The following is a 55449-nucleotide window of genomic DNA, read 5'->3' as shown; positions in this document are numbered from 1 at the left end:
TTCGGTACCGCGGTTACTGCCGATTTTGTCGGGCCTGACGGTGAGCATCTCGGTGGGTTCATTTGTCCAGGCATGCCTTTGATGCGAAACCAGCTTCGCACCCATACCCGTAAAATTCGTTATGGTGATGAGGCGGCAGAGCGCGCCCTTTCCAGTCATGTCCCGGGGCGTACCACCGTGGAAGCGGTGGAGCGGGGTTGTTCTTTGATGCTGAGGGGCTTTGTTCTCACTCAATTAGAGCTGGCTCGAGCGTACTGGGGAGAGCAATTCACCGTCTTTATTACGGGAGGGGATGCCGAGTTGGTTAAAGGCGTCGCGCCTGACGCCAGGGTTGTGCCCGACCTGGTTTTTGTCGGCTTGGCGATGGCGTGTCCCTTGTCCTGAGGTTTATATGCGTTGGTTGTTCCTGCTCCTAGTGGTTCTCAATGTTTTTTACTATGTCTGGCATCAGCAGGAAGCGCCCTTGCGAGCCAAAGATGTAACGCCCCTTAGTCTGTATCGCGGTGCGCAGCAGGATATCCGTCTACTGAGCGAAACTGCTGGTGAAAGCGGGAGAGGGCAGGTGGTGCCGCGTCAGCAGTGTCTTTTCCTTGGTGGATTTTCTGAAGAGGATTCAATTGCCAGGTTGCAACAGCGCCTGGTGGCGATGAAGGTCAATGCTCAATCCGTGCCGAAAGCTGCTGCAGGAAGCGGTTACTGGCTTGCAGTTGCGCCGGATGGCCAGCCGTTGTTGGGCGAACAGCAGTTGCAAAACCTTTCCAAGGAATTCAATGGGTTAAAACATAAAATAATGCTGTGCGAAGGGGTTGCACCTGCTCAATAGTTTGCATAGAATGGCGCCCGCTCCACAGCGAACACCTTAAACGGGATTCGAAGTGAAGCGTGTCAACGCAGCTAACCTCAGGTTTTTAAATGAGAAAATGCTTGACAGGGGTTTGGCATGATATAGAATGCCGGCCTGATTAGGAGGGGTTCCCGAGCGGCCAAAGGGATCAGACTGTAAATCTGACGTCTACGACTTCGAAGGTTCGAATCCTTCTCCCTCCACCAGATTTAAGCGTGAGCTGCAGGCTCCGCGGGTATAGTTTAGTGGTAGAACCTCAGCCTTCCAAGCTGATGATGCGGGTTCGATTCCCGCTACCCGCTCCAAGTTTGCAGGTTGTGCAAAAGGGTTTTGCTCTTGTAGCTCAGTTGGTAGAGCACACCCTTGGTAAGGGTGAGGTCAGCGGTTCAAATCCGCTCAAGAGCTCCATATAACAAGGCAGATATGAAAATATCTGCCTTTGTTTTAATGGTTGATATTGTTTGTCTAATTTCTTCTGTAGAGGGTGATATCGATGGCTAAGGAAAAATTTGATCGTTCCCTGCCCCACGTCAACGTTGGCACCATTGGTCACGTTGACCACGGTAAAACCACTCTGACTGCTGCTCTGACTCGCGTCTGCTCCGAAGTTTTCGGTTCGGCCGTCGTTGAATTCGACAAGATCGACAGCGCACCAGAAGAAAAAGCTCGCGGTATCACCATCAACACCGCGCACGTTGAGTACAACTCGAAGATCCGTCACTACGCTCACGTTGACTGCCCAGGTCACGCTGACTACGTGAAGAACATGATCACCGGTGCTGCCCAGATGGACGGCGCGATCCTGGTTTGCTCGGCCGCTGATGGTCCGATGCCACAAACCCGTGAGCACATCCTGCTGTCCCGTCAGGTAGGCGTTCCGTACATCGTGGTCTTCCTGAACAAGGCTGACCTGGTAGACGACGCTGAGCTGCTGGAACTGGTTGAGATGGAAGTTCGTGACCTGCTGTCGACCTACGACTTCCCAGGCGACGACACTCCGATCATCATCGGTTCGGCTCGTATGGCGCTGGAAGGCAAAGACGACAACGAAATGGGCACCACTGCCGTTCGTAAACTGGTTGAAACTCTGGATACCTACATCCCAGAACCAGTTCGTATGATCGACAAGCCATTCCTGATGCCAATCGAAGACGTGTTCTCGATCTCGGGTCGCGGTACTGTTGTGACTGGTCGTATCGAGCGCGGTATCGTTCGCGTTCAGGATGCTCTGGAAATCGTTGGTCTGCGTGACACCACCACCACCACCTGCACCGGTGTTGAGATGTTCCGCAAGCTGCTCGACGAAGGTCGTGCTGGCGAGAACTGCGGCGTTCTGCTGCGTGGTACCAAGCGTGACGACGTTGAGCGTGGCCAGGTTCTGGTCAAGCCAGGTTCGGTCAAGCCGCACACCAAGTTCACCGCAGAAGTTTACGTTCTGAGCAAGGAAGAAGGCGGTCGTCACACTCCGTTCTTCAAAGGCTACCGTCCACAGTTCTACTTCCGTACTACTGACGTGACTGGTAACTGCGAGCTGCCAGAAGGCGTTGAAATGGTAATGCCAGGTGACAACATTCAGATGACTGTTACCCTGATCAAAACCATCGCGATGGAAGACGGTCTGCGTTTCGCTATCCGTGAAGGCGGTCGTACCGTCGGCGCTGGCGTCGTAGCCAAAATCATCGAATAAGCGGTTGTAATGTATTTTTCGGGCCGGCATAATGGTCGGCCTGATTTTGTTTTAGGTCAGTAGCTCAATTGGCAGAGCGACGGTCTCCAAAACCGTAGGTTGGGGGTTCGATTCCCTCCTGACCTGCCAGATTCACTCGGTGTGTCTGGCTTTCTTTTCACAGGATCTTCATAGATGACTCCTAAAGCTGAAGCTCAAGGCTCTCGCTTCGATCTGCTCAAGTGGCTTGTAGTAGTCGCTTTGGTAGTTGTTGGCGTTGTTGGCAATCAGTATTACGCTGCGTCGCCGATCCTGTACCGTGTACTCGCTTTGCTTGCCATTGCTGCTGTAGCTGCCTTTGTAGGCCTGCAGACCGCGAAGGGCAAGTCTTTCTTTGTACTGGTTAAGGAAGCTCGCACCGAGATTCGTAAAGTCGTGTGGCCAACTCGCCAAGAAACCACGCAAACCACGCTGATTGTCGTGGCTGTTGTTCTGGTTATGGCGTTGCTGTTGTGGGGTCTTGATTCCCTGCTCGGCTGGCTTGTTTCCTTGATTGTCGGCTAAGGGTGTCCCGTGGCTAAGCGTTGGTATGTTGTGCATGCTTACTCGGGTTACGAGAAGCATGTGATGCGCTCGCTGATCGAGCGCGTAAAGCTGGCTGGCATGGAAGATGGCTTCGGCGAGATTCTGGTTCCCACTGAAGAAGTGGTAGAGATGCGTAACGGCCAGAAGCGCAAAAGCGAACGGAAGTTCTTCCCAGGCTATGTGCTGGTCCAGATGGATATGAACGAGGGTACTTGGCACTTGGTCAAGGATACTCCTCGGGTGATGGGGTTCATCGGCGGTACTGCCGACAAGCCTGCACCAATTACCGATAAAGAGGCAGAAGCGATTCTGCGTCGCGTTGCTGATGGTAGCGACAAGCCGAAGCCGAAGACGTTGTTCGAGCCAGGCGAGACGGTACGTGTCAATGACGGTCCATTCGCTGATTTCAATGGCGTTGTGGAAGAAGTTAACTACGAAAAGAGCCGGATCCAAGTGGCAGTGCTCATTTTCGGTCGCTCTACTCCGGTGGAGCTCGAGTTCAGTCAGGTCGAGAAGGTCTAACTGGACAAGCAATCCCAACCCCGCAGCCTTAGGCTGTGGGGTTTTGTCGTCACTGGGATAAACGCGCAAGTAACCGGGGAGCCTTTCGAGGCGTTCGAACCCGTAATTGGAGTGCCTCATGGCCAAGAAGATTACCGCTTACATCAAGCTGCAAGTGAAGGCCGCTCAGGCTAACCCAAGTCCACCGGTTGGTCCTGCTCTGGGTCAGCACGGCGTGAACATCATGGAATTCTGCAAGGCTTTCAACGCCCGTACTCAGGGTCTTGAGCCAGGTCTGCCGACTCCAGTGATCATCACTGTCTACAGCGACCGTAGCTTCACTTTCGAAACCAAATCCACCCCTGCTTCGGTTCTGTTGAAGAAGGCGGCCGGTCTGACCAGCGGTTCCGCTCGTCCGAACACCGTTAAGGTTGGCACTGTTACCCGTGCTCAGCTGGAAGAAATCGCGAAAACCAAAAACGCGGATCTGACTGCAGCTGATATGGATGCAGCCGTGCGTACTATCGCCGGTTCTGCTCGTAGCATGGGCCTTAACGTGGAGGGTGTGTAATGGCTAAGCTGACCAAGCGTCAAAAGGCTATCGCCGGCAAAATCGAAGCAGGCAAGGCCTACAACATTGTAGACGCCGCTGCTCTGCTGGCCGAGCTGTCGACTGTCAAGTTCAGCGAGTCGTTCGACGTTGCTGTAAACCTGGGTGTAGACCCGCGTAAATCTGACCAGGTTGTTCGTAGCGCTACTGTGCTGCCACACGGCACTGGCAAGACCGTTCGCGTTGCTGTGTTCACCCAGGGTCCAGCTGCTGAGGCCGCTCTGGCTGCCGGCGCTGACCGTGTAGGTATGGACGACCTGGCTGCCGAAATGAAAGGCGGCGACCTGAACTATGACGTAGTGATCGCATCCCCGGATGCCATGCGCGTTGTAGGTCAGTTGGGTCAGATCCTCGGTCCACGCGGCCTGATGCCTAACCCGAAAGTAGGCACCGTAACTCCAGACGTAGCCAACGCGGTCAAGAACGCCAAAGCTGGTCAGGTTCGTTATCGCACCGACAAAAACGGCATCATCCACACTTCCGTTGGCAAGATCGGCTTCGACGCCGTCAAGCTGAAGGAAAACGTTGAAGCCCTGATCGCTGATCTGAAGCGTATCAAGCCAGCTTCCTCGAAAGGCATTTACGTCAAGCGCGTTACCCTGAGCACCACTATGGGCCCAGGTCTGGTTATCGATCAGAGCTCGCTCGACGCGTAAGACAAAGGTTGGCGCGGATTGTCGCGCCAATTGAAAGATTGGGGTCCCTGCCTGGCGGGGGCTATCCAAGACCGTAGGCGGCGCAAGCCTTAAACCTCAAGCCTACGCAGATGGTGCTCCCGGTTCCTTACCGAATCAGACACCAAAACGACATTCGGTTCCGATCGAATGAAACGGTAACAAGCAGGAGTTAAACCCGTGGCAATTAATCTCGAAGACAAGAAGGCCATCGTCGCTGAAGTCAACGAGGCTGCCAAAGTCGCTCTGTCCGCTGTCGTGGTTGATGCACGTGGCGTAACAGTAGGCGCAATGACCGGACTCCGTAAAGAGGCTCGTGAAGCTGGCGTTTACGTACGTGTTGTACGTAACACCCTGCTCAAGCGCGCTGTTGCTGACACTCAATACAGTGTCCTCAACGACGTGTTCACCGGCCCGACCCTGATTGCATTCTCGAACGAACATCCGGGCGCTGCTGCCCGTATCTTCAAAGAGTTTGCCAAGGGTCAGGACAAGTTCGAGATCAAGGCAGCTGCGTTCGAGGGCAAGTTCCTCGCAGCTAATCAGATCGACGTACTGGCAACTCTGCCGACCCGTGACGAAGCAATTTCTCAGCTGATGAGCGTGATTCAAGGCGCAACCAGCAAATTGGCTCGTACTCTGGCGGCAATTCGCGACCAGAAAGAAGCTGCCGCAGCCTAAGGCTCGTCACTTCTCGCGTTTTTTGTTTATTTCGATGGTCGCGTAGGCCGTCCCCCAATTCAGGAATTGAGTCATGTCTCTGACTAACGAACAAATCATCGAAGCAATCGGCCAGAAATCCGTAGTGGAAATCGTTGAGCTGATCAAAGCGATGGAAGAAACCTTCGGTGTTACCGCTGCTGCCGCTTCGGCTGGCCCAGCTGTAGCTGCTGCAGCTGTTGAAGAGCAAACCGAGTTCAACGTTGTTCTGCTGGAAGCTGGCGAGAAGAAGGTTAACGTGATCAAGGCAGTTCGTGAACTGACCGGTCTGGGCCTGAAAGAAGCCAAAGAGAAAGTAGACGGCGCTCCTCAGGTTGTAGCTGAAGGCGTTTCGAAAGAAGCGGCTGAAGACGCCAAGAAGAAGCTGGAAGAAGCAGGTGCTAAAGTCGAGCTGAAGTAAGCATCGACTTTGCTCCTCCAGCCCGAGCGTCAAGCGACAGGCTGATGGCTGGTGGCTCTTGCCACCGGCCTTTTTCCGTTATTGGCAGCCGACTGGGTCGGTGCTGATAAAGGCGCTGTAACCACCCGATGCGGTGGCGCAAACCATGGGGTTTGCACGATTTTCTGGCTGCTCCCGTCGGGAGGGGCCAAACAAGCAGGTGACCAAGCTGGGGAACGCTGATGGCTTACTCATATACTGAGAAAAAACGTATCCGCAAGGACTTTAGCAAGTTGCCGGACGTCATGGATGTGCCTTACCTCCTGGCCATCCAGCTGGATTCGTATCGTGAATTCTTGCAAGCGGGAGCGACTAAAGATCAGTTCCGCGACGTGGGCCTGCATGCGGCCTTCAAATCCGTTTTCCCGATCATCAGCTACTCCGGCAATGCTGCGCTGGAGTACGTCGGTTATCGCCTGGGCGAACCGGCATTTGATGTCAAAGAATGCGTATTGCGCGGTGTAACTTTCGCCGTACCTTTGCGGGTAAAAGTGCGCCTGATCATTTTCGACAAAGAATCGTCGAACAAAGCGATCAAGGACATCAAAGAGCAAGAAGTCTACATGGGTGAAATCCCCCTGATGACTGAGAACGGTACCTTCGTAATCAACGGTACCGAGCGTGTTATCGTTTCCCAGCTGCACCGTTCCCCGGGCGTGTTCTTCGACCACGACCGCGGCAAGACGCACAGCTCCGGCAAACTGCTGTACTCGGCTCGCATCATTCCTTACCGCGGTTCGTGGCTGGACTTCGAATTCGACCCGAAAGACTGCGTCTTCGTGCGTATCGACCGTCGTCGCAAACTGCCGGCTTCGGTACTGCTGCGCGCACTCGGTTACACCACCGAAGAAGTGCTGGACGCGTTCTACACCACCAACGTATTCCACCTGAGCGGCGAAACCCTCAGCCTGGAACTGGTGCCGTCGCGCCTGCGTGGTGAAGTTGCGGTTCTGGACATCCAGGACGAGAAGGGCAAGGTCATCGTTGAGCAAGGCCGCCGTATTACCGCGCGCCACATCAACCAGATCGAAAAAGCCGGTATCAAGACGCTGGACGTGCCACTGGACTACGTCCTTGGTCGCACCACCGCCAAGGCTATCGTGCACCCGGCTACCGGCGAAATCCTGGCCGAATGCAACACCGAGCTGAACACTGAAGTCCTGGCTAAAATCGCCAAGGCTCAGGTCGTTCGCATCGAGACCCTGTACACCAACGACATCGACTGCGGTCCGTTCGTCTCCGACACGCTGAAGATCGACTCCACCAGCAACCAATTGGAAGCGCTGGTCGAGATCTATCGCATGATGCGTCCAGGCGAGCCGCCAACCAAAGACGCTGCCGAGACCCTGTTCAACAACCTGTTCTTCAGCCCTGAGCGCTATGACCTGTCTGCGGTCGGCCGGATGAAGTTCAACCGTCGTATCGGTCGTACCGAGATCGAAGGTTCGGGCGTGCTGTGCAAGGAAGATATCGTCGCGGTCCTGAAGACTCTGGTCGACATCCGCAACGGTAAAGGCATCGTCGATGACATCGACCACCTGGGTAACCGTCGTGTTCGCTGCGTAGGCGAAATGGCCGAGAACCAGTTCCGCGTTGGCCTGGTACGTGTTGAGCGTGCGGTCAAAGAGCGTCTGTCGATGGCTGAAAGCGAAGGCCTGATGCCGCAAGACCTGATCAACGCCAAGCCAGTGGCTGCGGCGGTGAAAGAGTTCTTCGGTTCCAGCCAGCTGTCGCAGTTCATGGACCAGAACAACCCGCTGTCCGAGATCACCCACAAGCGTCGTGTCTCTGCACTCGGCCCTGGTGGTCTGACTCGTGAGCGCGCGGGCTTCGAAGTCCGTGACGTACACCCGACTCACTACGGTCGTGTCTGCCCGATTGAAACGCCGGAAGGTCCGAACATCGGCCTGATCAACTCCCTGGCTGCGTACGCTCGCACCAACCAGTACGGCTTCCTGGAAAGCCCGTACCGCGTGGTGAAAGAGGGTGTGGTCACCGACGAGATCGTGTTCCTGTCCGCTATTGAAGAAGCCGATCACGTGATCGCGCAGGCTTCGGCGACCATGAATGAGCAGAAAGTCCTGATCGACGAACTGGTTGCCGTACGTCACCTGAACGAATTCACCGTCAAGGCGCCGGAAGACGTCACCCTGATGGACGTTTCGCCGAAGCAGGTTGTATCGGTTGCAGCATCGCTGATTCCGTTCCTCGAGCACGACGACGCCAACCGTGCGTTGATGGGTTCGAACATGCAGCGTCAGGCTGTACCGACTCTGCGCGCTGACAAGCCGCTGGTAGGTACCGGCATGGAGCGTAACGTAGCCCGTGACTCCGGCGTTTGCGTCGTGGCTCGTCGTGGTGGCGTGATCGACTCCGTAGACGCCAGCCGTATCGTGGTTCGTGTTGCCGATGACGAAGTTGAAACCGGTGAAGCCGGTGTCGACATCTACAACCTGACCAAATACACCCGCTCGAACCAGAACACCTGCATCAACCAGCGTCCGCTGGTGCGTAAAGGTGATCGCGTTCAGCGTAGCGACATCATGGCCGACGGCCCGTCCACCGACATGGGTGAACTGGCACTGGGTCAGAACATGCGCATCGCGTTCATGGCATGGAACGGCTTCAACTTCGAAGACTCCATCTGCCTGTCCGAGCGTGTGGTTCAGGAAGACCGTTTCACCACGATCCACATTCAGGAACTGACCTGTGTGGCCCGTGACACCAAGCTTGGCCCAGAGGAAATCACTGCGGACATCCCGAACGTGGGTGAAGCTGCACTGAACAAGCTGGACGAAGCCGGTATCGTTTACGTAGGTGCTGAAGTAGGCGCAGGCGACATCCTGGTTGGCAAGGTCACTCCGAAAGGCGAGACCCAACTGACTCCGGAAGAAAAACTGCTGCGTGCAATCTTCGGTGAAAAAGCGAGCGACGTTAAAGACACGTCCCTGCGCGTGCCAACCGGCACCAAAGGTACTGTCATCGACGTACAGGTCTTCACCCGTGACGGCGTTGAGCGTGATGCTCGTGCACTGTCGATCGAGAAGTCCCAGCTGGACGAGATCCGCAAGGATCTGAACGAAGAGTTCCGCATCGTTGAAGGCGCGACTTTCGAGCGTCTGCGTTCCGCACTGGTAGGCCACAAGGCTGAAGGCGGCGCCGGCCTGAAGAAAGGTCAGGACATCACCGACGAAGTACTCGACGGTCTTGAGCACGGCCAGTGGTTCAAACTGCGCATGGCTGAAGATGCTCTGAACGAGCAGCTCGAGAAGGCTCAGGCCTACATCGTTGATCGTCGCCGTCTGCTGGACGACAAGTTCGAAGACAAGAAGCGCAAACTGCAGCAGGGCGATGACCTGGCTCCAGGCGTGCTGAAAATCGTCAAGGTTTACCTGGCAATCCGTCGCCGCATCCAGCCGGGCGACAAGATGGCCGGTCGTCACGGTAACAAGGGTGTGGTCTCCGTGATCATGCCGGTTGAAGACATGCCGCACGATGCCAATGGCACCCCGGTCGACGTGGTCCTCAACCCGCTGGGCGTACCTTCGCGTATGAACGTTGGTCAGATCCTCGAAACCCACCTGGGCCTCGCGGCCAAGGGTCTGGGCGAGAAGATCAACCGGATGGTCGAAGAGCAGCGTAAAGTCGCTGAACTGCGCACCTTCCTGGACGAGATCTACAACCAGATCGGCGGTCGTAACGAAGATCTGGACAGCTTCTCCGATCAGGAAATCCTCGATCTGGCGAACAACCTGCGTGGCGGCGTTCCAATGGCCACTCCAGTGTTCGACGGCGCCAAGGAAAGCGAAATCAAGGCCATGCTGAAACTGGCAGACCTGCCGGAAAGCGGCCAGATGCAACTGACCGACGGCCGTACCGGCAACAAGTTCGAGCGTCCAGTTACCGTTGGCTACATGTACATGCTGAAGCTGAACCACTTGGTAGACGACAAGATGCACGCGCGTTCTACCGGTTCTTACAGCCTGGTTACCCAGCAGCCGCTGGGTGGTAAGGCGCAGTTCGGTGGTCAGCGTTTCGGGGAGATGGAGGTCTGGGCACTGGAAGCATACGGTGCTGCTTACACTCTGCAAGAAATGCTCACAGTGAAGTCGGACGATGTGAACGGCCGTACCAAGATGTACAAGAACATCGTGGATGGCGATCACCGTATGGAGCCGGGCATGCCCGAGTCCTTCAACGTGTTGATCAAGGAAATTCGTTCCCTCGGCATCGATATCGATCTGGAAACCGAATAACACGTGACGCGAATCGAGAGCGGGGCAGGAATGCCCGCTCTCTGCTCCGCCAGGAGGAAAGGCCTTGAAAGACCTACTGAATTTGCTGAAAAACCAGGGTCAAGTCGAAGAGTTCGACGCCATCCGCATCGGATTGGCCTCGCCGGAGATGATCCGTTCGTGGTCGTTCGGTGAAGTTAAAAAGCCGGAAACCATCAACTACCGTACGTTCAAACCCGAGCGTGACGGCCTGTTCTGCGCCAAGATCTTTGGTCCGGTAAAGGATTACGAGTGCCTGTGCGGTAAGTACAAGCGCTTGAAACACCGTGGTGTGATCTGCGAGAAGTGCGGCGTTGAAGTTGCACTGGCCAAGGTTCGTCGTGAGCGCATGGCGCACATTGAACTGGCTTCGCCGGTTGCCCACATCTGGTTCCTGAAATCGCTGCCGTCGCGTATCGGCCTGCTGATGGACATGACCCTGCGTGATATCGAACGCGTTCTCTACTTCGAGAGCTATGTCGTTATCGATCCAGGCATGACCACCCTTGAAAAAGGTCAGTTGCTGAACGACGAGCAGTATTTCGAAGCGCTGGAAGAGTTCGGTGACGATTTCGACGCCCGCATGGGTGCCGAAGCTGTCCGTGAACTGCTGCACGCTATCGACCTGGAGCACGAGATTGGCCGTCTGCGCGAAGAGATTCCGCAAACCAACTCGGAAACCAAGATCAAGAAGCTGTCCAAGCGTCTGAAGTTGATGGAAGCCTTCCAGGGTTCCGGCAACCTGCCAGAGTGGATGGTGCTGACCGTTTTGCCGGTTCTGCCGCCAGATCTGCGTCCACTGGTCCCGCTGGATGGCGGTCGTTTCGCGACCTCCGACCTCAACGATCTGTATCGTCGAGTGATCAACCGTAACAACCGTTTGAAGCGCCTGCTGGATCTGTCCGCGCCGGACATCATCGTGCGCAACGAAAAGCGTATGTTGCAGGAAGCGGTCGATGCACTGCTCGACAACGGTCGTCGTGGCCGCGCTATCACTGGTTCCAACAAGCGTCCTCTGAAATCCCTGGCTGACATGATCAAGGGTAAGCAAGGTCGTTTCCGTCAGAACTTGCTCGGTAAGCGTGTTGACTATTCCGGTCGTTCGGTAATTACCGTAGGCCCGACCCTGCGTCTGCACCAGTGCGGTCTGCCGAAGAAGATGGCTCTCGAGCTGTTCAAGCCGTTCATTTTCGGCAAGCTGGAAATGCGTGGTCTGGCGACCACCATCAAAGCGGCCAAGAAAATGGTCGAGCGCGAGTTGCCAGAGGTTTGGGACGTTCTCGCTGAAGTGATTCGCGAACACCCGGTTCTGCTCAACCGTGCACCGACCCTTCACCGTCTGGGTATCCAGGCGTTTGAACCGGTACTGATCGAAGGTAAGGCTATCCAGCTGCACCCTCTGGTCTGCGCCGCGTACAACGCCGACTTCGACGGCGACCAAATGGCCGTGCACGTACCGCTGACGCTGGAAGCCCAGCTCGAAGCGCGTGCGTTGATGATGTCGACCAACAACATTCTGTCGCCAGCCAACGGTGAGCCAATCATCGTTCCGTCGCAGGACGTTGTATTGGGTCTGTACTACATGACTCGTGAAGCGATCAACGCCAAGGGCGAAGGTCGTGTGTTCGCGGATCTGCAGGAAGTCGACCGTGTGTTCCGTGCCGGCGAAGCCGCACTGCACGCCAAGGTCAAGGTTCGTATCAACGAAACCGTCAACGACCGTGACGGCAACAGCGTGAGCGGTACCCGTATCGTCGACACCACTGTCGGCCGTGCGCTGCTGTTCCAGGTTGTGCCAAAAGGTCTGTCGTTCGACGTCGTCAACCTGCCGATGAAGAAAAAGGCGATCTCCAAGCTGATCAACCAGTGCTACCGCGTGGTTGGTCTGAAAGAGACCGTGATCTTCGCTGACCAGTTGATGTACACCGGTTTCGCGTACTCGACCATCTCCGGCGTTTCCATCGGTGTTAACGACTTCGTTATCCCGGATGAAAAAGCCCGCATCATCGGTGCAGCCACCGACGAAGTGAAAGAGATCGAGAGCCAGTACGCCTCCGGCCTGGTAACCCAGGGCGAGAAGTACAACAAAGTGATCGACCTCTGGTCGAAAGCGAACGACGAAGTTTCCAAGGCGATGATGGCCAACCTCTCGAAAGAGAAAGTCATCGACCGTCACGGCGACGAAGTCGACCAAGAGTCTTTCAACTCGATGTACATGATGGCCGACTCGGGTGCGCGGGGTTCCGCAGCACAGATTCGTCAGCTGGCCGGTATGCGTGGTCTGATGGCCAAGCCGGACGGTTCCATCATTGAAACGCCGATTACTGCGAACTTCCGTGAAGGTCTGAGCGTACTTCAGTACTTCATCTCGACTCACGGTGCTCGTAAAGGTCTGGCGGATACCGCGTTGAAAACTGCGAACTCCGGTTACCTGACTCGTCGTCTGGTAGACGTGGCGCAGGATCTGGTAGTAACCGAGATCGATTGCGGCACCGAACACGGTCTGCTGATGACTCCGCACATTGAAGGCGGTGACGTTGTAGAACCGTTGGGTGAGCGCGTATTGGGTCGTGTCATTGCCCGTGACGTGTTCAAGCCGGGTACCGAGGACGTTATCGTTCCTGCCGGCACTCTGGTTGACGAGAAGTGGGTCGAGTTCATCGAGCTGAACAGCATCGACGAAGTGATCGTGCGTTCGCCGATCAGCTGCGAAACCCGCTACGGCATCTGCGCCAAGTGCTACGGCCGTGATCTGGCTCGTGGTCACCAGGTGAACATCGGTGAAGCGGTCGGCGTTATCGCTGCCCAGTCTATCGGTGAGCCGGGTACCCAGCTGACCATGCGTACGTTCCACATCGGTGGTGCGGCAAGCCGTACTTCCGCAGCCGACAGCGTTCAGGTGAAGAATGGCGGTACCGTCCGTCTGCACAACCTGAAGCACGTTGAGCGAGTGGATGGCCATCTGGTTGCTGTGTCCCGTTCCGGTGAGTTGGCAATTGCGGACGACTTCGGTCGTGAGCGCGAGCGTTACAAGCTGCCGTACGGTGCTGTGATTTCGGTTAAGGAAGGTGACAAGGTCGACGCTGGCGCAATCGTGGCCAAGTGGGATCCGCACACTCACCCGATCGTTACCGAAATGAAAGGTACCGTGACCTACGTGGGCATGGAAGAAGGCATCACGATCAAGCGTCAGACTGACGAATTGACCGGTATGACCAACATTGAAGTACTCGACGCGAAAGATCGTCCAGCTGCCGGCAAGGAAATCCGTCCAGCAGTGAAGATGGTCGACGACAACGGCAAGGATCTGTTGCTGCCAGGCACTGACGTTATCGCTCAGTACTTCCTGCCAGCCAACGCCCTGGTCGGTGTGGCTGACGGTGCGAAGATTGCGATCGGTGACGTTATCGCTCGTATCCCGCAGGAAACTTCGAAGACCCGTGACATCACCGGTGGTCTGCCGCGTGTTGCGGACCTGTTCGAAGCCCGTCGTCCGAAAGAAGCGTCGATTCTGGCTGAAGTCAGCGGCACCATCGCGTTCGGTAAAGAGACCAAAGGCAAGCGCCGTCTGGTCATTACCCCGAACGACGGTAGCGATCCGTACGAAGAGCTGATTCCGAAGTGGCGTCACCTGAACGTCTTCGAAGGCGAACAGGTAAACCGCGGCGAAGTTATCTCCGACGGTCCAAGCGATCCGCACGACATCCTGCGTCTGCTGGGTGTAAGCGCGCTGGCCAAGTACATCGTCAACGAGATCCAGGACGTTTATCGTCTGCAAGGCGTGAAGATCAACGACAAGCACATCGAGACCATCCTGCGTCAGATGCTGCGTAAAGTTGAGATCTCCGAGTCCGGCGATTCCAGCTTCATCAAGGGCGACCAGATGGAACTGACTCACGTTCTGGTAGAGAACGAGCGTCTGAGCGCGGAAGACAAGTTTGTCTCCAAGTTCACTCGCGTTCTGCTGGGTATCACCAAGGCGTCGTTGTCCACCGAATCGTTCATCTCGGCGGCTTCCTTCCAGGAAACCACCCGCGTACTGACCGAAGCGGCAGTCACCGGCAAGCGCGATTACCTGCGCGGCCTGAAAGAAAACGTAGTCGTGGGTCGTCTGATCCCGGCCGGTACCGGTCTTGCCTATCACAGCGAGCGCAAGCGTCGCCGTGATGCCGACAAGCCGTTGCGCGTAAGCGCCAGTGAAGTGGAAGCTGCACTGACCGAAGCGCTGAACTCGAGCGGTAACTGAGTTCTGCGATAAACGAGCGTGAGGCCCTGATCGCTCCGTTCGTCGAATCGAGACATCAAGTCAAGGTTCGATGGGCGGGGAGGTCGGGGCCTTGCCTTGACTGGAATCAAGATCCTCTTTAGACTCTTGATCCCCTAAATTTGGCGGGAATTCGTTCCTGCCATTTTGCTTTTCTTGCAAGACAATAGCGTCGCAAGACAACAGTGGAGCTAGTAGATGGCAACTATCAACCAGCTGGTACGTCAGCCGCGTAAGCGTATCGTCGAGAAATCCGACGTACCTGCGCTGCAGAACTGCCCGCAACGTCGTGGCGTGTGCACCCGTGTGTACACCACCACGCCGAAAAAACCTAACTCGGCACTGCGTAAAGTATGCCGTGTGCGTCTGACCAACGGTTTCGAGGTTTCCTCGTACATCGGCGGTGAAGGCCACAACCTGCAAGAGCACAGCGTGGTACTGATCCGCGGCGGTCGTGTAAAAGACTTGCCAGGTGTTCGTTACCACACCGTTCGCGGCTCCTTGGATACTTCCGGCGTTAAAGGCCGTAACCAGGGTCGTTCGAAGTACGGTACCAAGCGTCCGAAGTAATCGGCCGTTTTGCAGATTTTTATTTTATTGAGTCGATAAGAGTAAGGTCGGGCACGCATCCTCTGGATCTGTCCCGAGCTAACCTGAAGACCGCTTGAGGGCTTATCATGCCAAGACGTCGCGTAGCAGCAAAGCGTGAGATTCTGGACGATCCGAAATACGGAAGCCAGATCCTCGCCAAATTCATGAACCACGTTATGGAAAGCGGCAAGAAGGCCGTTGCCGAGCGTATCGTTTATGGTGCCCTGGAAACCGTTGCGGCCCGTAAGGCTGGCACCGATCCCCTGGAACTCTTCGAAAAAGCACTCGACGCCATCGCTCCGCTGGTCGAAGTGAAGTCGCGCCGCGTTGGTGGTGCTACTTACCAGGTTCCGGTCGAGGTTCGTCCTTCCCGTCGTAACGCTCTGGCAATGCGCTGGTTGGTAGACTTCGCCCGTAAGCGCGGCGAGAAGTCTATGGCTCTGCGTTTGGCTGGCGAACTGCTGGATGCTGCTGAAGGTAAAGGTGCTGCTGTTAAGAAGCGTGAAGACGTGCACCGTATGGCCGAAGCTAACAAAGCTTTCTCGCACTACCGCTTCTAATTTTAGCTTCACTAATTTTGCGAGGGCTTTATGGCTCGTACTACTCCGATTAGCCGCTACCGTAACATCGGTATCGTCGCTCACGTGGATGCTGGTAAAACCACCACCACCGAGCGCGTACTGTTTTACACCGGCAAAAGTCACAAAATGGGCGAGGTGCATGATGGCGCCGCGACCACAGACTGGATGGTTCAGGAGCAGGAGCGTGGTATTACCATTACTTCTGCTGCCATTACCGCCTTCTGGAAAGGTTCCGAGAAGCAGTACTCTCACGAGCACCGTTTCAACGTAATCGATACCCCGGGCCACGTTGACTTCACCATTGAAGTTGAGCGTTCCCTGCGCGTACTCGACGGCGCTGTCGTTGTGTTCTGCGGTACTTCGGGTGTTGAGCCGCAGTCGGAAACCGTATGGCGTCAAGCCAACAAATACGGCGTTCCACGTCTTGTTTACGTAAACAAGATGGACCGTGCCGGCGCCAACTTCCTGCGCGTGATCGGTCAGATCAAGCAGCGTCTGGGTCACACTCCGGTGCCGATCCAGTTGGCCATCGGTTCCGAAGACAACTTCCAGGGTCAGATCGATCTGATCAACATGCAAGCTGTCTACTGGAACGACTCCGACAAAGGTATGGTCCCTGTTCGCAAGGACATTCCTGCCGAGCTGCAAGAGCTGGCTGAAGAGTGGCGCAACAATATGGTTGAAGCTGCTGCCGAAGCCAACGAAGAGCTGATGAACAAGTACCTGGAAGGCGAAGAGCTGTCGATCGAAGAGATCAAGGCTGCTTTGCGTCAGCGTACTATCGCCGGCGAAATCGTTCTGGCCGTTTGCGGTTCTTCGTTCAAGAACAAGGGTGTTCCCCTGGTTCTCGACGCCGTTATCGACTACCTGCCTGCTCCGACCGACATTCCTGCTATCAAGGGTTCCAACCCTGATAACGAGGAAGAAGAGATGGAGCGTCATGCAGACGACAACGAGCCTTTCGCGGCTCTGGCGTTCAAGATCGCTACCGACCCATTCGTGGGTACTCTGACCTTCGTCCGCGTTTACTCGGGCGTGTTGAACTCCGGCGACGGCGTGATCAACTCGGTCAAAGGCAAGAAAGAGCGCGTGGGTCGTATGGTGCAAATGCACGCAAACGCCCGTGAAGAGATCAAGGAAGTACGCGCTGGTGACATCGCGGCCCTGATCGGCATGAAGGACGTCACCACTGGTGAAACCCTCTGCAACGCTGACAAGCCAATCATCCTGGTTCGCATGGACTTCCCGGAGCCGGTTATTTCGGTTGCCGTAGAGCCTAAGACCAAGGATGACCAGGAAAAAATGGGTATCGCTCTGGGCAAACTCGCTCAGGAAGACCCGTCTTTCCGCGTTAAAACTGATGAAGAGACTGGTCAGACGATCATCTCCGGCATGGGCGAGCTGCACCTGGACATCCTGGTTGACCGGATGCGCCGTGAGTTCAACGTCGAAGCCAACATCGGCAAGCCTCAGGTTTCGTATCGTGAGCGCATCACGAAGAACTGTGAAATCGAAGGCAAGTTCGTTCGTCAGTCCGGTGGTCGCGGCCAGTTCGGTCACTGCTGGATCCGTTTTGCTCCTGCTGACGAAGGTCAGGAAGGTCTGCAATTCGTGAACGAAGTTGTAGGTGGTGTGGTTCCTAAGGAATACATCCCGGCTATCCAGAAGGGTATCGAAGAGCAGATGAAGAACGGCGTTGTTGCCGGCTATCCGCTGATCGGCCTGAAGGCTACCGTGTTCGATGGTTCTTACCACGACGTCGACTCCAACGAGATGGCGTTTAAAGTGGCTGCTTCCATGGCGACCAAGCAACTGGCCCAGAAGGGTGGTGGTGAGTTGCTCGAGCCGATCATGGCGGTAGAGGTTGTTACGCCTGAAGACTATATGGGTGATGTGATGGGCGACCTTAACCGTCGTCGCGGCATGATTCTGGGTATGGAAGACACGGTTTCCGGTAAGGTTATCCGTGCTGAAGTTCCGTTGGGTGAAATGTTCGGTTATGCGACCGACGTTCGTTCGATGTCCCAGGGTCGCGCAAGCTACTCTATGGAATTCAAAAAATACAATACGGCTCCGTCGCACATCGTCGAAACCGTTACCAAAAAACAAGGCTGATTCAGTCCTTTAGGCAAGGAGTTAATTGTCGTGGCTAAAGAAAAATTTGATCGTTCCCTACCGCACGTCAACGTTGGCACCATTGGTCACGTTGACCACGGTAAAACCACTCTGACTGCTGCTCTGACTCGCGTCTGCTCCGAAGTTTTCGGTTCGGCCGTCGTTGAATTCGACAAGATCGACAGCGCACCAGAAGAAAAAGCTCGCGGTATCACCATCAACACCGCGCACGTTGAGTACAACTCGAAGATCCGTCACTACGCTCACGTTGACTGCCCAGGTCACGCTGACTACGTGAAGAACATGATCACCGGTGCTGCCCAGATGGACGGCGCGATCCTGGTTTGCTCGGCCGCTGATGGTCCGATGCCACAAACCCGTGAGCACATCCTGCTGTCCCGTCAGGTAGGCGTTCCGTACATCGTGGTCTTCCTGAACAAGGCTGACCTGGTAGACGACGCTGAGCTGCTGGAACTGGTTGAGATGGAAGTTCGTGACCTGCTGTCGACCTACGACTTCCCAGGCGACGACACTCCGATCATCATCGGTTCGGCTCGTATGGCGCTGGAAGGCAAAGACGACAACGAAATGGGCACCACTGCCGTTCGTAAACTGGTTGAAACTCTGGATACCTACATCCCAGAACCAGTTCGTATGATCGACAAGCCATTCCTGATGCCAATCGAAGACGTGTTCTCGATCTCGGGTCGCGGTACTGTTGTGACTGGTCGTATCGAGCGCGGTATCGTTCGCGTTCAGGATGCTCTGGAAATCGTTGGTCTGCGTGACACCACCACCACCACCTGCACCGGTGTTGAGATGTTCCGCAAGCTGCTCGACGAAGGTCGTGCTGGCGAGAACTGCGGCGTTCTGCTGCGTGGTACCAAGCGTGACGACGTTGAGCGTGGCCAGGTTCTGGTCAAGCCAGGTTCGGTCAAGCCGCACACCAAGTTCACCGCAGAAGTTTACGTTCTGAGCAAGGAAGAAGGCGGTCGTCACACTCCGTTCTTCAAAGGCTACCGTCCACAGTTCTACTTCCGTACTACTGACGTGACTGGTAACTGCGAGCTGCCAGAAGGCGTTGAAATGGTAATGCCAGGTGACAACATTCAGATGACTGTTACCCTGATCAAAACCATCGCGATGGAAGACGGTCTGCGTTTCGCTATCCGTGAAGGCGGTCGTACCGTCGGCGCTGGCGTCGTAGCCAAAATCATCGAGTAAGACTTTTAAAGTCAGCTTGATGGATTGAAAAAGCCCCCGCTCAGCGGGGGCTTTTTTATTGGGTTGACACCTATCGGGGGCGTCTATAGAATTGCGCCTCCTTTTAACGGGCGTATTGCGCCCGGTGGGAATAGCAGCCGGAGTCTGAAATCCAATGCAAAATCAGCAAATCCGTATCAGGTTGAAGGCTTTTGACCATCGCCTGATCGACCAATCAACCCAGGAAATCGTGGAAACCGCGAAACGTACTGGTGCTCAAGTGCGTGGTCCAATTCCACTGCCTACCCGTAAAGAGCGGTTCACCGTTCTGGTTTCCCCGCATGTCAACAAAGACGCGCGTGACCAGTACGAGATCCGCACTCATAAGCGTGTTCTGGACATCGTCCAGCCAACGGATAAAACCGTTGATGCGCTGATGAAGCTTGATCTTGCGGCCGGTGTGGAAGTGCAGATCAGCCTCGGCTAAGACTCGGTCTTGGTCGTGTAACGCTCTGAAATGGGCGGCCATAGCGGGTGAAAGCCCCGTACACTCATGAGGTTTACAACATGACTATTGGTGTAGTCGGTCGTAAATGCGGTATGACCCGTATTTTCACCGAAGAAGGTGTCTCCATTCCGGTCACGGTCATTGAGATCGAGCCGAATCGCGTCACCCAGTTCAAAACTGAAGAGACCGATGGCTATCGTGCAGTGCAAGTCACTGTCGGCGAGCGTCGCGCTTCGCGTGTAACAGCAGCTCAGGCTGGCCACTTCGCTAAAGCGAACGTTGCCGCTGGTCGCACCACCATGGAATTCCGCCTTGAAGAAGGCGAGTACCAGGCTGGCGATCTGATCAACGCTGAAATCTTCGCCGCTGGTCAACTGGTTGATGTAACCGGTCAGTCCAAGGGTAAAGGCTTCCAGGGTACGATCAAGCGTTGGAATTTCCGCGGGCAAGATAACACCCACGGTAACTCCGTATCCCACCGCGTCCCAGGCTCTATCGGCCAGTGCCAGACTCCTGGTCGTGTATTCAAGGGCAAAAAAATGTCCGGTCATATGGGCGCTGAGCGCGTGACCGTGCAGTCCCTGGAAGTAGTGCGCGTGGACGCTGAACGCAATCTGTTGTTGGTCAAGGGTGCTGTTCCTGGCGCTACTGGCGGCAACCTGGTTGTACGTCCAGCAGCCAAGGCTCGCGGTTAAGGGGAAGCTGACATGCAATTAAATGTAAATGACGCTCAAGCGATCGAAGTTTCCGAACTGACATTTGGCGGCGAATTCAACGAGACGCTGGTTCACCAAGCAGTCGTGGCCTACATGGCCGGCGGCCGTCAAGGTAGCAAGCAGCAGAAGACCCGTTCCGACGTTCGTGGTGGCGGCAAGCGCCCATGGCGTCAGAAAGGTACTGGCCGTGCTCGTGCCGGTACTATCCGTAGCCCAATCTGGCGTGGCGGCGGTACCACTTTCGCAGCTCGTCCACAGGATCATTCCCAGAAGCTGAACAAGAAGATGTATCGCGCAGCAATGCGTTCCATCCTTGCTGAGCTGGTGCGTACTGATCGTCTGGTCGTGGTTCAGGATTTCGCTGTTGAAACTCCGAAAACCAAAGATCTGCTGGGCAAACTGAACAACATGAGCCTGACCGACGTTCTGATCGTGTCGGACGCTGTTGATCAGAACCTGTACCTGGCTGCTCGCAACCTGCCGCACGTAGATGTACGTGATGTGCAAGGTTCCGATCCAGTTAGTCTGATCGCATACGACAAGGTGTTGATCACCGTGTCGGCCGTGAAGAAATTCGAGGAGCTGCTGGGATGAACCAGGAACGCGTATTTAAAGTTCTGCTTGGCCCGCACGTTTCCGAGAAGGCTACGGTTCTGGCAGACAAGAAAGGCCAGTTCGTTTTCAAGGTTGCTACTGATGCAACCAAGCTGGAAATCAAGAAGGCCGTCGAAAGCCTGTTCAGCGTGAAAGTAGAGCGCGTCACTACCCTGAACGTTCTGGGTAAGAGCAAGCGCACTGCTCGCGGTCTGGGCAAGCGTAATGACTGGAAGAAGGCAGTTATCTCCCTTCAGCCAGGCCAAGATCTCGATTTCAGCAGCAGTGCTGAGTAAGGAAGGGGTGCATCATGGCAATCGTTAAATGCAAACCGACTTCCCCTGGCCGCCGTTTTGTGGTCAAGGTGGTCAACCAGGAGCTGCATAAAGGCGCTCCTCACGCACCGCTGCTCGAGAAAAAATCGAAGTCTGGTGGTCGTAACAACAATGGCCGTATTACCACTCGTCACATCGGTGGTGGTCATAAGCAGCATTACCGTATGGTCGATTTCCGTCGCAACGACAAAGATGGCATCGTCGCCACTGTCGAGCGTATCGAATACGATCCAAACCGTACTGCTCACATCGCACTGCTTTGCTACGCAGACGGCGAGCGCCGCTACATCATCGCCCCTAAAGGCGTGAGTGCTGGCGACCAGCTGATCGCAGGTGCTCTGGCTCCAATCAAGCCGGGCAACGCTCTGCAACTGCGCAACATTCCAGTCGGTTCTACCGTACACGGCATCGAATTGAAGCCAGGTAAAGGTGCACAGATCGCTCGTTCCGCTGGTGCTTCGGCTCAGCTGATCGCTCGTGAAGGTGTCTACGTGACCCTGCGTCTGCGTTCCGGTGAAATGCGTAAAGTCCTGGCTGAATGCCGTGCGACCCTGGGTGAAGTCTCGAACTCCGAGCACAGCCTGCGTTCGCTGGGTAAAGCTGGTGCCAAACGCTGGCGTGGCGTTCGCCCAACCGTTCGTGGTGTTGCCATGAACCCGGTTGACCACCCACATGGTGGTGGTGAAGGTCGTACCTCTGGTGGTCGTCATCCGGTATCGCCATGGGGCTTCCCGACTAAGGGCGCGAAGACTCGTGGTAATAAGCGTACCGACAAAATGATCGTCCGTCGTCGCAAGTAAATAGAGGGATACGACAGTGCCACGTTCTCTGAAAAAAGGTCCTTTTATTGATCTTCACCTACTGAAGAAGATCGAAGTGGCGGCGGAAAAGAACGATCGCAAACCAATTAAAACCTGGTCGCGTCGTTCGATGATCCTGCCACAAATGGTCGGTCTGACCATCGCAGTACACAACGGTCGTCAGCACGTCCCAGTTCTCGTTAACGAAGACATGGTCGGCCACAAACTGGGCGAGTTCGCCGGTACCCGCAACTATCGCGGGCACGTGGCTGACAAGAAAGCCAAGCGTTAAGGGGTAAGGAAATGGAAGTAGCCGCTAAGTTGTCGGGCGCTCGAATCTCCGCCCAGAAAGCCCGCTTGGTCGCCGACCAGATCCGCGGGAAGAAGGTGGGCGAAGCGCTCAACCTGTTGGCTTTCAGCAGTAAGAAAGCCGCCGAGATCATGAAGAAAGTGCTGGAGTCGGCCGTAGCCAACGCCGAGCATAACGAAGGCGCAGACGTTGATGACCTGAAGGTCAGCACCGTTTTCGTCAACGAAGGGCGTTCGCTGAAGCGCATCATGCCACGTGCCAAAGGCCGTGCTGATCGCATCGTCAAGCGGTCTTGCCATATCACTGTCAAGGTTGCTGACAAGTAACGGAGTCGAAGAGATGGGTCAGAAAGTACATCCCATTGGCATTCGCCTGGGAATCGTCAAGGAGCACACCTCCGTCTGGTACGCAGACGGTCGGACTTATGCGGACTACTTGTTCGCAGATCTGAAAGTGCGTGAGTATCTCCAAGACAAACTAAAAAGCGCGTCCGTAAGCCGTATCGATATCCATCGTCCGGCCCAAACTGCACGCATCACCATCCACACCGCTCGTCCAGGTATCGTTATCGGGAAGAAAGGTGAAGATGTTGAGAAACTGCGTCAGGACCTGACCAAGCAAATGGGTGTGCCTGTGCACATCAATATCGAAGAGATCCGCAAGCCGGAGCTCGACGGTATGCTGGTTGCGCAGAGCGTAGCTCAGCAGCTGGAGCGTCGTGTAATGTTCCGTCGCGCTATGAAGCGCGCTGTTCAGAACGCCATGCGCATTGGTGCCAAAGGCATCAAAATCCAAGTGAGCGGTCGTCTCGGCGGTGCTGAAATCGCACGTACTGAATGGTATCGCGAAGGTCGTGTGCCACTGCACACCCTGCGTGCCGACATCGACTATGCCAACTACGAAGCTCACACCACTTACGGTGTGATCGGTGTAAAGGTTTGGATCTTCAAAGGCGAAGTTATTGGTGGTCGCCAAGAAGAACTGAAACCACAAGCACCAGCGCCTCGTAAAAAAGCTGCTAAGTAAGGGGTACGCCAAATGTTGCAACCAAAGCGTACGAAGTTCCGCAAGCAGATGACCGGCCACAACCGTGGTCTGGCACTGCGCGGTAGCAAAGTCAGCTTCGGCGAGTTCGCGCTGAAGTCTGTTGCTCGTGGTCGTCTCACCGCTCGTCAGATCGAGTCAGCGCGTCGTGCTCTGACCCGTCACGTAAAACGTGGCGGCAAGATCTGGATCCGTGTATTCCCGGACAAGCCGATCTCCAAGAAACCTCTCGAGGTTCGTATGGGTAAAGGTAAGGGTAACGTGGAGTACTGGGTTGCCCAGATTCAGCCAGGCAAAGTCCTGTATGAAATCGAGGGTGTTTCTGAAGAGCTGGCGCGTGAGGCTTTCGCCCTGGCTGCTGCAAAGCTGCCGCTCGCCACCTCCTTTGTTAAACGGACGGTGATGTGATGAAAGCGAATGAACTTCGTGAAAAATCCGCACAGCAGCTGAACGAGCAACTGCTCGGCTTGCTGCGCGACCAGTTCAATCTGCGCATGCAGAAAGCAACTGGCCAGTTGGGGCAGTCTCATCTGCTCTCGCAAGTTAAGCGTGACATCGCTCGCGTGAAGACTGTGCTCAACCAGCAGGCAGGTAAGTGATCATGGCTGAAGCCGAAAAAACTGTCCGTACGCTGACTGGCCGTGTTGTCAGCGACAAGATGGACAAAACCATCACCGTTCTGATCGAGCGTCGCGTAAAGCACCCGATCTACGGTAAATACGTTAAGCGTTCGACTAAGCTGCACGCGCACGACGAAACCAATCAGTGCCACATCGGCGACAAAGTCACTATTCGTGAAACTCGTCCGATGGCCAAGACCAAGTCTTGGGCGCTGGTTGATGTTCTCGAACGCGCTGTGGAAGTCTAAGGGCTAGGGGTCGGAGAAATTATATGATTCAGACTCAATCCATGCTCGATGTGGCCGATAACAGCGGCGCTCGCCGTGTTATGTGCATCAAGGTGCTGGGTGGCTCCCATCGTCGTTACGCTGGTATCGGTGACATCATCAAAGTTACCGTGAAGGAAGCAATTCCTCGCGGTAAGGTGAAAAAAGGCCAAGTGATGACTGCTGTTGTAGTCCGCACTCGTCACGGCGTACGTCGTGCTGATGGCTCCATTATCCGCTTTGATGGCAACGCTGCTGTTCTTCTGAACAACAAGCAAGAGCCGATCGGCACCCGTATCTTTGGGCCAGTGACCCGTGAACTTCGTACTGAGAAGTTCATGAAGATCGTCTCGCTCGCCCCAGAAGTGCTGTAAGGAGATCCGACATGCAAAAGATTCGTCGTGACGACGAGATCATCGTGATCGCCGGCAAAGACAAAGGTAAGCGCGGTAAGGTGCTGAAGGTTCTTGCTGACAACCGTCTGGTTGTTGGTGGTCTGAACCTAGTCAAGCGTCATACCAAGCCTAACCCGATGTCGGGCGTACAGGGCGGTATCGTCGAGAAAGAAGCGCCACTGCACGCTTCCAACGTCGCCATCTTCAACGGCGAAACCAACAAGGCTGACCGCGTTGGTTTCAAAGTAGAAGACGGTAAGAAAATTCGTGTCTTCAAGTCGACCCAAAAAGCGGTTGATGCTTGAACACTGCTAGGTAGAAGACCATGGCACGACTAAAAGAGATTTACCGGAAGGAAATCGCTCCGAAACTTAAGGAAGAACTTAAGCTTTCGAACGTGATGGAAGTTCCGCGCGTTACCAAAATCACCCTGAACATGGGTCTGGGCGAAGCGATCGGCGATAAAAAAGTCATCGAGAACGCTGTTGCTGACCTGGAAAAGATCACCGGCCAGAAAGTCGTTGTGACCTACGCTCGTAAATCCATCGCTGGCTTCAAAGTCCGCGAAGGATGGCCGATCGGCGTCAAAGTGACCCTGCGCCGTGAGCGTATGTACGAGTTCCTGGATCGTCTGCTGTCGATCTCCCTGCCTCGGGTTCGCGACTTCCGCGGCCTGAATGCCAAGTCCTTCGATGGTCGTGGCAACTACAGCATGGGCGTGAAAGAGCAGATCATCTTCCCGGAAATCGACTACGACAAGATCGATGCTCTCCGCGGTCTGGACATTACCCTGACCACCACTGCCAAGAACGATGATGAAGGCCGCGCTCTGCTGCGTGCTTTCAAATTCCCGTTCCGCAACTGATTGGAGTAGGAAAATGGCCAAGAAGAGCATGAAGAACCGTGAGCTGAAGCGTCAGCTCACCGTTGCCAAGTACGCCACCAAGCGTGCAGCGCTGAAAGCTATCATCGTCGATCTGAACGCAAGTCCAGAAGCGCGTTGGGAAGCTACCGTAGCTCTGCAGAAGCAACCACGTGACGCAAGCGCTTCGCGCATGCGTAACCGTTGCCGCCTGACTGGTCGTCCGCACGGCGTGTACCGCAAGTTCGGCCTCGGCCGTAACATGCTGCGTCAAGCTGCAATGCGTGGTGACGTGCCAGGTCTGGTTAAAGCCAGCTGGTAATAGTTGTCAAAGTCTCGGTGTTCGGGTTCGCAAGAACCTGACCATCGGTGGCCTTGAATCTGAATCAAGCCCCTTTTGGGGCTTGATTCATTTCTGGGGTGTGTCTAGAATGACCGGCTCGCCTGAGCCCGTGTTTTTCTGCCCGGAAGTTCTCGGCGACAAGTAGTAGCCGCAAGGCTAATTTTTTTGTATTAGGAGCGTCTAGCCCATGAGTATGCAGGACCCGTTAGCGGACATGCTAACTCGAATCCGTAATGCCCAGATGGCTGAAAAGTCTGTCGTAAGCATGCCGTCTTCCACGTTGAAGGCAGCTGTAGCAAAAGTCCTGAAGGACGAAGGTTACATCGCGGATTTTCAGATCACCACCGACGCCAAGCCGTCGCTGTCCATCTCGCTGAAGTACTTCGAAGGCCGTCCGGTTATCGAAGAAGTGAAGCGCGTTAGTCGTCCAGGCCTGCGTCAGTACAAGTCCGTTGAAGATCTGCCGAAAGTTCGTGGCGGTCTTGGCGTGTCTATCGTCTCCACCAACAAAGGTGTGATGACGGATCGTGCTGCGCGCGCTGCCGGTGTCGGCGGCGAAGTTCTTTGCACTGTGTTCTAAGGGGGGATAAGCATGTCTCGCGTCGCTAAGAACCCCGTTAAGCTGCCAGCCGGTGTCGAAGTCAAATTCGCAGGCCAACAGCTTTCGGTGAAGGGTGCCAAGGGTACTCTTGAACTGAACATCCATTCGTCCGTTGAGATCGTTGAAGAAGCTGGTGAGCTGCGTTTCGCTGCTCGCAATGGCGATCAACAAACTCGCGCAATGGCCGGTACCACGCGTGCGTTGGTAAACAACATGGTCCAGGGCGTAAGCCAAGGCTTCGAGCGCAAGCTCCAGCTGGTCGGTGTTGGTTACAAAGCGCAAGCAAAAGGTCAGGTTCTGAACCTGGCTCTTGGCTTCTCGCACCCAGTGGATTACGAACTGCCGGAAGGCATCACCGCTGAGACTCCTAGCCAGACCGATATCCTGATCAAGGGCATCGACAAGCAGCTGGTAGGTCAAGTGGCCGCCGAGATCCGCGACTTCCGTCCACCAGAGCCATACAAAGGCAAAGGTGTGCGCTACGCGGACGAAGTCGTCCGTCGTAAAGAAGCCAAGAAGAAGTAGGGCATAGCAAATGACCGACAAAAAAGTTACTCGACTGCGTCGCGCTCGCAAAGCACGCCTGAAAATGCACGAACTCGAAGTCGTGCGTCTCTGCGTGTTCCGCTCGTCGCAGCACATCTACGCCCAGGTCATCTCGGCCGACGGCAACAAAGTCCTGGCAAGTGCCTCGACTTTGGATAAAGAACTGCGTGATGGTGCCACTGGCAACATCGACGCGGCCACAAAGGTTGGCCAGCTGGTCGCTACGCGTGCTAAGGCCGCTGGCGTATCGCAAGTGGCTTTCGACCGCTCTGGCTTCAAGTACCACGGCCGCGTTAAAGCGCTGGCTGATGCTGCTCGTGAAGCTGGGCTGGAGTTCTAAGTTATGTCAAATAACGACCAAAAGCGCGACGAAGGCTACATCGAGAAGCTGGTTCAAGTTAACCGCGTAGCCAAAACCGTTAAAGGCGGCCGTATCTTCACTTTCACCGCGTTGACCGTGGTTGGTGATGGTAAAGGGCGTGTTGGCTTCGGCCGTGGCAAGTCGCGTGAAGTGCCTGCTGCGATCCAGAAGGCAATGGAAGCTGCTCGCCGCAACATGATTCAAGTTGACCTGAACGGCACCACTCTGCAGTACGCAATGAAGTCCGCTCACGGCGCTTCGAAGGTGTACATGCAGCCTGCTTCTGAAGGTACCGGTATCATCGCTGGCGGCGCTATGCGTGCTGTCCTCGAAGTTGCTGGCGTTCAGAACGTTCTGGCCAAGTGCTACGGCTCGACTAACCCGGTAAACGTGGTTCACGCCACTTTCAAGGGTCTGAAGGCTATGCAGTCTCCTGAGTCCATCGCTGCCAAGCGTGGCCTGCGTGTTGAGGAGATCAAGTAATCATGGCTACCGTTAAAGTTACGCTGATCAAAAGCATGACCGGCCGCATCCCTAACCACAAACTGTGCGTTAAGGGTCTGGGTCTGCGTCGCATCGGTCACACTGTAGAAGTCCAGGATACTCCCGAGAATCGCGGGATGATCAACAAGGCTTACTACATGCTGCGTGTCGAGGGTTAATCGATGAAACTCAATGATCTGAGTCCAGCGCCGGGTTCCCGTCGCGAAAAGCATCGTCCGGGCCGTGGTATCGGTAGTGGTTTGGGCAAGACTGGTGGCCGTGGTCACAAAGGTCAGACCTCCCGCTCCGGTGGCACCATCGCTCCAGGCTTTGAAGGCGGTCAACAGCCGCTGCATCGTCGCCTGCCTAAGTTCGGTTTCGTTTCCCTGAAAGCCATGGATCGCGCAGAAGTGCGTTTGTCCGAGCTGGCCAAAGTGGAAGGCGACATCGTTACTGTGCAGTCCCTGAAAGATGCCAACGTGATCAACGTCAACGTACAGCGTGTGAAAATCATGCTGTCCGGTGAAGTGACTCGCGCTGTCACTATCGGCAAGGGAATCGGCGCCACCAAAGGTGCGCGTGCGGCTATCGAAGCAGCTGGCGGCAAGTTCGAGGAATAAATGGCTAAGCAAGGTGCTCTCTCTGCGCTCGGCAAAGGCGGTATGTCTGAACTCTGGGCTCGTCTGCGTTTTCTGTTCCTGGCGATTATCGTCTACCGAATAGGCGCACACATCCCGGTTCCAGGTATCAACCCGGACCGACTCGCAGACCTGTTTCGACAGAATGAGGGGACCATTCTTAGCTTGTTCAACATGTTCTCCGGCGGCGCGCTGGAACGGATGAGCATCTTTGCACTGGGGATCATGCCGTACATTTCGGCATCGATCATCATGCAACTGATGACCGCCGTCAGCCCGCAGCTGGAGCAGTTGAAGAAGGAAGGTGAAGCTGGCCGTCGCAAGATTAGCCAGTACACCCGCTACCTCACCGTCGCTCTCGCTCTGGTCCAGGCTATTGGCATGTCCATTGGTCTGGCGGGGCAGGGCGTCGCGTTCACTGGTGACTTTGGCTTCCATTTCGTCGCGGTAACCACATTTGTGGCTGGTGCGATGTTCATGATGTGGCTGGGTGAGCAGATTACTGAGCGTGGTGTTGGCAACGGTATCTCGATGTTGATTTTTTCGGGTATCGTCGCCGGTCTTCCGAGAGCAATCGGGCAGTCTTTCGAGTCTGCGCGTCAGGGTGATATCAACATCTTCGCCCTGGTTGCCATCGGTTTGCTGGCAGTAGCGATTATCGGTTTCGTGGTTTTCATTGAGCGTGGCCAGCGTCGTATCGCTGTTCACTACGCCAAGCGTCAGCAGGGCCGCAAGGTTTTTGCTGCGCAGACAAGCCACTTGCCGCTGAAGGTGAACATGGCCGGTGTTATTCCGGCTATTTTCGCGAGCAGCATCTTGCTGTTTCCGGCTTCGTTGGGTGCCTGGTTCGGTCAGTCTGAAGGTATGGGCTGGTTGCAGGACATCTCGCAGTCGATCGCTCCTGGTCAGCCGTTGAATATTCTGCTGTTTAGTGCAGGGATTATTTTCTTCTGCTTCTTCTATACGGCGTTGATGTTCAATCCGAAAGACGTAGCGGAAAACCTGAAGAAGTCCGGTGCCTTTATTCCGGGCATTCGTCCAGGTGAGCAGTCTGCGCGCTATATTGATGGCGTTCTGACCCGCTTGACCCTGTTCGGTGCTCTTTACATGACGGCCGTGTGCCTGTTGCCCCAATTCCTGGTGGTTGCAGCAAACGTTCCGTTCTACCTTGGCGGGACCTCGTTGCTGATCGTGGTCGTGGTTGTGATGGACTTCATGTCCCAAGTACAATCGCACCTCGTTTCGCACCAGTACGAATCCCTGATGAAGAAAGCCAACCTGAAGGGTTACGGCAGCGGCATGTTGCGCTGAGTACCCATAAGGTTCGAGGAGTTGGTGATGAAAGTTCGTGCATCGGTGAAAAAGCTGTGCCGTAACTGCAAGATTATTCGCCGCGAAGGTGTTGTTCGAGTAATTTGCAGCGCGGAACCGCGTCACAAACAGCGCCAAGGCTGAGTGTGATTGTGCTTCAAGCCCGGTAGCTAGTGCGCTACCGGGTTGATTATTTGTTATTACAGCGATATTATCTCGCGCCCTATTTCTTGGCTTCCGGGGCGTAGGTAGCTGTCAATTGGAGTCCCACTGAATGGCCCGTATTGCAGGCGTTAACATTCCAGATAACAAGCATACTGTTATCTCGCTGACCTACATCTATGGTGTTGGTCGCACTACTGCGCAGAAGATCTGTGCAGTGACTGGGGTAAACCCAGCAGCAAAGATCAAAGATCTGAGCGACGAGCAAATTGAACAGCTGCGTGGCGAAGTGGCGAAGTTCACCACTGAAGGTGACCTGCGTCGCGAAATCAACATGAAAATCAAGCGCTTGATGGACCTCGGTTGCTATCGCGGTCTGCGTCATCGTCGTGGTCTGCCAGTACGCGGTCAGCGTACCAAGACCAACGCGCGTACCCGTAAAGGTCCGCGTAAGCCGATCCGCAAGTAATCGCCCCAGCGAATCGACAGGAATTTAATCATGGCAAAACCTGCTGCTCGTCCTCGTAAAAAAGTTAAAAAGACAGTGGTTGATGGCATCGCCCACATCCATGCATCTTTTAACAACACCATCGTGACCATCACCGACCGTCAAGGTAACGCTCTTTCCTGGGCTACCTCCGGTGGTTCGGGTTTCCGCGGTTCCCGCAAGTCCACCCCGTTCGCTGCTCAAGTAGCTGCTGAGCGTGCTGGTCAAGCTGCGCTGGAATACGGCCTGAAAAACCTCGACGTAAACGTCAAGGGTCCAGGTCCAGGTCGTGAATCCGCAGTCCGCGCTTTGAACGGCTGTGGCTACAAGATCGCCAGCATCACCGACGTGACGCCAATCCCGCACAACGGGTGCCGTCCGCCGAAGAAGCGCCGCGTGTAATCCAGGAGATTGTAAAGAATGGCTCGTTACATTGGTCCAAAATGCAAACTCGCTCGTCGCGAAGGCACCGATCTCTTCCTGAAGAGCGGCGTGCGCGCGATCGAATCGAAGTGCAACATTGAAGCAGCACCTGGTATCCACGGCCAGCGCCGCGGTCGCCAGTCCGACTACGGCACCCAACTGCGTGAAAAGCAGAAGGTCCGTCGTATCTACGGCGTTCTCGAGCGTCAGTTCAGCGGCTACTACAAAGAAGCTGCTGGCAAGAAAGGTGCAACCGGTGAAAACCTGCTGCAACTGCTCGAATGCCGTCTGGACAACGTTGTATACCGTATGGGCTTTGGTTCGACTCGTGCCGAATCCCGTCAACTGGTATCGCACAAGTCGATCAGCGTTAACGGTCAGACCGTAAACGTTCCGTCGTATCAGGTTCGTGCTGGTGACGTGGTTGCAGTTCGCGAGAAAGCAAAAAACCAGCTTCGCATTGTCCAAGCTCTCGATCTGTGTGCCCAACGTGGCCGCGTAGAATGGGTAGAAGTAGACACTGAGAAGAAGTCGGGCGTTTTCAAGAACGTTCCTGCTCGCAGTGATCTGTCCGCCGACATCAACGAAAGCCTGATTGTCGAGCTCTACTCCAAGTAAGGGCTAGAAAATAGGTGCATCCATGCAGATTTCGGTAAATGAGTTCCTGACACCCCGCCACATTGATGTGCAGGTTGTCAGTCCAACCCGCGCCAAGATCACTCTCGAGCCTCTCGAGCGTGGTTTTGGCCACACCCTGGGCAACGCGCTGCGCCGCATCCTGTTGTCCTCAATGCCCGGCTGCGCAGTAGTCGAGGCCGAGATTGACGGTGTGCTCCACGAGTACAGCGCCATCGAAGGTGTACAGGAAGACGTAATTGAAATCCTGTTGAACCTTAAAGGTCTGGCCATCAAGCTGCACGGTCGTGACGAAGTTACGCTGACCTTGTCGAAGAAGGGTTCGGGGGTGGTTACCGCTGCCGATATTCAGCTGGATCATGATGTCGAGATCGTTAATCCCGATCACGTAATCGCTAACCTGGCGTCTAACGGCGCCCTGAACATGAAGCTCACCGTAGCTCGTGGTCGTGGTTATGAACCAGCCGACTCGCGTCAGAGCGATGAAGACGAAAGCCGCAGCATCGGTCGCTTGCAGCTTGACTCTTCGTTCAGCCCGGTTCGCCGTATCGCTTACGTGGTGGAAAACGCCCGTGTCGAACAGCGTACCAACCTGGACAAGCTGGTTATTGATCTGGAAACCAACGGTACCCTGGATCCTGAAGAGGCTATCCGTCGCGCTGCAACCATCCTGCAACAGCAGCTGGCTGCGTTCGTCGACCTCAAAGGTGAAAGTGAGCCGCTGGTTGTCGAGCAGGAAGACGAGATCGATCCGATCCTGCTTCGCCCGGTTGACGATCTGGAACTGACTGTACGTTCGGCTAACTGCCTTAAGGCGGAAAACATCTACTACATCGGCGACCTGATTCAGCGTACCGAAGTAGAGCTGTTGAAGACTCCGAACCTGGGCAAGAAATCCTTGACTGAAATCAAGGACGTTCTGGCCTCCCGCGGTCTGTCCCTCGGCATGCGCCTCGACAACTGGCCGCCTGCAAGTCTTAAGAAGGACGACAAGGCGACTGCCTGATCGTCGTAATCACCGAACGTAGTGTTTGGTAAGGAATGAACCATGCGTCATCGTAAAAGTGGTCGTCACCTGAGCCGCACCAGCTCGCACCGCAAGGCCATGTTCCAAAACATGGCGGTGTCGCTGTTCGAGCACGAGCTGATCAAAACTACTCTGCCAAAAGCCAAAGAACTGCGCCGCGTTGCCGAGCCGCTGATCACTCTGGCCAAGACAGACAGCCTGGCTAACCGCCGTCTGGCTTTCGACCGTACTCGTTCGAAAGCTATCGTTGGTAAGCTCTTCAACGACCTGGGCAAGCGTTACGCTACCCGTGAGGGTGGCTACCTGCGCATCCTCAAGTGCGGTTTCCGCGCTGGCGACAACGCGCCTATGGCGTACGTCGAGTTGGTTGATCGTGCTACTGCTGGCGAAGCTGTATCCGCCGAGTAAGACGTCAGTCTGAAACAAAGAACCGGGCCTAGTGCCCGGTTTTTTGTGCCTGTAAGAAATGCGTCGTCCGTACAAGTTTCTGACATGGTTGAACTGCCACTATGTGCCGGGAAAACATAATTAGTAATTATCTATCGATGCCTGCAAGTTAATGAATTTGTAGCTGTAACGTCGATGATCAATACTTCCCGCCAAGCCCATTAGCCGGCAGTTCAAGACTGACAGAGGAAGAAGACCGCATGAGCCAGACCAAGACGCTTACAACCGCCAGTGGCGCGCCAGTCGCTGACAACCAGAATTCCCGTTCCGCCGGCCCACGCGGTCCGCTGCTTCTCGACGATTTCCATCTGATCGAAAAACTTGCGCACTTCAATCGTGAAAACATTCCAGAACGCCGTGTGCACGCTAAAGGCTCAGGCGCCTACGGCACGTTCACCGTCACCCGTGACATCACTGAATACACCAGTGCGAAGTTGTTCGAGTCGGTAGGCAAACAAACGCCAACCTTTCTGCGCTTTTCTACCGTAGGTGGCGAGCGTGGTTCGGCCGACACTGAGCGCGATCCGCGCGGCTTCGCCTTGAAGTTCTATACCGAGGAAGGCAATTGGGACATCGTCGGCAACAACACGCCAGTGTTCTTCATCCGCGATCCGCTGAAGTTTCCTGACTTTATCCACACGCAAAAGCGTCTGCCGCAAAGCAACCTGAAAAGCGCGCAGATGATGTGGGATTTCTGGTCGCATTCGCCTGAAGCGCTGCACCAGGTCACCATCCTGTTTTCTGATCGTGGCATCCCTGACGGCTACCGTCACATGCACGGCTTCGGTAGCCACACCTACAGCCTGATCAACGCCAAAGGAGAGCGTCACTGGGTGAAGTGGCACTACAAGACCCAGCAGGGCATCAAGAACCTGGCGCCAGCCGAGGCCGCCCGTTTGGCCGGTACCGACCCGGACTATGCGCAGCGTGACCTGTTCGAGGCCATCGAGCGCGGTGAATTCCCGAAATGGCGCGTGTGCATTCAGATCATGACCGAAGCGCAAGCGGCGGCTCATTACGAGAATCCGTTCGACGTGACCAAGACCTGGTCGCAGAAGGAGTTCCCGCTGATCGAAGTCGGTGAGCTGGAGTTGAATCGCAACCCGCTGAACTACTTCGCGGAAGTTGAACAGGCTGCGTTTGGCCCGAGCAACATGGTGCCAGGTGTCGGTCTGTCGCCAGACCGCATGCTGCAAGGCCGTGTATTCGCCTACGCTGACGCGCACCGTTACCGTGTGGGCACCAATCACCAGCAATTGCCGGTGAACGCTCCGCGCAGCCCGGTGAATACTTATCAGCGTGACGGCTCCATGGCGTTCGGCAGCAATGGCGGCGCGGCGCCGAACTATGAACCGAACAGCTACGTTGAGTCGCCGAAGCAAGCGCCGCATTACGCGGAGCCAGCGCTGGCCTTGAGCGGTGCCGCTGATCGTTATGATCACCGCGAAGACACCGACTACTACAGCCATGCCGGTGCCTTGTTCCGCCTGATGAGCGACGAGCAGAAAGCATTGCTGGTCAGCAACATCGCCGGTGCGATGGCGGGTGTTTCCAGCGACGTCGTCGATCGTCAGTTGCAGCATTTCTACAAAGCCGATCCGGCGTATGGAGAAGCAATCGCAAAGCTGCTCAACTGATAGCTTAACGTAGTCTAAACGAGAAGCAGAACCGCCCTCATTTGGGCGGTTTTTGCGTTATTTGGCCTGCTTTTCTCAGAATATCTTCGCTTTTATTGCGCGCGGTGAGTGACCTTCCGGTCAGGTTGGTTCAAACTACAGACTTTCAGGAAGGGAGATGTAGGGCGATGCAAGGCCACCCAGATGTAATCGATTACCTCAATACGTTGCTGACCGGCGAACTGGCCGCGCGTGACCAATATTTCGTTCATTCGCGGATGTATGAGGACTGGGGGTTCACCAAGCTCTACGAGCGCATCAACCACGAGATGGAAGAAGAAGCCGGCCACGCCGATGCGTTGATGCGGCGGATTCTGATGCTCGAAGGCACGCCGCGCATGCGTCCGGACGATCTGGATGTCGGCACCACGGTGCCTACGATGCTCGAAGCTGATCTGCGCCTCGAATACAAAGTCCGCGCTGCGCTGTGCAAAGGCATCGAACTTTGCGAGCAACACAAGGACTATGTCAGCCGCGAAATTCTGCGGGTTCAGCTCAACGACACCGAAGAAGATCACACCTACTGGCTGGAAAAGCAGCTGGGCCTGATCAAGATGATCGGTCTCGAGAACTACCTGCAATCCCACGCGTCCTGATTGCACGGTTACAAAAAAGCCCCTGTCACTTCAACGGTGACAGGGGCTTTTTCATGCCTGGCAGTTACGCCCGATCACGGATCAGCAGCGGCTTGAGGTAATGGCCGGTGTGAGATTGCTTCATCTCGGCAACCTCCTCCGGCGTACCGGTGGCAATGATCTGCCCGCCTTTGGAACCGCCTTCAGGACCGAGGTCCACCAGCCAGTCAGCGGTCTTGATCACATCGAGGTTGTGCTCGATGACCACCACAGTGTTGCCGTGGTCGCGCAGACGATGCAGAACATCGAGTAACTGCTGGATATCGGCGAAGTGCAGGCCGGTGGTTGGCTCGTCGAGGATGTACAAGGTTTTGCCAGTATCGCGTTTGGACAGCTCGCGCGACAACTTGACCCGCTGTGCTTCACCGCCGGACAGGGTCGTTGCCGACTGCCCGAGCTTGATGTAGGACAGGCCGACATCCATCAGCGTTTGCAGCTTGCGCGCCAGTGCCGGCACTGCATCGAAGAACTCCCGAGCTTCCTCGATGGTCATTTCGAGGGTCTCGTGGATGCTCTTGCCCTTGTACTTGATTTCAAGGGTTTCGCGGTTGTAGCGCTTGCTCTTGCACACATCGCAGGGCACGTAGATGTCCGGCAGGAAGTGCATTTCCACCTTGATCAGGCCATCGCCCTGGCACGCTTCGCAGCGACCGCCCTTGACGTTGAACGAGAAACGCCCCGGGCCGTAACCACGGGAGCGTGACTCGGGCACGCCGGCAAACAGTTCGCGGATCGGCGTGAACAGCCCGGTGTAGGTCGCCGGGTTGGAGCGCGGCGTACGGCCGATGGGGCTCTGGTCGATATCGACGACTTTGTCGAGATGTTCCAGACCTTTGATGCTGTCGTGCGCAGCCGCTTCCAGCGTGGTCGCGCCATTCAGTGCGGTGGCGCTCAGCGGGAACAGCGTGTTGTTGATCAGTGTCGATTTGCCCGAACCGGATACGCCAGTCACGCAAGTCAGCAGGCCGATCGGGATGTCCAGATCGACGTTGCGCAGGTTGTTGCCACGCGCACCTTTGAGCGACAGGTTGAGCTTCTTGTTGCGCGGCGTGCGTTTGGCCGGCACTTCGATCTTCACCCGGCCGGACAGGTATTTGCCGGTCAGCGAATCCGGGTGCGCCATGACTTCGTCCGGCGTGCCTTCGGCAACGATCCGCCCGCCGTGCACACCGGCGCCCGGGCCGATATCGACGACATAGTCAGCCAGACGAATCGCGTCTTCATCATGCTCGACCACGATCACCGTGTTGCCGATATCGCGCAAATGCTTGAGCGTACCGAGCAGCCGATCGTTGTCGCGCTGATGCAGGCCAATGGATGGTTCATCGAGGATATACAGAACACCGACCAGGCCGGCGCCAATCTGGCTGGCCAGACGAATCCGTTGCGCTTCGCCACCGGACAATGTGTCGGCACTGCGATCCAGCGACAGATAGTCGAGGCCGACGTTGACCAGGAATTGCAGACGCTCGCGGATTTCCTTGAGGATCTTGTCGGCGATCTCGCCACGCCGGCCGGTCATCTTCAGCGCGCCGAAATATTCGCAGGCATCGCCGATCGGCAGATTGGTCACTGCCGGCAGGGTTTTCTCCCCGACCCAGACGTGCCGGGCTTCACGGCGCAGACGCGTGCCACGGCAATCCGGGCAGGCCTGATGGCTGAGGAACTTGGCCAGCTCTTCGCGCACGCTCGCCGATTCGGTTTCGCGGTAACGACGCTCAAGATTCGGCACGATGCCCTCGAAAGGGTGCGAGCGTTTGACGATATCGCCACGATCGTTCAGGTATTTGAAGTCGACGTTTTGCGAGCCGCTGCCGTGCAGGATGAACTTCTGCTGCTCGGCGCTCAGGTCGTTGAAGGGCTTGTCCAGGCTGAACTTGTAGTGCGAGGCGAGTGAGCCGAGCATCTGGAAGTAATAGACGTTGCGCCGGTCCCAGCCGCGTATTGCACCTTCGGCCAGGGTCAGCTCGCCATTGACCAGACGCTTGATGTCGAAGAACTGTTTCACACCCAGGCCATCGCAGGTCGGGCAGGCGCCGGCCGGGTTGTTGAAGGAAAACAGCTTGGGTTCCAGCTCGCTGATCGCATGGCCGCAGATCGGGCAGGCGAAGCGTGCGGAGAAGATCATTTCTTCGCCGGGCTCGTCGTCCATCGGCGCGACCAGGGCAATGCCGTCGGCCAGTTTCAGCGCGGTCTCGAAAGACTCGGCCAGACGCTGTTGCAGATCGGCGCGGACCTTGAAGCGGTCGACGATCACATCGATCGAATGCTTCTTCTGTTTATCCAGCTTCGGGAGCTCGTCGAGCTCGCAAATGCGTCCGTTGACCCGGGCGCGGACGAAACCCTGCGCACGCAATTCTTCGAAGACCGACAGGTGTTCGCCTTTGCGTTCGCGGATCACCGGTGCCAGCAACATCAGTTTGCTGCCTTCCGGCTGCGCCAGCACCAGATCGACCATCTGGCTGACGGTCTGCGCTTCCAGTGGAATGTCGTGATCCGGGCAACGCGGCGTACCCACGCGGGCATAGAGCAAGCGCAGGTAGTCGTAGATTTCGGTGATGGTGCCGACCGTGGAACGCGGGTTGTGCGAGGTCGACTTCTGTTCGATGGAGATCGCCGGCGACAGTCCTTCGATGGTGTCGACGTCGGGTTTTTCCATCATCGACAGGAACTGCCGGGCATAGGCCGACAGCGATTCGACATAGCGGCGCTGACCTTCGGCATACAGCGTGTCGAACGCCAGGGACGACTTGCCGGATCCGGACAGGCCGGTGATGACGATCAGTTTGTCCCGTGGCAGGGTCAGGTCGATGTTCTTCAGGTTGTGGGTACGGGCCCCACGTATCAGGATCTTGTCCAAAGTGGCCTCGCTTGGCGGGCGTCGAAAACGTAGGAGTATACGGGCAAATACTGGATGGATGCACACTATCCAACGAAGGGCGTTTTGCCGTTCATGAAGAGAGTTTCATCTATACGCGTCATAGCGTCGCGATATACCCCGTCTTCCGATGGGACTGGTAGAATCGCCGCCGGTTCACACGAGGTTTTTCCATGCACGATCCCCACAGCGAACGCATGAGTGGCAGCGAGACCCGCGCGGCGAGCGGTCTGGCCCTGGTGTTCGCCTTCCGTATGCTTGGCATGTTCATGGTGTTGCCGGTGCTGGCGACCTATGGCATGGATCTGGCGGGAGCGACCCCGGCCCTGATCGGGCTGGCGATTGGCGCTTACGGTCTGACCCAGGCAATCTTCCAGATTCCGTTCGGGATCATTTCCGACCGCATCGGTCGCCGGCCGGTGATCTACCTCGGCCTGATCGTCTTCGCTCTCGGCAGTGTTCTGGCTTCCCAGGCCGATTCGATCTGGGGTGTGATCGCCGGGCGGATCCTGCAAGGCGCCGGGGCGATTTCCGCAGCGGTGATGGCGCTGCTTTCCGACCTGACCCGCGAGCAGCATCGGACCAAAGCCATGGCGATGATCGGCATGACCATCGGCCTGTCGTTCGCCGTGGCCATGGTGGTCGGGCCGTTACTGACCAGTGCGTTCGGGCTGTCCGGGCTGTTCCTCGCCACTGGCGCCATGGCGCTGCTCGGCATCCTGATCATCATGTTCATGGTGCCGCAATCCACCGGGCCGTTGCAGCACCGGGAATCCGGAGTGGCCCGGCAGGCGCTGATGCCGACGCTCAAGCACCCGGACCTGCTGCGCCTGGATCTGGGCATCTTTGTGTTACATGCCATGTTGATGTCGAGCTTCGTCGCCTTGCCGCTGGCACTGGTGGAAAAAGCCGGTCTGCCCAAGGAACAGCACTGGTGGGTCTACCTCACCGCGCTGCTGATTTCGTTCTTCGCCATGATCCCGTTCATTATCTACGGCGAGAAGAAACGCAAAATGAAACGAGTTTTGCTCGGCGCCGTCATGACATTGATGCTGACTGAACTATTCTTCTGGCAGTTCGGCGACAGCCTGCGTGCTCTGGTGATCGGTACGGTGGTGTTTTTCACCGCGTTCAATCTGCTCGAGGCATCGTTGCCGTCGCTGATCAGCAAGGTTTCACCGGCAGGCGGCAAGGGCACGGCCATGGGCGTGTACTCCACCAGCCAGTTCCTCGGTTCGGCACTCGGCGGGATACTCGGCGGCTGGTTGTTCCAGCATGGCGGTCTGTCGGTTGTGTTCCTCGGATGCGCCGCGCTGGCTGCACTTTGGCTGGCCTTTGCTGTTACCATGCGCGAACCTCCCTACGTGACGAGCCTGCGCTTGCCGTTGTCGCCCGAAGCGATCCGCGAAGCGGGTCTGGTCGAGCGCCTCAAGGCCCTGGTAGGGGTAACAGATGCAGTGATAGTCGCCGAAGAGGCGGCTGTTTACATCAAACTGGACAAAGAATTAGTGGATCGCACCACCCTCGAACGCCTGGTCAACAACCCGGCCGGGGCTGCGTGCGACGCTTAGGAGAACGTTATGGCCCGTGGGGTTAACAAAGTCATATTGGTCGGCACTTGCGGCCAGGATCCCGAAGTTCGCTACCTGCCTAACGGTAACGCCGTGACCAACCTGAGTCTGGCCACCAGCGAACAATGGACCGACAAGCAGACCGGTCAGAAGGTCGAGAAGACCGAGTGGCACCGTGTGTCGATGTTCGGCAAGGTGGCCGAGATCGCCGGTGAATACCTGCGCAAGGGTTCGCAGGTGTACATCGAAGGCAAGCTGCAGACCCGCGAGTGGGAAAAGGACGGCATCAAGCGTTACACCACTGAAATCGTGGTCGACATGCAAGGCACCATGCAACTGCTCGGCGGCCGTCCACAACAGGGCGATCAGCAAGGCGGCGGCAACAACTACCAGCAGCAGGCGCCACGTCAGCAGGCTCCACGCCCGCAGCAGTCAGCTCCACAGCAGCGTTCGGCTCCGGCGCCTCAGCAGGCCGCACCGCAACCGGCTCCGGATTTCGACAGCTTCGATGACGATATTCCGTTCTGATTTGCCGCTGTAACCGTCTTAAATGAAAAGGGCCCGTCGCTTAAACGACGGGCCTTTTTTGTGAGGCAATTTCAGCGCGACCCCTATCACCTGTAGGAGCTGACGAGTGCAACGAGGCTGCGATCTTTTGACGTTGCTTCTGAAGACCAAAAGATCGCAGCCTCGTTGCACTCGTCAGCTCCTACATGAGGAATTGTTTCAGTCGAGGATCAGATGCGGCAGGAAGCGACTTGAATCCTTGGTGATCAGACTATTGTCCTCGCGCACACCAATCCCCGCCGCCTCATCACCAATCACCCACGAGCCAATCAGCGTGTAGCTGTCGCCAAACTTCGGCAGCGGCGCGAACTCCTGCAGGATGAACGGCGCATCGGTGTAAGGCCCGTCCTCTTTGACGATCAGACCTTCCGCTGTTTGCAGTTCGATGTTGGCACCTTCGCGGGAAAAGTACGGCTTGCGCACCCAGCCCTTCGGCACGCCACTCTGCGGATTCGGATCAAGGTGCGCGGCGAGCAGATTCGGATGTCCCTTGTGCAATTCCCACAGCAGCGGCAGCGCACCTTTGTTCGACAGGATCGCCTTCCACGCCGGTTCGAAAAACTGCGTATCGCATTCGGCGATCGCCGCGCCGAACGGTTCGTGGAAGATGAATTCCCAGGCGTGCAGCTTGAACAGGTGCGGGATCCAGCGATCCTGCAGATCGACGAAACGACCCTCAGCCGTCAGGCCGATGTCTTCGATATCGATGTGGCGTGATTCGATGCCGACCTTTTCCGCGATCAGCCGCAGATAGTCGGTGGTACCTTTGTCCTCGATCGAGTCCTTCATCGAGGCAAAGTAGAACGGCCGCTTCAACTGCAATTCGGCGAAGGCCTGATGCAGCTTGGTGTCGATGCTGTTGAACTGGTCAGCATGCGGCGGCAGCGTGCCACGCTCGATGCATTGTTCCAGCCAGCCCCACTGAAAGGCCGCCGCTTCATAGAGGCTGGTCGGCGTGTCGTAGTTGAGCTCCAGCAGTTTCGCCGGCCCGTTGCCGCTGTAGGAAAAGTCCATGCGACCGTACAGATGCGGATGACCCTCGCGCCAGGAGGTGCGGATCATGTCGTAGTACGCCGCCGGGATGCTGAGGCGATCGAGCAACTCCTCGCTGTTGACGACGCGATCCACCAGGTCCATGCACATCTCGTGCAGTTCGGTGGTCGGGTCTTCCAGATCGTTTTCGATCTGCGCGAGGCTGAACTGGTAGTAGGCGCTTTCGTCCCAGTACGGTTCGTCGTCGATGGTGTGGAACAGGAAACCGAGACTCTCGGCGGTGTGTTTCCAGTCGGGGCGCTCGGCGCAGTGGATCTTTTTCATGTCAGCTGCTCGAGCGTCCGGAACTGCTGCCCCAGCCACCCCAACCGCTGCGGGCGCTGGACTGACTGCCGAAGCCGCCGCGCGAAGTCGACGAGGCAACGTTCACCGGTTTGCTCTTGCTGCTCTCGTAATCCGACTGGCTGCGCGAGGTTGTGTCAGCTCGGCGGTACTGCGTTGAAGTGTTGTACGGCTGGCGCGTTTCGCGATCACGGTAAACGGAGCGTTCGGCGTTGTTGCTCATTGCGTTGCCGATCAGCCAGCCCGTCAGCCAGCCATTGCCGCCGCCACCTGAGCCACCGGAATAGTGCGAGCCGCCGTGGCTTGCGCTGCTGCTGGTGGTGGAGTCGCCCGCCGGCATTTGCGAATTGGCGATGGCATCGAGATCCTGCGGCGTCTCGGCATTGCCCGGCACTTTGAAGCCGCCGAGTTTCGGCACGAAACGGCCATCGGAATTTTTCTGACACCAGCCAGCGGCAAAGTCTGCGTCGCACTTGGCCTTGTCGGTGTAGGGCGGGGCGATGCGCCGGTGTTCGTTCAGGGCGGCGACGTAGGCGCTGGAGCAGAGATCGGCGGCCACTTCGGCGTCGACACACTGTTCAACGCTCTGGAAATTGCGCGGCTGATCCAGCGCCGCTGCTTCACCGGAAATCGCCATCGCCACCGACGCGGCGAGGGACAATTGCACGTATTTGCTGCGTTTCATCGAGAGGCTTCCTGCCGGTCAGTGGGACGGGGTCATGCACGCGGCATTGAGCATGCCGACGCTGATCGCCACGGCGGCGACATAAATGCCGGCGGCGACTTCGCCGTTGGCGATGCGCTGGGACGTGCCCTTGAGCACCAGCCCGGTCGCAACGAACGCCAACAGCTGCACGACGGCGGCGATGACCGCCCAGAGGACAAAGTCGAGCACGTTGACCGAGTAGGCGATCACGTTGCTCGCCGGAATGGCGAAACCGATGATCGCCCCGGACAGGGCAATGGCGGCGGCAGTGTTGCCGGCACGGATCAGTTCGAATTCCTTGTGCGCGGTAATGCGCGTGTAGACGAATTGAAACAGCATGAACAGCAACACGGCGCCGATCAGGTAGACGACAAAACCGACCAGCGCGGTTTTGTTCAGGGAAACGGCCAAGACTTCCAGCATGAAAAACTTCCTTTTTTAGATGGCGCTCAAATCAGTCGTGTACAGCGAGATGCCCAGCGAGGTGCTCAGGCTGACGGTGCCTTCTTCGTCCTGTTCGACGGAGAACAGCAGCAGTTCGCGGCGATCGGTCAGGCCGGTGTCGCGGGCATACAGCATGGCGTGGTGCTTGATGGTGTAGGACTCGTCCGGGTTGACCACGTGTTCGGTCATTGGCACCAGTTCGGTCTGATGCAGCTCGGTGCCCCATTCACGGGTGTATTCAACACCGTCGTGGTGGTAGGTCGGCAGACCGATCAGGCTGTTCGGGCCGGCCAGACGCTGCAGTTCGGCGTCACTGTTGACCGTCACGTAGCTGAGGTAATTGAACAGGGTGACCGACTCGACCTGATCATCGCCAGTGACGTGGATCTGCACCCAGAAATCCTCGTCGTTCATGTAGTAGCGGTGCAGCTTGTTGGACTGGCCGAGATCGACCCAACCGGCGCTCCACACCGCTTGATCGAATGGCACCCGCACCGAAGTCGAGCCTTCCAGCAGCAATGCCAGGGTCGTGTCGAAGCGCACGCCTTTGCCTTGTGCCATGCCCAGTGGGCCGCTGGCGGCGGTGGTCGTTGGCGCAGCGGTCTGCCAATTGCTGGTGCCGAGCAAGTCTTTAAACCATCCCATGGGTACGTTCCTTGAAGCGGGTGGAGGTGTTCGGGGGTGAAAAAGTGGCGGTAGTGTACCGATCCGAGCGACGAACGAGCAGACAAAATGAAAAGGTTGTGCGGGGGGACGAATCCCTTTGTAGGAGCTGCCGAAGGCTGCGATCTTTTGATCTTGTCTTTTAAAAGCAACATCAAAAGATCGCAGCCTTCGGCAGCTCCTACAAGGGTTTGCGCAACAGCTTACTGCGCGGACTTGTGCTTCAGCCGCTCAAGGATCGCATTGGCGCTGCCTTCGTTCGGCGTGATGCCGGCGTCGCGCAGTTTGCGTTCCAGGTCGTTGCCGGTGGAGGCGTCGGCCAGTTCGTCTGCGGCGTTCAGTTCGGCAGCGCGTTGCTGCTGCTTGGCTTGCAGGCGGTTCAGGGTGCCGACCGCAGTTTCCAGTTTGCCGTTGGCGCCGCCGCTGGCAATCGAGGCGCTGACCTGGGCTTTCTGCACGCTATCGCGGGCCTTGGCCATGTCCACTTGCTGGCGCAGGCTCTTGATCCGCGATTCGGCTTTGCTGATGTCTTTGCGCATGTTGTCGGCGTAGGCGCCGAATTCATCGCTGAGTTTCTTCTCGGCAGCGAGGTCGTTGGTCAGGGTCGAAATCGCTTCGGCCACTTCCAGCGCCAGGTCTTCACGGCCGGCATTCAACGCGGCCACAGCCTTGGCTTCGAGGTCCTTGATCTTGGCGTCGTATTCGCTGACGCGGTCGGCGGCCAGTTTGTGCTTGGCCATGATCGTTACCAGTTCGCGGCGGGCATTGGACAGCGCGGTGTCGGCGTCGCGGATTTCCTGATCGAGGATGCGCAGGGCCTGCTGGTCGGCGATGGCTTCGCCGACTTCATTGGCGCCGCCGCGCAGTGCGGTGAACAACTTGCTCCAGATGGACTGAGTCATTGGATATTCCCTGTTGATTACTTGAAGAAGTGTTCGAAGGCTTCGCTGGCGCGCTGCACGTTGTCGACCAGGGTTTTCACCTCGGTGACCACGTTGGTCAGGCTCGAATCAGCACTGAGGGCGCCGAACATGTTGTAGACGGTCTGCCCGTTCGGCATCGATTCGATCCCGATCGACGACAGCGGGAACATCTCGCGGCTGCGCAGCACGGCATCGTTGAACGCCTGGACGTTGCTGATCGAATCGATGTCCACCAGCACGGTGTCGACGATGATCTGCTGGCCGGCCAGGGCGATGTGAATCGGCAGGCCGCCGAATTCGTTCATTTCCAGCTTGATGCTCGGCTCGGAGCTCTGGATCAGGGACAGCGAAATCTCTTGGGAAGCCACCTCGTCCAGCGCCTTGAGGGCATTGAAGAGGCTGTCGATGGTCCAGTTGTTGCCTGCGCTCATGTATTTCTCCGACATGAAAGAGCCAGCCAGAATCGGTTGGCGTAGCTGTTGCTCCATTTGCTTGAGCAAGCTTCGGTTTTCCGGAAGCACCCAAGTTTCGTGTTTCACATAACCGGCGGCGGCCAGGCCTGCGCGCATCTGCTTCATGTAGAAGCTCGACGGTTTTTTCGCTGACGTCTTGCCACGCTCGCCCTTGGGGCTGGCTGCGGCAGTCGTCCGAGTGCGGCTTGTCATGGCTGGAATCCGGTTATGAGCGTCTCACGCGTGGGCCACACTACAACCAATGCAAAGTGCCATCAATGACTCACGCGTGAGATTTTCATGACAGACGCAAAAAGGCCCGCAACGCGGCGGGCCAGGGGATTGCGCAGTTGTTGCTAGGCGTTGCTGCTCAGGAATTCGTCAGTGGATACCACGCTGGCATAGGCGAAACCCAGCGCCGCCATGAAGGCTGCGTGCACATGGGCGGCCGGCACCGTCAGGCCGTTGAATTCCAGATCACGGCTGGCGCAGGCATCGTGAATCACGGTCACGCTGTAACCCATGTCCGCCGCCGCGCGGGTGATGCCATCGACGCACATATGGCTCATGCTGCCGACCACCACCAGGTCGGTGATGCCTTGTTCGTCTAGCACCGCTTTCAGTTCGGTTTCACGGAAGGAGTTGACGAAGTGCTTGAGCACCACCGGCTCGTCGGCGCGGTTGAGCACTTTCGGATGCAGTTTCGCGCCCTCGGAGCCGGGAGTGAAAAACGGTGCCTCGTCGGAAGTGAATTCATGCCGAATGTGCACCACCGGATCGCCCGTTTCGCGAAAGGCTGCGATCAGCCGTGCGGCGTTGTCCGCAGCGGCGTCGGCGCCGACCAGCGGCCACTTGCCTTGGGGGAAGTAGTCGTTCTGGATATCGACTACGATGAGCGCTTGCTTGGCCATGGGATTGTCCTCGAGGCAGTGATTGGGTGTGGCCTCAGTATTGACGCTGGCCGAGGATTCGAGGATTGGCCGCACCGACAATAGACGGGGGAAAACTGACAATGGCTGCACAAAGAGCCGCCACCGCTGAACTGGGCGTGCTGATTTACCCCGGCGCGCAACTGGCGGCGGTGCACGGTCTGACCGATCTGTTCGCGGTGGCCAACCGCATTGCCGCCGAGTATCAGGCTGTGCAATTGCCCTTGCTGCGGGTCAGTCACTGGCAGGTCGAGGGCGAGCAGTTGCCGACGCGGGTTTACGACAGTCATCCCGGTGCCGAAGACGCTTTGCTCGCCGTGCTGATTCCACCGTCCCTCGGCGGATTCGATGCGGCGCAGATGACCGCGAGTCTTGCGCAATGGCTGCGCGATCAGCATGCGCGCGGCGCAACGCTTGGTGGTGTCTGTGTGGGCTCGTTGATGCTCGCCGAAAGCGGCTTGCTCGACGGTCGCAGCGCCACCACCCACTGGACCTCGGCCCAGGCTTTTGCCGAGCGTTACCCGAAGATCAAATTGAAGGCCGACACGCCGATTGTCGACGACGGCGACCTGATCACCACGGCCGGGCTGATGGCCTGGTCCGAGCTGGGACTGCGCCTGGTCGATCGCTTGCTTGGCCCGAGCATCGCCACCGCGACCGCGCGTTTTCTGGTGATGGAACACAGCGACAGCGCCAGTGAATGCGGGAGCAATTTCGCGCCGATCCTCAGCCATGGCGACGCGTCGATTCTCAAGGTCCAGCACTGGCTGCAAAGCACCGGGGCGACGGATGTTTCGCTGAACGCGATGGCCGAGCGCGCGGGACTTGAAGAGCGTACTTTCCTGCGCCGATTCCGCGCCGCGACAGGCTTGAAACCGACCGAATATTGCCAGCACCTGCGGGTTGGCAAAGCGCGAGAAATGCTCGAGTTCACCAATGGCACGATCGACCACATTGCCTGGACGGTGGGCTATCAGGATCCGGGCGCGTTTCGTGCGATCTTCAAGAAGATCACCGGGCTTGGGCCGAGTGATTACCGGGGACGGTTTGGTCTGACGCGGTAGCCTGGGCACTGGAGTAACCCTGTGGGAGCTGGCTTGCCAGCGATGCGATCAATCAGTTGCAAAACAGGTGACTGATCCACCGCCATCGCTGGCAAGCCAGCTCCCACAGGTTTTTGCACAAGACCACGGATCGTGCAATTTGCCGGAGTTTTGCGCGCCGTCGTGCAGTTTGAAACAGGCCTCATGCCAGCACATTCACGGCAGGCTCCCGATTATCGGGCGGTTCGTGGGGATCGCTGATTGGCCTGATCTCTGCAATTTCCTTTGAGAACCCATCGACTGATAAAAGGGGAACGCATGACCCCGACACCCAGCAACAAAATCGTCGTTGCCCATTCGGTGCGTGCCGAGGCGCCGCAACATGAAGTCGAGACCAACAAGGCTCTGGCGCGCTGGTTGGCGCAGATTCTCGGTTGCAAGTTCGGCGGCAGTTACGACCCGGCCAAACATTCGGGCCGCGACCTCTATCTGCTGCCGACGCAGACAATCGTCGGCGCCGCCCACGCGCAAGCGCTTGGCATCAACGGCCCCGATGACTTGTGGGGCGGTTACGTCGAATACGATTTCATCTGCACCAAAGCCATCAGCCACGGCTTGCGCAGCCATCTGGCGCACGCGCCGCAGGGCTGGTCGCCGCTGTTCTCGGAGCGGGTGCGCAACGTTGTGCTCGACGGTCTCAGCGTATTTGCCCTGGAAGATGCACGGCCCGCCGCCGAACATCTGCTGTACGCCGGGCCGATTCGCTTGAAGCCGATTCACGCTTGCGCCGGTCGCGGTCAGGAAGTGATCAGGAGCCTCGACGCGTTCGATGAAATCCTCGCTCGCCCAGAAGCGGAGAGTGTGTTCAATGACGGCGTAGTGCTGGAGCAGGACTTGCTCAACGTCGTCACCCACAGCGTCGGCCAGTCGTTGATCGGCGGCAAAGTGTTGAGCTACTGCGGTGATCAATACTTGACCGAGGACGGCCAGGGCGAGGAGGTCTACGGCGGTTCGAACTTGCTGGTGGTGCAGGGCGGCTATGACGAGTTGCTCGCGCTGGATCTGCCTGATGATGTGCGTCTGGCCATCGAGCAGGCGCAGGTTTTCGACAGTGCCGCCAACGAAGCCTACCCACGCTTCTTCGCCTCGCGGCGCAATTACGATATCGCCCAGGGCCTCGACGCCAGCGGCAACCCGCGCAGCGGCGTGCTCGAACAATCCTGGCGCATGGGCGGTGCCAGCAGCGCCGAAGTGGCGGCGCTGCAAAGCTTCGTCAACGATCCACAGATGCGCGCGATTCGCGTGTCGTCGGTGGAAACCTATACCGATCAGGCGCTGCCGGCGGACGCCATCGAGGTCTATCGCGGCCCGGCGGAAAACAGCGCGTTTCTTCTCAAATATGTGACGGTCCAATCCTATGACGGCTAGAAGCGAAAGCATTCAAATCGACATTGATGACGAACAGATGAGCGGGACTTTTCTCAGTCCCAAATCGAAGGTCCCGGGGGTGTTGTTTGTGCACGGTTGGGGCGGCAGTCAGGAACGTGATCTGGAACGGGCCAAAGGCATCGCCGGCCTGGGTTGTGTGTGCCTGACCTTCGACCTGCGCGGGCATACCGGCGGCACCGGGATCCCGCTGACCCGGGTGACCCGTGAAGACAATCTGCGTGACTTGCTGGCGGCCTATGATCGCCTGTTGGCGCACCCGGCGCTGGATACCTCGGCGATCGCTGTGGTCGGCACCAGTTATGGCGGTTATCTGGCCTCGATCCTGACGTCATTGCGCCCGGTGCGCTGGCTGGCGCTGCGCGTGCCGGCGCTGTACCGGGATGAACAATGGCACACGCCCAAGCGCGATCTGGACAAGGCCGACCTGCGCGATTATCGCGGCACGCTGGTGCGCGCCGACAGCAATCGCGCCCTGCATGCCTGCTCGCAATTCACGGGCGATGTGCTGTTGGTGGAATCGGAAACCGACGATTTCGTGCCCCACGCGACGATCATGAGTTACCGCGCCGCCTGTCAGCAGACTCACTCGTTGACTCACCGGATCATCGATGGCGCGGATCACGCATTGAGTGACCCGGTGTCGCAGCAGGCCTACACCTCGATTCTGGTGGACTGGATTACCGAGATGGTGGTGGGGGAGCGGTTGAGCATTATCCAATCCTGAGAAATCAAAAGATCGCAGCCTCCGGCAGCTCCTACAGACAGATTGCATTCCAAATGTAGGAGCTGCCGAAGGCTGCGATCTTTTGATCTTGATTCTAATGTGTGGGTTTCTTCTCTATGCGCAACGCCTTGGCCTTGGCTTCCACCACCAGATACATCACCACCGTAATCAACAGCGGCAGCAGAAAATAAATCGCCCGATACGCCAGCAATCCCGCGACCAGACTGCCGCGCGATGCCTCGTGCTGCAGCAGCGCCACGAACACTGCCTCAAGCACACCCAGCCCCGCCGGAATGTGCGTGATGACCCCGGCAATCGCGCTGATCAACAGCACGCCGAGCACCAGCGGATAATCCAGTTTGCTCGGCAGCAGAGTGAAGATCACCGCCGCCATCAGCGACCAGTTCAGCGCGCCCAAGAGCAATTGCAGCACCGCCATGCGCAGCGACGGCAAGTTGATTTCCACGCCGCGTATCGACCACTCGCGGCGCTTGGAAAACTGACACGCCGCCAGATAGCCGGCGCTGACCAGCAGCAATAACACCCCGACCAGTTGCAAGGCCGAACTGCTGAGCTTCCAGCCCGGCGGCATAGTCACCAGACCGCTGCTGAACACTACGCCGGCGATGGTCATGTAGCCGAACCAGTTGGTCGCCAGGCTCAGGCCAAGAATCTTGGCGATGTTGCCTTTGCTTACGCCCAGCCGCGAATACAGGCGATAGCGCATGGCGATGCCGCCGACCCAGGCGCTGAGATTGAGGTTGAAGGCGTAGCTGATGATGCCCACCGGCAGGATCTGCTTCCAGGTCAGGTCTTGCCGAATGTAAGTGCGGCCGATCAGGTCGAAACTGGCGTACACCAGAAAACTCAGCAGGGTCAGGCTGGCGGCGATGATCAGCGTGCGCACCTTGAAATCGGCGAGGGTCTCCAGCACCTCGGCCCATTCGATGCGGGTGGCGAACATCGTCAGCAGGACGATCAGCGCGAGGAAAAACAGGATGGTCAGCGGACGTTTCCAGCGGCTCCATTTCGACGGCGCCGCTTGTGCCGAATGGCTATCGGAGTGCACTTCGGAATGACTCATGGACGCGCACCTCGGAACGGCTTCAGACGCGGTTTATGCGCCGGCAGCCAACCGGCCATGGCCGGGAAGTGCCGCAGGAAGTGGAACACCAGAAAGCCCACGGTCATGTGCCAGATGCGCCCACGCGGCAACAGCTTGGCGTCCATGGCTTTGCAGTGGTTCTGGCTGAGGTCTTCGAGGCGCTCGTACAGGTGCTGATTGAATGCGCGGTCGCGGATCAGCACGTTGGCTTCCAGGTTCAGTGACAGGCTCAGCGGGTCGAGATTGCTCGAGCCGACGGTGCTCCAGTCATCGTCGACCAGCGCGACCTTGCCGTGCAGCGGGCGCTGGCAGTATTCGTGAATCTGCACGCCGGCACGCAGCAGATAATCGTAGGTCATGCGCGCTGCCAGTTTGGCTACGAGCATGTCCGGCTGGCCCTGCAGGATCAGCCGCACCTCGACGCCACGGCGGGCGGCGTTGCGGATTTCGCGCAGCAAACGGTAGCCGGGAAAGAAGTAGGCGTTGGCGATGATTACCCGGCGCTTGGCCTTGCGCAGCACCTGCAAATACACGTCTTCGATATCGGTGTTGTGTTGATCGTTATCGCGGAACACCAGGCGCACCTGGCCGTCGTGGTCGGTGAAGGCCATTTCCTCCAGACGCTGGCGCCGGCGCTGCCACCAGAACCGCGCGCGTCCGGGACGACCGCTTTGCAGCAGGGCGAAGTGATGGATATCGGCGACCACCGGGCCCTGGATCTCCACCGAGTAATCCTGCTTGGCTTCAGGGCCGAAATCGGCCAGGTGATCGCCGGAAAAGTTGATCCCGCCGATGAACGCGATCAAGCCGTCGACCACCACGATCTTGCGGTGCAAGCGGCGGAACCAGTTGGTGCGGATGCCCAGGTGCTTTGGCGCCGGATCGAAGATCTGCAAGTGCACGCCGGCATCGCTCAAGGCCGACAGATAGCCAGTGCTCAGCTCGCCACAGCCGAAGCCGTCGAGGCTGACCGTGGTGCGCACGCCGCGCTGGGCGGCTTCGATGAGGATCTGCTGCAACTCGGCGCCGACCTTGTCTTCGAAAACGATGAAGGTCTCCAGCAGAATCTCGCTCTTGGCTGCGCGCATCGCTTCGAACACGCGGGGGAAATATTCCTCGCCGTTCTCCAGCAGCTCTACGCGGTTGTTGCTGTGCCATTGATACTCGACGTCAACGTGGCCGGGCTCGCGCACCGGCGGGTTCAGCGGGACCGGGTCGACGGCAGATTTTTCCAGTGGCGCACTGTTCATAGTTCAATCTCCACCGATAACGGTGCGTGGTCGGAAAGGTGTGACCAGGGCCGGTTGGTCAATACTTTTGGCCGGCTGGCCTTGAGGTTGCGTACGTAGATGCGGTCGAGTCGTAGCGCTGGCAGCCGCGCGGGAAAACTGCGCGCGGGCTTGCCGTACTGCTCGGCGAAAACTTCGCGCAGGCCACAGGGCTTGAGTTGCGCATCGGCGCGCTGGCGCCAGTCGTTGAAATCGCCAGCGACGATCACCGGGGCATCGGCGGGCAATTCAGCGAGACGTTGCATCAGCAGATCCAGTTGCGCGTTGCGGTGGCTCTCGCGCAGGCCCAGATGCACGCAGATCGCGTGCACTTCGGTGCCGTCGCCAGGCAGGCGCAGCACGCAATGCAACAGGCCGCGGTTTTCATGGCCGCTGATCGACACGTCGAGGTTGTCGTGGCGGATGATCTGAAATTTCGACAGCAGCGCATTGCCGTGATCGCCCGCCGGGTACACCGCGTTGCGCCCGTAGGCGAACTGCGGCCAGAGGCTGTCGGCGAGAAATTCGTATTGCGGCATCGTCGGCCAGTTGTCGTAGCGTTTCGGATGCTGCTCGTGAGTGCCGTGCACTTCCTGCAGAAACACCACGTCGGCGGCGACGCTGCGCACCGCTTCACGCAGCTCCGGCAGAATGAAACGCCGGTTCAGCGCGGTGAAGCCCTTGTGGGTGTTGACCGTCAGTACGGTGAAGGTGCGCACCGAGGGCGCAACCACGGAGCCTTCGTCGGTGAAACCGACCGGTTCGGGAATACTCATGACAGAACTCCTTCTGCGGCAACTTGCCCTGGAGTCGTGGCGAGGTCTTTATCGAGGTCGAAGTGCTGCAAGAGGTTGCGTGCGTCGTAGGGCGCGCGGACTTTGATGTCGTTGTCGAAGTAGCAGAACACTTCGCGGGATTTGCGCGCGCGGGGTTTCAGGCGTGGCGCTATCAGGTGGGCGTCCTCTGGCTGATTACCGTGATGCCAGGCGTCGATGCGCTCGGCCCAGCGCTTGAGCGCTTGTTCGGAATAACCGCTGGCGTAGAGCTCTTCGGCGCCGTGCAGGCGCAGATAGACGAAGTCGCTGGTGAGGTCTTCGCGGTACGGCCATTTGCCGGCGGTATCGGCAATGACCAGCGCGGTGTTATGGCGCTTGAGCAGGCGCACGAACTCCGGGTCGATAAAGCTCTCGTGACGGATTTCCACGGCATGGCGCAACGGCTTCTTGCGCCAGGCTTTGACGCTGGCGTGTCCGGGCAGATGCGAGTCGTGCTGGCGGGCGAGGGCGGCTGCGGCTTGGGTATCGTGGGGCAGTTGCGCGAGAAAGTGATCGAAGCGCTCGGCGTCGAATTTGAAATTCGGCGGAAACTGCCAGAGGATCGGCCCGAGTTTTTCCTTCAGCTCCAGCACGCCCGAGGCAAAGAAATTCGCCAGCGGTTTTTCGATTTCGCGCAAACGGCGCACGTGGGTGATGAAGCGCGGTGCCTTGACGCTGAAGACGAAGTCATCCGGGGTTTCGGCGTACCACTGAGCGTAACGTTCGGGGCGTTGCAGGGCGTAGAACGATCCATTGATTTCGATGCTGTTGACCGCGCGGGAGGCGAACTGCAATTCGCGCTTCTGCGCCAGTCCCTTCGGGTAGAAATCCCCGCGCCACGGGGCGTAGCGCCAGCCTGAAATACCGATGTGAATCGTCGCCATCCCATCCTCCCGTAGAAAGTCCTCGTGTTGCCGATGTTTTGTGATGACTGCGGCGGGGGCGGGAAAGTTTCGGTGGTGTTACGGACGGTCGCGGGTGAAGCGAAGATCAAGAGCTTACCCCCTCACCCCAACCCTCTCCCCCAAGGGGGCGAGGGGGAAGGGAGCAGATCTTCATGGTCTTCAGGACTTGAGTTCGACTCAAGACGTGCAGTTGGTGATTTTGGTCATGCAACTCGGTCGGCTCCCTCTCCTGGGGGAGAGGGCTGGGGTGGGGGGCTCTTGAACTTGCCGCGCAATTACCGATCAGTTCCTTACCAGGGTCAGCCACGGGAGATCGGAGCTTTGCGCAATTTCAGGATCGCCATTCTGCTGGGAGCGCTGCTGTGCTTGGGCGTCAACACATCGCAAGCCGTCGCGCTACCGGGCGTTCCGGCGGCCGCCGACACGGCGGAAAAACCCGCCGAACCGGAACCGCTCGTGCAGGGCGGTCTGCTCGGGGCGATCAGTACGAGCATCGACGACGTGCAGGAAAAACTCGATCTCAACGAACACCTGGTCGATGCCTGGCGGCTGCGCGCCGACCGCGCGGCGGATGAGGTCGACAGGCTGGTCAAGCAACCGTCAAACCGCTCGGGCTGGAGCGTGGCCGGGGATTTCCTTACGTTGTCGGGAGTGTGGCTGGGCAGTTTCGCCCTGCTCACCGTGCTCGGCAGTTTGCTGGCCAAGCGTCTGCGTGAGGGCCGTTGGTTGCGCACCCGCCAGCGCAGTCAGGATCTGCTCGGCTATGTGCTGCCGTACACCGTGCCGGCGCTGATCTGCCTGCCGCTGACGCTGTATGTCAGCCATTTTCTGCAAGCTTCGGTGGGCCGCGCGCTGGCGCTGTGTCTGGCCTATGCCACCAGCAGCGGCATCTTTTCCACGTCGATGTTGTTGTGCGTGGTGGTGATGTTCAATGTCGGCCATAAGCGCGCCGCCGCGCGAATCATCCGTGAATACTGCCCGCGCCCACTGTTCCTGATCGGCTTTCTCGCAGCCCTCAGCGATGCCCTGACCAGCCCGCAGATCGCCCGGCAACTGGGCGGCAATATCACCAGCAGCATCGCCGTGTTCACCGGGCTGATCGCCTCGGTCATCTTCGGTTTGCTGGTGATTCGCCTGCGCCGCCCGGTGGCGCATCTGATCCGCAATCGCCCGCTCGCTCAGCGTTTGAAACAACCGTCGCTACAGGAATCGCTGCGGATATTTTCCGGGCTGTGGTACTGGCCGATCGTGCTGATGGTGCTGGTCTCGGCGGTCAGCCTGATCGGCATTGGCGAGGACAATCAGAAAGCCCTGCGCTGTGCCTTGTTCACCACCGTGCTGCTGATCGCCACAGTGTTTCTCAGCACCGTGTTGCAGCACTTGTTCAAATCACGCAAGGCCGAGGCGATCCAGCGCAGCAGTGCCTACAAGGAACGTTTTCTCAGTCTGTTGCATGCGTTGCTGCGCATCGTCATGGCGATTGTGTTCATCGATATTCTCGGGCGGATTTGGGGCGTGTCGCTGCTCGATTTCGCCCAGAGCAGCACGGTCGGCCGGGCGATCAGCAATGCCTTGAGCAGCATCGGTCTGATCTTCCTGGTGACGTGGCTGCTGTGGGTGGTGCTTGACACGGCGATTCAGGAAGCGCTGAAACCGCCGCTGAGCAAACGCGCGGCACGCCAGCCGAGCACGCGGGTGAAAACCATCCTGCCGCTGCTGCGCAACGCGATCAAAATCATCCTCGTGGTGATCTGCGCGATTACCACCATGGCCAACCTCGGCATCAACGTCGCGCCGCTACTGGCCGGTGCGGGCGTGGTCGGTCTGGCGATCGGTTTCGGTTCGCAGCAACTGGTGCAGGACGTCATCACCGGGTTGTTCATCATCATCGAAGACACACTGTCGATCGGCGACTGGGTGGTGCTCGATTCCGGCCACGCCGGCACCGTGGAAGGCCTGACCATCCGCACCCTGCGCCTGCGTGACGGCAAGGGCTTTGTGCACTCGGTGCCGTTCGGCCAGATCAAGGCTGTGACCAACCAATCACGCCAGTTCGCCTTCGCGTTTTTCTCGGTGCAGTTCACTTACGACACCGACGTCGACAAGGCCATCGAGCTGATCCGCGAGGCCGGCGATTCGATCCGCGAAGACCCGTTCCTCAAGTACAACCTGCAAGGGCCACTGGATGTGTTTGGCGTGGACAAGATGGACCTCAACGGCGTGGTGCTGACGGCGCAATTCCGCACGGTGTCCGGTGGCCAATATGCGGTGAGCCGCGCGTTCAACCAGCGCTTGAAGAAGCTTGTGGATAACACACCGAATGTGCATTTTGCGCAGACTTATCCACAGCAGGTGTTATTGCCGAAGCGGCAGGAGGAG

At 57.4% G+C, this 55449-nt stretch carries 63 protein-coding genes and 4 tRNA genes (1 of these 67 only partly in view); 55 read left to right on the top strand and 12 right to left on the bottom strand.

Translation table 11 applies throughout. The features are described 5' to 3' along the window. From D8U60_RS19250 to bfr, 49 genes are all read left to right on the top strand, one after another. A protein-coding gene (locus D8U60_RS19250; RefSeq protein ID WP_130900685.1) for a pantothenate kinase crosses the window boundary here: on the top strand, positions 1–384 show its 3' portion. Its footprint begins 369 nt before the window's first position; only the last 384 of its 753 coding nucleotides appear in the window; the start codon falls outside the window, past its left edge; the stop codon is at positions 382–384. A gap of 7 nt (positions 385–391) precedes the next feature. Beyond that, positions 392–823, top strand: a complete 432-nt coding sequence (locus D8U60_RS19245; RefSeq protein ID WP_130900684.1) for a hypothetical protein — start codon at positions 392–394, stop codon at positions 821–823. A 142-nt stretch (positions 824–965) separates the two neighbouring features. Beyond that, a tRNA-Tyr gene (locus tag D8U60_RS19240) sits at positions 966–1050 on the top strand. 25 nt (positions 1051–1075) lie between these two features. Then, positions 1076–1149 (top strand) — tRNA-Gly (locus tag D8U60_RS19235). A gap of 27 nt (positions 1150–1176) precedes the next feature. Further along, positions 1177–1252: transfer RNA gene (locus D8U60_RS19230), tRNA-Thr, on the top strand. 85 nt (positions 1253–1337) lie between these two features. After that, positions 1338–2531, top strand: coding sequence for an elongation factor Tu (gene tuf, locus D8U60_RS19225; RefSeq protein WP_130900682.1), 1194 nt, complete (start codon positions 1338–1340; stop codon positions 2529–2531). 53 nt (positions 2532–2584) lie between these two features. Continuing rightward, positions 2585–2660, top strand: a tRNA-Trp gene (locus D8U60_RS19220). A 45-nt stretch (positions 2661–2705) separates the two neighbouring features. Further along, positions 2706–3074, top strand: a complete 369-nt coding sequence (gene secE / locus D8U60_RS19215) for a preprotein translocase subunit SecE (protein WP_016772937.1) — start codon at positions 2706–2708, stop codon at positions 3072–3074. A gap of 9 nt (positions 3075–3083) precedes the next feature. After that, positions 3084–3617 (top strand): transcription termination/antitermination protein NusG, encoded by a 534-nt coding sequence (gene nusG, locus D8U60_RS19210; protein WP_007957598.1) that lies wholly within the window; start codon positions 3084–3086, stop codon positions 3615–3617. A 118-nt stretch (positions 3618–3735) separates the two neighbouring features. Continuing rightward, positions 3736–4167: a 50S ribosomal protein L11 gene (gene rplK, locus D8U60_RS19205; protein ID WP_003176435.1), complete on the top strand. Its 432-nt coding sequence runs from the start codon at positions 3736–3738 to the stop codon at positions 4165–4167. Continuing rightward, positions 4167–4862 (top strand): 50S ribosomal protein L1, encoded by a 696-nt coding sequence (rplA, locus tag D8U60_RS19200; RefSeq protein ID WP_024014523.1) that lies wholly within the window; start codon positions 4167–4169, stop codon positions 4860–4862. Before rplK ends, rplA begins: the two co-directional genes overlap by 1 nt. A 198-nt stretch (positions 4863–5060) precedes the next feature. Next, complete coding sequence (gene rplJ / locus D8U60_RS19195) at positions 5061–5561, top strand: 50S ribosomal protein L10 (protein WP_008081912.1); 501 nt, start codon at positions 5061–5063, stop codon at positions 5559–5561. Positions 5562–5634: 73 nt separating this feature from the next. Further along, a complete protein-coding gene (gene rplL, locus D8U60_RS19190) occupies positions 5635–6000 on the top strand; it encodes a 50S ribosomal protein L7/L12 (RefSeq protein WP_007962228.1) in 366 nt (121 codons plus the stop codon). Between the two features lie 221 nt (positions 6001–6221). Next, positions 6222–10295: a DNA-directed RNA polymerase subunit beta gene (rpoB, locus tag D8U60_RS19185; RefSeq protein WP_016772939.1), complete on the top strand. Its 4074-nt coding sequence runs from the start codon at positions 6222–6224 to the stop codon at positions 10293–10295. A gap of 64 nt (positions 10296–10359) precedes the next feature. Beyond that, entirely contained in the window at positions 10360–14559 is a 4200-nt protein-coding gene (gene rpoC / locus D8U60_RS19180) for a DNA-directed RNA polymerase subunit beta' (protein WP_016772940.1), read from the top strand. 216 nt (positions 14560–14775) lie between these two features. Continuing rightward, positions 14776–15147, top strand: a complete 372-nt coding sequence (gene rpsL, locus D8U60_RS19175) for a 30S ribosomal protein S12 (RefSeq protein ID WP_003186084.1) — start codon at positions 14776–14778, stop codon at positions 15145–15147. A gap of 107 nt (positions 15148–15254) precedes the next feature. Continuing rightward, positions 15255–15728 carry a 30S ribosomal protein S7 gene (rpsG, locus tag D8U60_RS19170; RefSeq protein WP_016772941.1) on the top strand — a complete coding sequence of 158 codons (474 nt, stop codon included), beginning with the start codon at positions 15255–15257 and terminating at the stop codon, positions 15726–15728. A 30-nt stretch (positions 15729–15758) separates the two neighbouring features. Further along, the gene (gene fusA / locus D8U60_RS19165; protein ID WP_130900683.1) at positions 15759–17864 is read left to right on the top strand and encodes an elongation factor G; all 2106 of its coding nucleotides are present in this window, start codon (positions 15759–15761) and stop codon (positions 17862–17864) included. Positions 17865–17894: 30 nt separating this feature from the next. Beyond that, positions 17895–19088: an elongation factor Tu gene (gene tuf / locus D8U60_RS19160; protein WP_130900682.1), complete on the top strand. Its 1194-nt coding sequence runs from the start codon at positions 17895–17897 to the stop codon at positions 19086–19088. A 154-nt stretch (positions 19089–19242) separates the two neighbouring features. Then, a complete protein-coding gene (gene rpsJ / locus D8U60_RS19155) occupies positions 19243–19554 on the top strand; it encodes a 30S ribosomal protein S10 (RefSeq protein WP_003186070.1) in 312 nt (103 codons plus the stop codon). A gap of 80 nt (positions 19555–19634) precedes the next feature. Beyond that, positions 19635–20270, top strand: coding sequence for a 50S ribosomal protein L3 (rplC, locus tag D8U60_RS19150; RefSeq protein WP_003228738.1), 636 nt, complete (start codon positions 19635–19637; stop codon positions 20268–20270). Positions 20271–20282: 12 nt separating this feature from the next. Next, entirely contained in the window at positions 20283–20885 is a 603-nt protein-coding gene (rplD, locus tag D8U60_RS19145) for a 50S ribosomal protein L4 (protein WP_003228735.1), read from the top strand. Beyond that, the gene (gene rplW / locus D8U60_RS19140; RefSeq protein ID WP_002555488.1) at positions 20882–21181 is read left to right on the top strand and encodes a 50S ribosomal protein L23; all 300 of its coding nucleotides are present in this window, start codon (positions 20882–20884) and stop codon (positions 21179–21181) included. The genes rplD and rplW overlap by 4 nt, the downstream gene beginning before the upstream one ends. Before the next feature lie 14 nt (positions 21182–21195). Next, a complete protein-coding gene (rplB, locus tag D8U60_RS19135) occupies positions 21196–22020 on the top strand; it encodes a 50S ribosomal protein L2 (protein WP_016772943.1) in 825 nt (274 codons plus the stop codon). 16 nt (positions 22021–22036) lie between these two features. Then, positions 22037–22312 (top strand): 30S ribosomal protein S19, encoded by a 276-nt coding sequence (gene rpsS / locus D8U60_RS19130; protein ID WP_011336172.1) that lies wholly within the window; start codon positions 22037–22039, stop codon positions 22310–22312. Between the two features lie 11 nt (positions 22313–22323). Beyond that, a complete protein-coding gene (rplV, locus tag D8U60_RS19125) occupies positions 22324–22656 on the top strand; it encodes a 50S ribosomal protein L22 (protein WP_003103908.1) in 333 nt (110 codons plus the stop codon). Between the two features lie 13 nt (positions 22657–22669). Further along, positions 22670–23356 (top strand): 30S ribosomal protein S3, encoded by a 687-nt coding sequence (gene rpsC, locus D8U60_RS19120; protein WP_003176422.1) that lies wholly within the window; start codon positions 22670–22672, stop codon positions 23354–23356. A 12-nt stretch (positions 23357–23368) separates the two neighbouring features. Next, positions 23369–23782, top strand: a complete 414-nt coding sequence (rplP, locus tag D8U60_RS19115) for a 50S ribosomal protein L16 (RefSeq protein WP_003228729.1) — start codon at positions 23369–23371, stop codon at positions 23780–23782. Further along, the gene (gene rpmC, locus D8U60_RS19110; RefSeq protein WP_002555481.1) at positions 23782–23973 is read left to right on the top strand and encodes a 50S ribosomal protein L29; all 192 of its coding nucleotides are present in this window, start codon (positions 23782–23784) and stop codon (positions 23971–23973) included. The genes rplP and rpmC overlap by 1 nt, the downstream gene beginning before the upstream one ends. Before the next feature lie 2 nt (positions 23974–23975). Beyond that, the gene (rpsQ, locus tag D8U60_RS19105; RefSeq protein WP_003194644.1) at positions 23976–24242 is read left to right on the top strand and encodes a 30S ribosomal protein S17; all 267 of its coding nucleotides are present in this window, start codon (positions 23976–23978) and stop codon (positions 24240–24242) included. Between the two features lie 23 nt (positions 24243–24265). Beyond that, the gene (gene rplN / locus D8U60_RS19100; RefSeq protein WP_002555479.1) at positions 24266–24634 is read left to right on the top strand and encodes a 50S ribosomal protein L14; all 369 of its coding nucleotides are present in this window, start codon (positions 24266–24268) and stop codon (positions 24632–24634) included. A gap of 11 nt (positions 24635–24645) precedes the next feature. Beyond that, on the top strand, positions 24646–24960 hold the full coding sequence (rplX, locus tag D8U60_RS19095) for a 50S ribosomal protein L24 (RefSeq protein ID WP_003186046.1): 315 nt from the start codon (positions 24646–24648) through the stop codon (positions 24958–24960). Between the two features lie 20 nt (positions 24961–24980). After that, positions 24981–25520, top strand: a complete 540-nt coding sequence (gene rplE / locus D8U60_RS19090) for a 50S ribosomal protein L5 (RefSeq protein WP_130900681.1) — start codon at positions 24981–24983, stop codon at positions 25518–25520. A 13-nt stretch (positions 25521–25533) separates the two neighbouring features. Further along, on the top strand, positions 25534–25839 hold the full coding sequence (gene rpsN / locus D8U60_RS19085; RefSeq protein ID WP_003186042.1) for a 30S ribosomal protein S14: 306 nt from the start codon (positions 25534–25536) through the stop codon (positions 25837–25839). Positions 25840–26047: 208 nt separating this feature from the next. Then, positions 26048–26440 (top strand): 30S ribosomal protein S8, encoded by a 393-nt coding sequence (rpsH, locus tag D8U60_RS19080; protein WP_016772944.1) that lies wholly within the window; start codon positions 26048–26050, stop codon positions 26438–26440. Between the two features lie 12 nt (positions 26441–26452). Further along, the gene (gene rplF, locus D8U60_RS19075; protein ID WP_003228722.1) at positions 26453–26986 is read left to right on the top strand and encodes a 50S ribosomal protein L6; all 534 of its coding nucleotides are present in this window, start codon (positions 26453–26455) and stop codon (positions 26984–26986) included. A 10-nt stretch (positions 26987–26996) separates the two neighbouring features. Continuing rightward, a complete protein-coding gene (rplR, locus tag D8U60_RS19070) occupies positions 26997–27347 on the top strand; it encodes a 50S ribosomal protein L18 (protein WP_003186037.1) in 351 nt (116 codons plus the stop codon). Between the two features lie 3 nt (positions 27348–27350). Beyond that, on the top strand, positions 27351–27851 hold the full coding sequence (rpsE, locus tag D8U60_RS19065) for a 30S ribosomal protein S5 (RefSeq protein WP_007955637.1): 501 nt from the start codon (positions 27351–27353) through the stop codon (positions 27849–27851). 2 nt (positions 27852–27853) lie between these two features. Further along, the gene (gene rpmD / locus D8U60_RS19060; RefSeq protein WP_003176408.1) at positions 27854–28030 is read left to right on the top strand and encodes a 50S ribosomal protein L30; all 177 of its coding nucleotides are present in this window, start codon (positions 27854–27856) and stop codon (positions 28028–28030) included. Between the two features lie 3 nt (positions 28031–28033). Beyond that, a complete protein-coding gene (gene rplO / locus D8U60_RS19055) occupies positions 28034–28471 on the top strand; it encodes a 50S ribosomal protein L15 (RefSeq protein ID WP_003228720.1) in 438 nt (145 codons plus the stop codon). Next, complete coding sequence (secY, locus tag D8U60_RS19050) at positions 28472–29800, top strand: preprotein translocase subunit SecY (RefSeq protein ID WP_016772945.1); 1329 nt, start codon at positions 28472–28474, stop codon at positions 29798–29800. It begins immediately after the preceding gene. 27 nt (positions 29801–29827) lie between these two features. Further along, positions 29828–29944 carry a 50S ribosomal protein L36 gene (gene rpmJ / locus D8U60_RS19045; protein ID WP_002555468.1) on the top strand — a complete coding sequence of 39 codons (117 nt, stop codon included), beginning with the start codon at positions 29828–29830 and terminating at the stop codon, positions 29942–29944. A 130-nt stretch (positions 29945–30074) separates the two neighbouring features. After that, complete coding sequence (gene rpsM, locus D8U60_RS19040; protein WP_003186020.1) at positions 30075–30431, top strand: 30S ribosomal protein S13; 357 nt, start codon at positions 30075–30077, stop codon at positions 30429–30431. 30 nt (positions 30432–30461) lie between these two features. Further along, complete coding sequence (rpsK, locus tag D8U60_RS19035) at positions 30462–30851, top strand: 30S ribosomal protein S11 (RefSeq protein ID WP_002555466.1); 390 nt, start codon at positions 30462–30464, stop codon at positions 30849–30851. An 18-nt stretch (positions 30852–30869) separates the two neighbouring features. Continuing rightward, positions 30870–31490 carry a 30S ribosomal protein S4 gene (gene rpsD, locus D8U60_RS19030; RefSeq protein WP_003176404.1) on the top strand — a complete coding sequence of 207 codons (621 nt, stop codon included), beginning with the start codon at positions 30870–30872 and terminating at the stop codon, positions 31488–31490. A 22-nt stretch (positions 31491–31512) separates the two neighbouring features. Beyond that, positions 31513–32514, top strand: coding sequence for a DNA-directed RNA polymerase subunit alpha (gene rpoA, locus D8U60_RS19025; protein WP_016772946.1), 1002 nt, complete (start codon positions 31513–31515; stop codon positions 32512–32514). A gap of 42 nt (positions 32515–32556) precedes the next feature. After that, the gene (rplQ, locus tag D8U60_RS19020) at positions 32557–32943 is read left to right on the top strand and encodes a 50S ribosomal protein L17 (protein ID WP_003176402.1); all 387 of its coding nucleotides are present in this window, start codon (positions 32557–32559) and stop codon (positions 32941–32943) included. A gap of 239 nt (positions 32944–33182) precedes the next feature. Further along, complete coding sequence (locus D8U60_RS19015) at positions 33183–34619, top strand: catalase (protein WP_024014520.1); 1437 nt, start codon at positions 33183–33185, stop codon at positions 34617–34619. 167 nt (positions 34620–34786) lie between these two features. After that, positions 34787–35254 carry a bacterioferritin gene (gene bfr / locus D8U60_RS19010; protein WP_130900680.1) on the top strand — a complete coding sequence of 156 codons (468 nt, stop codon included), beginning with the start codon at positions 34787–34789 and terminating at the stop codon, positions 35252–35254. Between the two features lie 64 nt (positions 35255–35318). On the opposite strand, the gene uvrA is transcribed toward bfr, so the two are convergent. Beyond that, positions 35319–38153: an excinuclease ABC subunit UvrA gene (uvrA, locus tag D8U60_RS19005; protein ID WP_024014519.1), complete on the bottom strand. Its 2835-nt coding sequence runs from the start codon at positions 38151–38153 to the stop codon at positions 35319–35321. Positions 38154–38344: 191 nt separating this feature from the next. On the opposite strand from uvrA, the gene D8U60_RS19000 reads away from it, so the two are divergent. Together D8U60_RS19000 and D8U60_RS18995 are read left to right on the top strand one after the other, a co-directional pair. After that, positions 38345–39742: an MFS transporter gene (locus D8U60_RS19000; RefSeq protein ID WP_122611019.1), complete on the top strand. Its 1398-nt coding sequence runs from the start codon at positions 38345–38347 to the stop codon at positions 39740–39742. Between the two features lie 9 nt (positions 39743–39751). After that, a complete protein-coding gene (locus tag D8U60_RS18995) occupies positions 39752–40270 on the top strand; it encodes a single-stranded DNA-binding protein (RefSeq protein WP_003228709.1) in 519 nt (172 codons plus the stop codon). A 198-nt stretch (positions 40271–40468) separates the two neighbouring features. Here the strand turns inward: D8U60_RS18995 and D8U60_RS18990 are convergent, their stop codons facing one another. From D8U60_RS18990 to D8U60_RS18955, 7 genes are all read right to left on the bottom strand, one after another. Beyond that, on the bottom strand, positions 40469–41626 hold the full coding sequence (locus D8U60_RS18990) for a glutathionylspermidine synthase family protein (RefSeq protein ID WP_130900679.1): 1158 nt from the start codon (positions 41624–41626) through the stop codon (positions 40469–40471). A 1-nt stretch (position 41627) separates the two neighbouring features. Further along, positions 41628–42329, bottom strand: a complete 702-nt coding sequence (locus tag D8U60_RS18985; RefSeq protein ID WP_130900678.1) for a DUF1190 domain-containing protein — start codon at positions 42327–42329, stop codon at positions 41628–41630. An 18-nt stretch (positions 42330–42347) separates the two neighbouring features. Continuing rightward, positions 42348–42773 (bottom strand): DUF350 domain-containing protein, encoded by a 426-nt coding sequence (locus tag D8U60_RS18980; protein WP_016772952.1) that lies wholly within the window; start codon positions 42771–42773, stop codon positions 42348–42350. A 15-nt stretch (positions 42774–42788) separates the two neighbouring features. Beyond that, positions 42789–43439 (bottom strand): DUF2491 family protein, encoded by a 651-nt coding sequence (locus D8U60_RS18975; protein WP_016772953.1) that lies wholly within the window; start codon positions 43437–43439, stop codon positions 42789–42791. 221 nt (positions 43440–43660) lie between these two features. Next, entirely contained in the window at positions 43661–44359 is a 699-nt protein-coding gene (locus D8U60_RS18965) for a PspA/IM30 family protein (protein WP_130900677.1), read from the bottom strand. 17 nt (positions 44360–44376) lie between these two features. After that, positions 44377–44958, bottom strand: coding sequence for a YjfI family protein (locus tag D8U60_RS18960; protein ID WP_225914461.1), 582 nt, complete (start codon positions 44956–44958; stop codon positions 44377–44379). Between the two features lie 230 nt (positions 44959–45188). Further along, positions 45189–45743 (bottom strand): cysteine hydrolase family protein, encoded by a 555-nt coding sequence (locus D8U60_RS18955; protein ID WP_122700386.1) that lies wholly within the window; start codon positions 45741–45743, stop codon positions 45189–45191. 101 nt (positions 45744–45844) lie between these two features. On the opposite strand from D8U60_RS18955, the gene D8U60_RS18950 reads away from it, so the two are divergent. From D8U60_RS18950 to D8U60_RS18940, 3 genes are all read left to right on the top strand, one after another. Beyond that, a complete protein-coding gene (locus tag D8U60_RS18950) occupies positions 45845–46825 on the top strand; it encodes a GlxA family transcriptional regulator (RefSeq protein WP_130900676.1) in 981 nt (326 codons plus the stop codon). Between the two features lie 297 nt (positions 46826–47122). After that, a complete protein-coding gene (locus tag D8U60_RS18945) occupies positions 47123–48232 on the top strand; it encodes a DUF3182 family protein (RefSeq protein ID WP_130900675.1) in 1110 nt (369 codons plus the stop codon). Next, positions 48222–48977, top strand: coding sequence for an alpha/beta fold hydrolase (locus D8U60_RS18940; RefSeq protein ID WP_071173737.1), 756 nt, complete (start codon positions 48222–48224; stop codon positions 48975–48977). The genes D8U60_RS18945 and D8U60_RS18940 overlap by 11 nt, the downstream gene beginning before the upstream one ends. Positions 48978–49071: 94 nt before the next feature. On the opposite strand, the gene D8U60_RS18935 is transcribed toward D8U60_RS18940, so the two are convergent. The 4 genes from D8U60_RS18935 to D8U60_RS18920 are packed head-to-tail and all read right to left on the bottom strand — an operon-like array spanning position 49072 to position 53049. Beyond that, complete coding sequence (locus D8U60_RS18935; RefSeq protein ID WP_122611007.1) at positions 49072–50061, bottom strand: lysylphosphatidylglycerol synthase domain-containing protein; 990 nt, start codon at positions 50059–50061, stop codon at positions 49072–49074. Beyond that, positions 50058–51332 carry a cardiolipin synthase ClsB gene (gene clsB / locus D8U60_RS18930; protein ID WP_016772961.1) on the bottom strand — a complete coding sequence of 425 codons (1275 nt, stop codon included), beginning with the start codon at positions 51330–51332 and terminating at the stop codon, positions 50058–50060. Before clsB ends, D8U60_RS18935 begins: the two co-directional genes overlap by 4 nt. Then, positions 51329–52126 carry an endonuclease/exonuclease/phosphatase family protein gene (locus tag D8U60_RS18925; RefSeq protein WP_056790768.1) on the bottom strand — a complete coding sequence of 266 codons (798 nt, stop codon included), beginning with the start codon at positions 52124–52126 and terminating at the stop codon, positions 51329–51331. Before D8U60_RS18925 ends, clsB begins: the two co-directional genes overlap by 4 nt. Next, a complete protein-coding gene (locus tag D8U60_RS18920) occupies positions 52123–53049 on the bottom strand; it encodes a DUF72 domain-containing protein (RefSeq protein WP_130900674.1) in 927 nt (308 codons plus the stop codon). Before D8U60_RS18920 ends, D8U60_RS18925 begins: the two co-directional genes overlap by 4 nt. Before the next feature lie 342 nt (positions 53050–53391). Between D8U60_RS18920 and D8U60_RS18915 the strand changes: the two genes are divergently transcribed. Continuing rightward, positions 53392–55449: mechanosensitive ion channel family protein (locus tag D8U60_RS18915; RefSeq protein WP_130900673.1), on the top strand; the 2058-nt coding region annotated here is incomplete at its 3' end.

Origin of the sequence: Pseudomonas sp. Sample_11, assembly GCF_004307505.1 — a bacterium.
GTDB classification, from domain to species: domain Bacteria; phylum Pseudomonadota; class Gammaproteobacteria; order Pseudomonadales; family Pseudomonadaceae; genus Aquipseudomonas; species Aquipseudomonas atacamensis.
Note: the sequence above shows the minus strand (reverse complement) of the source record. Positions and strands in the feature narration are given on the sequence as shown.

Coding starts and splice junctions, on each gene's coding strand:
- rplV (WP_003103908.1), top strand. CDS start 22,324: ATGGAAGTAGCCGCTAAGTTGTCGGGCGCTCGAATCTCCGCCCAGAAA.
- rplC (WP_003228738.1), top strand. CDS start 19,635: ATGACTATTGGTGTAGTCGGTCGTAAATGCGGTATGACCCGTATTTTC.
- D8U60_RS18935 (WP_122611007.1), bottom strand. CDS start 50,061: ATGAGTCATTCCGAAGTGCACTCCGATAGCCATTCGGCACAAGCGGCG.
- D8U60_RS18960 (WP_225914461.1), bottom strand. CDS start 44,958: ATGAAGCAGATGCGCGCAGGCCTGGCCGCCGCCGGTTATGTGAAACAC.
- D8U60_RS18920 (WP_130900674.1), bottom strand. CDS start 53,049: ATGGCGACGATTCACATCGGTATTTCAGGCTGGCGCTACGCCCCGTGG.
- rpsK (WP_002555466.1), top strand. CDS start 30,462: ATGGCAAAACCTGCTGCTCGTCCTCGTAAAAAAGTTAAAAAGACAGTG.
- rplQ (WP_003176402.1), top strand. CDS start 32,557: ATGCGTCATCGTAAAAGTGGTCGTCACCTGAGCCGCACCAGCTCGCAC.
- rplD (WP_003228735.1), top strand. CDS start 20,283: ATGCAATTAAATGTAAATGACGCTCAAGCGATCGAAGTTTCCGAACTG.
- D8U60_RS19245 (WP_130900684.1), top strand. CDS start 392: ATGCGTTGGTTGTTCCTGCTCCTAGTGGTTCTCAATGTTTTTTACTAT.
- D8U60_RS18980 (WP_016772952.1), bottom strand. CDS start 42,773: ATGCTGGAAGTCTTGGCCGTTTCCCTGAACAAAACCGCGCTGGTCGGT.
- rpsG (WP_016772941.1), top strand. CDS start 15,255: ATGCCAAGACGTCGCGTAGCAGCAAAGCGTGAGATTCTGGACGATCCG.
- rpsQ (WP_003194644.1), top strand. CDS start 23,976: ATGGCTGAAGCCGAAAAAACTGTCCGTACGCTGACTGGCCGTGTTGTC.
- rpoB (WP_016772939.1), top strand. CDS start 6,222: ATGGCTTACTCATATACTGAGAAAAAACGTATCCGCAAGGACTTTAGC.
- rpsC (WP_003176422.1), top strand. CDS start 22,670: ATGGGTCAGAAAGTACATCCCATTGGCATTCGCCTGGGAATCGTCAAG.
- rpsH (WP_016772944.1), top strand. CDS start 26,048: ATGAGTATGCAGGACCCGTTAGCGGACATGCTAACTCGAATCCGTAAT.
- D8U60_RS18990 (WP_130900679.1), bottom strand. CDS start 41,626: ATGAAAAAGATCCACTGCGCCGAGCGCCCCGACTGGAAACACACCGCC.
- rpsN (WP_003186042.1), top strand. CDS start 25,534: ATGGCCAAGAAGAGCATGAAGAACCGTGAGCTGAAGCGTCAGCTCACC.
- rplW (WP_002555488.1), top strand. CDS start 20,882: ATGAACCAGGAACGCGTATTTAAAGTTCTGCTTGGCCCGCACGTTTCC.
- rpoA (WP_016772946.1), top strand. CDS start 31,513: ATGCAGATTTCGGTAAATGAGTTCCTGACACCCCGCCACATTGATGTG.
- D8U60_RS19000 (WP_122611019.1), top strand. CDS start 38,345: ATGCACGATCCCCACAGCGAACGCATGAGTGGCAGCGAGACCCGCGCG.
- rpsE (WP_007955637.1), top strand. CDS start 27,351: ATGTCAAATAACGACCAAAAGCGCGACGAAGGCTACATCGAGAAGCTG.
- rpmD (WP_003176408.1), top strand. CDS start 27,854: ATGGCTACCGTTAAAGTTACGCTGATCAAAAGCATGACCGGCCGCATC.
- D8U60_RS19015 (WP_024014520.1), top strand. CDS start 33,183: ATGAGCCAGACCAAGACGCTTACAACCGCCAGTGGCGCGCCAGTCGCT.
- D8U60_RS18975 (WP_016772953.1), bottom strand. CDS start 43,439: ATGGGATGGTTTAAAGACTTGCTCGGCACCAGCAATTGGCAGACCGCT.
- D8U60_RS18965 (WP_130900677.1), bottom strand. CDS start 44,359: ATGACTCAGTCCATCTGGAGCAAGTTGTTCACCGCACTGCGCGGCGGC.
- rplR (WP_003186037.1), top strand. CDS start 26,997: ATGACCGACAAAAAAGTTACTCGACTGCGTCGCGCTCGCAAAGCACGC.
- rplX (WP_003186046.1), top strand. CDS start 24,646: ATGCAAAAGATTCGTCGTGACGACGAGATCATCGTGATCGCCGGCAAA.
- fusA (WP_130900683.1), top strand. CDS start 15,759: ATGGCTCGTACTACTCCGATTAGCCGCTACCGTAACATCGGTATCGTC.
- rplA (WP_024014523.1), top strand. CDS start 4,167: ATGGCTAAGCTGACCAAGCGTCAAAAGGCTATCGCCGGCAAAATCGAA.
- D8U60_RS18955 (WP_122700386.1), bottom strand. CDS start 45,743: ATGGCCAAGCAAGCGCTCATCGTAGTCGATATCCAGAACGACTACTTC.
- rplO (WP_003228720.1), top strand. CDS start 28,034: ATGAAACTCAATGATCTGAGTCCAGCGCCGGGTTCCCGTCGCGAAAAG.
- D8U60_RS18925 (WP_056790768.1), bottom strand. CDS start 52,126: ATGAGTATTCCCGAACCGGTCGGTTTCACCGACGAAGGCTCCGTGGTT.
- D8U60_RS18985 (WP_130900678.1), bottom strand. CDS start 42,329: ATGAAACGCAGCAAATACGTGCAATTGTCCCTCGCCGCGTCGGTGGCG.
- rplF (WP_003228722.1), top strand. CDS start 26,453: ATGTCTCGCGTCGCTAAGAACCCCGTTAAGCTGCCAGCCGGTGTCGAA.
- rpmC (WP_002555481.1), top strand. CDS start 23,782: ATGAAAGCGAATGAACTTCGTGAAAAATCCGCACAGCAGCTGAACGAG.
- rpsL (WP_003186084.1), top strand. CDS start 14,776: ATGGCAACTATCAACCAGCTGGTACGTCAGCCGCGTAAGCGTATCGTC.
- rpmJ (WP_002555468.1), top strand. CDS start 29,828: ATGAAAGTTCGTGCATCGGTGAAAAAGCTGTGCCGTAACTGCAAGATT.
- rpsM (WP_003186020.1), top strand. CDS start 30,075: ATGGCCCGTATTGCAGGCGTTAACATTCCAGATAACAAGCATACTGTT.
- clsB (WP_016772961.1), bottom strand. CDS start 51,332: ATGAACAGTGCGCCACTGGAAAAATCTGCCGTCGACCCGGTCCCGCTG.
- D8U60_RS18950 (WP_130900676.1), top strand. CDS start 45,845: ATGGCTGCACAAAGAGCCGCCACCGCTGAACTGGGCGTGCTGATTTAC.
- rpsD (WP_003176404.1), top strand. CDS start 30,870: ATGGCTCGTTACATTGGTCCAAAATGCAAACTCGCTCGTCGCGAAGGC.
- rplE (WP_130900681.1), top strand. CDS start 24,981: ATGGCACGACTAAAAGAGATTTACCGGAAGGAAATCGCTCCGAAACTT.
- secE (WP_016772937.1), top strand. CDS start 2,706: ATGACTCCTAAAGCTGAAGCTCAAGGCTCTCGCTTCGATCTGCTCAAG.
- rpsJ (WP_003186070.1), top strand. CDS start 19,243: ATGCAAAATCAGCAAATCCGTATCAGGTTGAAGGCTTTTGACCATCGC.
- rplN (WP_002555479.1), top strand. CDS start 24,266: ATGATTCAGACTCAATCCATGCTCGATGTGGCCGATAACAGCGGCGCT.
- D8U60_RS18940 (WP_071173737.1), top strand. CDS start 48,222: ATGACGGCTAGAAGCGAAAGCATTCAAATCGACATTGATGACGAACAG.
- bfr (WP_130900680.1), top strand. CDS start 34,787: ATGCAAGGCCACCCAGATGTAATCGATTACCTCAATACGTTGCTGACC.
- D8U60_RS18945 (WP_130900675.1), top strand. CDS start 47,123: ATGACCCCGACACCCAGCAACAAAATCGTCGTTGCCCATTCGGTGCGT.
- secY (WP_016772945.1), top strand. CDS start 28,472: ATGGCTAAGCAAGGTGCTCTCTCTGCGCTCGGCAAAGGCGGTATGTCT.
- rplK (WP_003176435.1), top strand. CDS start 3,736: ATGGCCAAGAAGATTACCGCTTACATCAAGCTGCAAGTGAAGGCCGCT.
- rplB (WP_016772943.1), top strand. CDS start 21,196: ATGGCAATCGTTAAATGCAAACCGACTTCCCCTGGCCGCCGTTTTGTG.
- D8U60_RS18995 (WP_003228709.1), top strand. CDS start 39,752: ATGGCCCGTGGGGTTAACAAAGTCATATTGGTCGGCACTTGCGGCCAG.
- rplL (WP_007962228.1), top strand. CDS start 5,635: ATGTCTCTGACTAACGAACAAATCATCGAAGCAATCGGCCAGAAATCC.
- rplP (WP_003228729.1), top strand. CDS start 23,369: ATGTTGCAACCAAAGCGTACGAAGTTCCGCAAGCAGATGACCGGCCAC.
- tuf (WP_130900682.1), top strand. CDS start 1,338: ATGGCTAAGGAAAAATTTGATCGTTCCCTGCCCCACGTCAACGTTGGC.